24 protein-coding genes and 3 pseudogenes are annotated in these 57,671 nt (G+C 70.8%); 18 read left to right on the top strand and 9 right to left on the bottom strand.

What is annotated here, in order from left to right; translation table 11 throughout:
• The first annotated feature begins 234 nt into the window (after nucleotides 1-234).
• The 8 genes and pseudogenes from ACZ7LS_RS35845 to ACZ7LS_RS35810 all read left to right on the top strand — a co-directional run bounded on the left by ACZ7LS_RS35845 (nucleotide 235) and on the right by ACZ7LS_RS35810 (nucleotide 10,932).
• Nucleotides 235-2,073 (top strand): right-handed parallel beta-helix repeat-containing protein, encoded by a 1,839-nt coding sequence (locus tag ACZ7LS_RS35845; RefSeq protein ID WP_382970838.1) that lies wholly within the window; start codon nucleotides 235-237, stop codon nucleotides 2,071-2,073.
• Nucleotides 2,074-2,262: 189 nt separating this feature from the next.
• Nucleotides 2,263-3,087 carry a FadR/GntR family transcriptional regulator gene (locus ACZ7LS_RS35840; RefSeq protein ID WP_382516743.1) on the top strand — a complete coding sequence of 275 codons (825 nt, stop codon included), beginning with the start codon at nucleotides 2,263-2,265 and terminating at the stop codon, nucleotides 3,085-3,087.
• 237 nt (nucleotides 3,088-3,324) lie between these two features.
• A pseudogene (locus tag ACZ7LS_RS35835) lies at nucleotides 3,325-4,635 on the top strand (ABC transporter substrate-binding protein).
• Entirely contained in the window at nucleotides 4,635-5,597 is a 963-nt protein-coding gene (locus tag ACZ7LS_RS35830; protein ID WP_382673421.1) for a carbohydrate ABC transporter permease, read from the top strand. Before ACZ7LS_RS35835 ends, ACZ7LS_RS35830 begins: the two are co-directional and overlap by 1 nt.
• Nucleotides 5,594-6,463 (top strand): carbohydrate ABC transporter permease, encoded by an 870-nt coding sequence (locus ACZ7LS_RS35825; protein WP_385134792.1) that lies wholly within the window; start codon nucleotides 5,594-5,596, stop codon nucleotides 6,461-6,463. Before ACZ7LS_RS35830 ends, ACZ7LS_RS35825 begins: the two co-directional genes overlap by 4 nt.
• Nucleotides 6,464-6,504: 41 nt before the next feature.
• Nucleotides 6,505-7,719: a D-mannonate dehydratase ManD gene (manD, locus tag ACZ7LS_RS35820; RefSeq protein ID WP_382673426.1), complete on the top strand. Its 1,215-nt coding sequence runs from the start codon at nucleotides 6,505-6,507 to the stop codon at nucleotides 7,717-7,719.
• Nucleotides 7,720-7,955: 236 nt separating this feature from the next.
• Nucleotides 7,956-10,358, top strand: a complete 2,403-nt coding sequence (locus tag ACZ7LS_RS35815) for a GH92 family glycosyl hydrolase (RefSeq protein WP_382673429.1) — start codon at nucleotides 7,956-7,958, stop codon at nucleotides 10,356-10,358.
• Between the two features lie 238 nt (nucleotides 10,359-10,596).
• Complete coding sequence (locus tag ACZ7LS_RS35810; RefSeq protein WP_382516761.1) at nucleotides 10,597-10,932, top strand: hypothetical protein; 336 nt, start codon at nucleotides 10,597-10,599, stop codon at nucleotides 10,930-10,932.
• Nucleotides 10,933-11,350: 418 nt separating this feature from the next.
• On the opposite strand, the gene ACZ7LS_RS35805 is transcribed toward ACZ7LS_RS35810, so the two are convergent.
• Nucleotides 11,351-12,964 carry an MFS transporter gene (locus ACZ7LS_RS35805; RefSeq protein WP_385134789.1) on the bottom strand — a complete coding sequence of 538 codons (1,614 nt, stop codon included), beginning with the start codon at nucleotides 12,962-12,964 and terminating at the stop codon, nucleotides 11,351-11,353.
• Between the two features lie 138 nt (nucleotides 12,965-13,102).
• Nucleotides 13,103-13,489 (bottom strand): annotated as a pseudogene (locus ACZ7LS_RS35800) (NAD(P)/FAD-dependent oxidoreductase); the annotation flags it as partial.
• 225 nt (nucleotides 13,490-13,714) lie between these two features.
• Between ACZ7LS_RS35800 and ACZ7LS_RS35795 the strand changes: the two are divergent.
• From ACZ7LS_RS35795 to ACZ7LS_RS35785, 3 genes are all read left to right on the top strand, one after another.
• Entirely contained in the window at nucleotides 13,715-14,329 is a 615-nt protein-coding gene (locus ACZ7LS_RS35795) for a helix-turn-helix domain-containing protein (protein WP_385134787.1), read from the top strand.
• A gap of 131 nt (nucleotides 14,330-14,460) precedes the next feature.
• The gene (locus ACZ7LS_RS35790; RefSeq protein WP_385134785.1) at nucleotides 14,461-15,354 is read left to right on the top strand and encodes a class I SAM-dependent methyltransferase; all 894 of its coding nucleotides are present in this window, start codon (nucleotides 14,461-14,463) and stop codon (nucleotides 15,352-15,354) included.
• Nucleotides 15,355-15,533: 179 nt separating this feature from the next.
• Nucleotides 15,534-16,034, top strand: coding sequence for a hypothetical protein (locus ACZ7LS_RS35785; protein WP_385134783.1), 501 nt, complete (start codon nucleotides 15,534-15,536; stop codon nucleotides 16,032-16,034).
• 107 nt (nucleotides 16,035-16,141) lie between these two features.
• Here ACZ7LS_RS35785 and ACZ7LS_RS35780 read toward each other — a convergent pair whose 3' ends face one another.
• Nucleotides 16,142-17,314, bottom strand: coding sequence for an IS701 family transposase (locus ACZ7LS_RS35780; protein ID WP_385134782.1), 1,173 nt, complete (start codon nucleotides 17,312-17,314; stop codon nucleotides 16,142-16,144).
• 206 nt (nucleotides 17,315-17,520) lie between these two features.
• Between ACZ7LS_RS35780 and ACZ7LS_RS35775 the strand changes: the two genes are divergently transcribed.
• From ACZ7LS_RS35775 to ACZ7LS_RS35765, 3 genes are all read left to right on the top strand, one after another.
• Entirely contained in the window at nucleotides 17,521-18,171 is a 651-nt protein-coding gene (locus ACZ7LS_RS35775) for a TetR family transcriptional regulator (protein WP_385134780.1), read from the top strand.
• A 363-nt stretch (nucleotides 18,172-18,534) separates the two neighbouring features.
• Complete coding sequence (locus ACZ7LS_RS35770) at nucleotides 18,535-20,190, top strand: MFS transporter (protein WP_385134778.1); 1,656 nt, start codon at nucleotides 18,535-18,537, stop codon at nucleotides 20,188-20,190.
• Nucleotides 20,191-20,326: 136 nt separating this feature from the next.
• Nucleotides 20,327-22,687, top strand: a complete 2,361-nt coding sequence (locus tag ACZ7LS_RS35765) for a BTAD domain-containing putative transcriptional regulator (protein ID WP_385134776.1) — start codon at nucleotides 20,327-20,329, stop codon at nucleotides 22,685-22,687.
• A 185-nt stretch (nucleotides 22,688-22,872) separates the two neighbouring features.
• Here the strand turns inward: ACZ7LS_RS35765 and ACZ7LS_RS35760 are convergent, their stop codons facing one another.
• On the bottom strand, nucleotides 22,873-25,101 hold the full coding sequence (locus ACZ7LS_RS35760; RefSeq protein ID WP_385134774.1) for an alpha/beta fold hydrolase: 2,229 nt from the start codon (nucleotides 25,099-25,101) through the stop codon (nucleotides 22,873-22,875).
• Nucleotides 25,102-25,419: 318 nt separating this feature from the next.
• On the opposite strand from ACZ7LS_RS35760, the gene ACZ7LS_RS35755 reads away from it, so the two are divergent.
• From ACZ7LS_RS35755 to ACZ7LS_RS35745, 3 genes are all read left to right on the top strand, one after another.
• Nucleotides 25,420-26,607, top strand: a complete 1,188-nt coding sequence (locus tag ACZ7LS_RS35755; RefSeq protein WP_382970849.1) for an acyl-CoA dehydrogenase family protein — start codon at nucleotides 25,420-25,422, stop codon at nucleotides 26,605-26,607.
• Between the two features lie 75 nt (nucleotides 26,608-26,682).
• Nucleotides 26,683-28,254: an aspartate aminotransferase family protein gene (locus ACZ7LS_RS35750; RefSeq protein ID WP_382673465.1), complete on the top strand. Its 1,572-nt coding sequence runs from the start codon at nucleotides 26,683-26,685 to the stop codon at nucleotides 28,252-28,254.
• A gap of 172 nt (nucleotides 28,255-28,426) precedes the next feature.
• On the top strand, nucleotides 28,427-29,626 hold the full coding sequence (locus ACZ7LS_RS35745; RefSeq protein WP_385134772.1) for an acyltransferase family protein: 1,200 nt from the start codon (nucleotides 28,427-28,429) through the stop codon (nucleotides 29,624-29,626).
• 87 nt (nucleotides 29,627-29,713) lie between these two features.
• On the opposite strand, the gene ACZ7LS_RS35740 is transcribed toward ACZ7LS_RS35745, so the two are convergent.
• From ACZ7LS_RS35740 to ACZ7LS_RS35720, 5 genes and pseudogenes are all read right to left on the bottom strand, one after another.
• Nucleotides 29,714-30,547 (bottom strand): NmrA family NAD(P)-binding protein, encoded by an 834-nt coding sequence (locus tag ACZ7LS_RS35740; protein WP_382673471.1) that lies wholly within the window; start codon nucleotides 30,545-30,547, stop codon nucleotides 29,714-29,716.
• Nucleotides 30,548-30,671: 124 nt separating this feature from the next.
• The gene (locus ACZ7LS_RS35735; protein WP_471066409.1) at nucleotides 30,672-37,109 is read right to left on the bottom strand and encodes a thioester reductase domain-containing protein; all 6,438 of its coding nucleotides are present in this window, start codon (nucleotides 37,107-37,109) and stop codon (nucleotides 30,672-30,674) included.
• Between the two features lie 78 nt (nucleotides 37,110-37,187).
• Nucleotides 37,188-42,614: pseudogene (locus ACZ7LS_RS35730) on the bottom strand (SDR family NAD(P)-dependent oxidoreductase); the annotation flags it as partial.
• Between the two features lie 117 nt (nucleotides 42,615-42,731).
• Nucleotides 42,732-56,528 (bottom strand): SDR family NAD(P)-dependent oxidoreductase, encoded by a 13,797-nt coding sequence (locus ACZ7LS_RS35725; RefSeq protein WP_385134770.1) that lies wholly within the window; start codon nucleotides 56,526-56,528, stop codon nucleotides 42,732-42,734.
• Between the two features lie 109 nt (nucleotides 56,529-56,637).
• The gene (locus ACZ7LS_RS35720; protein WP_382673477.1) at nucleotides 56,638-57,174 is read right to left on the bottom strand and encodes a flavin reductase family protein; all 537 of its coding nucleotides are present in this window, start codon (nucleotides 57,172-57,174) and stop codon (nucleotides 56,638-56,640) included.
• Nucleotides 57,175-57,446: 272 nt separating this feature from the next.
• On the opposite strand from ACZ7LS_RS35720, the gene ACZ7LS_RS35715 reads away from it, so the two are divergent.
• On the top strand, nucleotides 57,447-57,671 hold a 225-nt coding region (locus ACZ7LS_RS35715), incomplete at its 3' end, for a hypothetical protein (RefSeq protein WP_382673480.1).

Genomic DNA, 57,671 nt, shown 5'->3' with positions numbered 1-57,671 from the left:
AGGGGAGAACCAATCGCATCACCGGGCAGCACCTTCCGGCCAGGCATGCCCTCGTGAGTGCTGGGACTATTGACGAGTCGTGAGTTGGGAAGTTCAATCTCGCCCATATGGTCAAGCTGCCGGCACAGAAGGCGGAACCTTTCGACCGCCTTGATGTCCGAGCGTTCCCGGACACGTAGCCGCTCGCGGTTTGGCGGTTCCCGCACAATCGCCAATCCCACCAAGGGGTAAAACATGTACCGCAAGATCATGCCCGGCCTCTGTGGCCTCGCGTTGCTCGCTGTGGGCGTGGTGTCCGTCCAGAGCGGCGACGCACGCCCTGACAACGTTGCCCTGGCAGCCGCCGACGCCCGGCCGGCCGCGTTGTCCGAGGCCCAGATCGTCGCCGCGGCCGGGGCCACCACTCCCTTCGTGACGGTGGAAGCCGAATCCGGGACGCTCGGCGGCGGCGCCCGTGTCCGCTCCATCAGCCCCGGCGCGACGCCCCCGACCAAGGCCACCCTGGAGGGCGAGGCCTCGGGGTACGCGCTGGTCGAACTGAAGGCCAACGGCGATTCCGTGACGCTGACGAACAACACGGGGAAGAACGCCAACAGCCTCGTGGTCCGCGCCTCGATCCCGGATTCGGCCGGGGGCGGCGGGATCAACGCGACGCTGAACCTGTACGTGAACGGCACCTTCCGCCAGGCGATCTCCCTCAGCTCGCAGCAGGCGTGGAACTACCGCGGTGCGACGACCAACCCGGACGACCCCCGCGCCGGCGGCGTGGCCTACCGCTTCTACAACGAATTCCCCCTGCGGGTGACGGGCGCCGCCATCGCCCCGGGCAGCACCATCCAGCTCAAGAAGGACGCCGGCAACACGGCCGCCGTCTACGACATCGACTCCGTCGACCTGGAGAACGTCGGTGCCGCACTGGCGCAGCCGGCGAACTCGATCTCCGTCGTCAGCAACGGAGCGGACCCCGGCTTCCAGAAGGATTCGACGGTCGCCATCCAGGACACGGTGAACGCCGCCCGCTCGCAGGGGAAGTCGGTGTGGATCCCGCAGGGCAAATACCTGACGAACAGCCTGGTTTCCAAGCCGTTGGACTTCACCGGTGTGAAGGTGCAGGGTGCCGGCATGTGGTACACCACCCTGTTCCGCAAGGTTCCGCTGCCGGCCAACTCCTGGCGTTCGCAGATCGTCGTGGGCACGAAAACCACGCTGACGGACCTTCAGATCGACACCAACGCCATCTGGCGGGGGGTCGGTGACACCGGCGGTTCGGACTACGGCGTCAACGCCGGCGGTACGGGCTGGCTGATCGACCGGCTCTGGACGCGGCATATCGACTCCAACTGGCTGTCGGGCACGAACGGTGTCCTGCAGAACAGCCGGACCGCCGACAGTTACGGCGACGGCTTCAACATCAACAACGGCAACACGCCGAACCCGGAGAAGCTCGGCCTCAACATCACGGTCCGTAACAGCTTCGCCCGGAACACCGGTGACGATTCCTTCGCGACGTACTCGGACGCCGGCGCCGCCGGACAGAACGGCCAGGTATCCGGGGCGAAGATCCTCAACAACACCGCGATCGCGCCCTGGTGGGCCAACGGGATCCGGATCGCCGGCGGAAAGAACGTCGAGGTGCGGAACAACGTGGTGAACAGCGTGTCGTCGAACAACGCCCTGGACATCAGTGTGTTCGGCGATTCCGGGCACCCCCTGGAGTCCGCCACGGTCGCCGGAAACGTCCTCCAGGGCGGCGGCGGCTGGAACGGCGTCCGGCACGGGGTCCACATCGGCTCACCAGGGGCCACCTCGCAGTTCCCGAACGCTTTCACGAACGTCACCTTGAGCGACAACATCATCCGCGGGTCGCTCACGGCCGGGCTCAGCATCGATCGCACGCGCGTCAATGTCACGCTGACGAACAACACGATCGACCGGCCGGCGAAGGAGGGAATCTGGATCAACTCGGGAGTCACCGGCACGGGGAAGTTCACGGGCAACAAGATCCAGAACCTGCTCCCGGGGCAGGTGGCACAGCGGAACGACTCACCGAACACCTTCAAGATCACCGGCTGAACGCGGATCCGGCCCGGCCCCGGGTGACCAGGGCCGGGCCGGGCAGCCGGGACCTTCAGGACAGGTCCTGGCAGCAGGCCGGTACGAGGGTGTCGGCACCGACATGATGAGCGAGCGCCGCCGTCAGCAGGCCGACGGCCACGGTGCTCAGCCGGAGAGCCTCGGCGGGCCGGCCTGTACGCTGCCCCTATGCAGCCGCCCGCCCCCTCATCACCGTCGGGCTCCTCGCAGTCCGGACCTGTCACGGACCCCGCGCAGCGGGGGCTGCTGACGGAGCGCATCGCGCGTCAACTGGAGCACGACATCAGGTCCGGAGAGATCGCCGTCGGGACGAAACTCCCGTCGGAGCGCGAGCTCGCCGCCCACTTCGGTTCCAGCAGGAACGTCGTGCGCGAGGTGCTACGACGGCTGGAGGCCCAGCATCTGATCGAGGTCGCGCCGGGGCGCGGTTCGTTCGTGCGGGAGCAGACCTCAGGGCAGGCCCGGGGGTACGACGCGCTCTACCGGGCGGGCCGGCCCACGGTCCGTCATCTGATCGAGGCACGGATTCCGCTTGAGGTCGAGATCGTCCGGCTGGCGACCGAGCGGGCCACGGACCACGACATCGCCGCGATGCGGTCCGCACGGGACGCCATGGAATCGGCGACCGACGTCGTGATCAAGGCGCAGGCCGATATGAGCTTCCACGACGCCATCGCGGTGGCGAGCAAGAACCCGGTGCTACGGATCATGCTGTCCTCGATCAGCGGGATGATGTTCGAGATGATGTTGCGCTCGAACTCCGACCCGTCGATCGGCGAGGCCGGCGTTCCGCACCATCCGGAGATCTTCGAGGCGATCGAGGCGCGGGACGTGGAGGCCGCCTGTGCGCGGATGCGGGAGCACCTGATGCTCGGTCTGCGCACCTACGGGGCGGATCTCGACCTTCAGGTCGACATCATGGCACGCAATCACATCGAGGCGCTCCTCGGACAGACGGAGACCAGGCGGGGCGGCGCCACGGGGCGGGCGTAGCCCACCAAGCGCGCCACGGGCCGGGCGTAACCCACCAAGCGCGCCAGGGGGCGGGCGTAACCCACCAAGCGCGCCAGGGGGCGGGCGTAACCCACCACGCGGCTTCGGGAAATCGCGGTCAGAGGCTGGTCGGCATGGCTCTTCCACTGTTACGGTCTTGGCCGTCGCAACTGGTCCTACCAGTTGGACCAGTGATCTGAGAGCCGTTCGTACACCGCAGAGAGACGAGGACCAAGGATGTCCACGAGCAGCCAGCTCCTGAGCCGGCGCTCCTTCGGCAGGCTCGCCGCCGGGGCCGTCGGCGCGGGGGTGCTCAGTGCCTGTTCGGCGCGGGGCGGTTCCCCCTCGGCCGACACACCGTTGCGGATCATGGCGATCAACCATGTGTGGTCTCAGGCGATCCGGCGCCGGACGAAGGAGTTCGAGGAGCTGATCGGGCGGCGGGTGTCGATGACGCTCCTCACCGCCGACCAGCTCGCGAGCAGCTACAACGTCAAGCTCAACGCCTCCGGCACCGACGTGGACGTGATGATGGTCCGCGCGCTGCAGGAGCAGTTGGTTTTCGCGCACAACGGCTGGCTCACCGACCTCACCGACCGGGTCGGGGGAGACGAGGAGTTCGCCTGGCCGGACTTCCAGAAGGCCCCGCGCCAGGCGTCCGTGACGGCGGGAAAGGTGCTGAGCGTCCCGGTGGTGACCGAACGCCCGGTGCTGTACTACCGGAAGGACATGGTCGACGATCTCGGCGGGCCGCCCCGTACCCTGGACGCGCTGATGGCCGCCGCGCAGGAACTCACGCGGCGGAACTAGGGCTTCTACGGCTTCGTCGGCCGGGGACAGCGCAGCGGCGCCGTATCCCAGTGGTCGAGCTTCCTGTACTCGCACGGCGGTGACTTCGTCGTGGAGGGCAAGTCCGGCATCGGAACTCCGGAGGCACTCGCCGCGTACGAGTACTACGGCAGGCTGCTGGCGAGAACGGGCCCGCCCGGAGCGACCAACATGAGCCTCGAAGGCGCCATGCCGATCTTCGCGCAGGGCAAGGCGGCGTTCTACATCGATGCCGACGCGATCTACAGCAGCTTCCTCGACCCGAAGGTGTCCACCGTGCGGGAGAGCGTCGGCTTCGCCCCCTTCCCCGCCGGACCGGCCGGCGCCCGGCCGCACAACATCCCGTCCTGGAGCCTCGGCATCAACACGTTCTCCCGGCTGCGCGACGACGCCTGGCAGTTCATCAAGTGGGCCGCCGGGCCGGAGATGTCCGCCGCGCTCCAGGCGGACGGTATCCCCGGCGCCCGCGCCTCCGTGTGGTCCGATCCGAAGGCGCTCGCCGTTTTCCCGCCGGACCTGGCCGACGCCATGCGGCTCAACGCGGAGCGCGGCCTGGGCTATGACCGGCCCCGCGTCCTTCAGGTCGGCCGGGCCCGGGACATCGTCGGGCGGCCGCTGGTCGCCGGCATCCTCGGCGAGGCCGTACCGCCCGTCGCCCGCGACGCGGACGCGGAGTTCGCCGACTTCCTGGTCCGCGACAACCGCCACAAGGAGTCCTGATGTCCCTCACGAAGGCCTCCACGGTCCCTGTCGCCTCCCGTCCGCCGGGCGACGGACCGGCCCGTGCGCGCCGGCCGCTCACCTTCGAGCAGGCCAACCGGCGCCTGAAGTGGACGATGCTCGCCCCGGCGCTGCTCTTCGTGGGCCTGATGATCGTCTTCCCCCTGGCCTTCACACTCGACCTCAGCCTGACCGACGCCTTCGGCGCGGTGAACGCCGGCAAGAAACACATCGGCCTGCGGAACTTCACCGATGCCCTCGGCGACACCCGCCGGTTCTGGCCGGCCGCCCGCCGCACACTCGTGTTCACGGTCGGCGCGGTGCTGGTGGAGACGGTGCTGGGCCTCGCGTTGGCGATGCTGATGCGCAAGCCGTTCCGCGGTATGCGCTGGGTGCGTACCGTCCTGATCATTCCGCTGCTCACCACTCCGGTGGCGATCGGCATCCTGTGGCTGCTGATCCTCGATCCCACCAACGGCATAGCCAACCACCTCCTCGAAGGCGTCGGACTGCCCAGGCAGGAGTTCCTCGGCTCGGTGGGCCAGTCGCTGCCGACACTGATGCTCATCGACGTGTGGCAGTGGACACCGATGATGACACTGCTGCTGCTCGCCGGCCTGACCACCCTCCCCGAGGAGCCCGAGGAGGCCGCGCTCGTCGACGGCGCCAACGCATGGCAGCGCTTCCGCCACATCGTGCTGCCGATGCTCGGCCCGGCCCTGGCGACCGCGCTCGTACTGCGCGCCGTCGACGCCCTCAAGACCTTCGACATCCTCTACGCCACCAAGGGCGCGGGAGGCGGCTCGGACTTCGAGGCGGAAACCCTCAACGTCTACGCCTACGGGCTCACTTTCGACTACCAGGAGTACGGCCTGGCCGCCGCCGTTCTGGTCCTGTTCACGCTCTTCATCATCGCTGTCGTGGTGCTGCTGCGCCGCCGGGGCGGAAGGAAGACCACATGAGTGCCACCGTCACCCGCGTCACCCGCTCGACCGGCAGGCGCCCGGCCGGACCGCCGCGTCGCAGGAACCGGTCCTGGTTGCGCGGCACCGCCATCACGATCGTGACGCTCGTCTTCGCGTTGCCGGTGGTGTGGATGTTCGCCGCCGCGTTCAAGACCAACGTGCAGGTGACCGACCCGTCCGTGGGCCTGTGGTTCAGCCCCACCCTCGACAACTTCCGCACCATCATCGAGGCCGGGCAGATCCTGCGGTCGATGGGCAACTCCCTGCTCGTCGGCGTGATATCCACCGCGTTGTCCGCCGTCATCGCCGTACCGGCCGCCTGGGCCGTGGGCCGGTTCAACATGCACCGCACAGGCTCCCTCATCCTGGTCGCGCGCATCGTCCCGGCGATCTCGCTGCTGGTGCCCTGGTACTACCTGTTCGCGCAACTGGGGCTCGTCGGCTCCTACACCGTGCTGATCCTCAGCCACATGTTCGTCTCCGTCCCGCTCATCATGTGGATCATGATCAGCTTCTTCGCGGGGCTGCCGGTCGAACTGGAGGAAGCGGCGCGTACCGACGGGCTGAGCGCCTTCGGTGCCTTCTGGCGCATCTCGCTGCCGCTGGCGGCACCGGGCACCGCGACCGCCTCGCTGCTGGCCTTCGTCTTCAGCTGGAACAACTTCATGTTCGCGCTGGTCTTCGCCGACGACATCACCCAGACCGTGCCGGTGACCCTCTTCAACTTCATCTCCTACGCGAGCACCGACTGGGGTGGTCTCATGGCCGCCTCCACCCTGATCACCGTCCCCGTCGTCCTGGCCGCCGTCCTCGGCCAGAAGTACCTGGTGTCCGGGCTGACCTCGGGCGCCACCAAGGGCTGACCAGCCCCTCACCCCCGCACCCGGAAGAGAAAGCAACATCCATGAAGATCGTCGACGCGACCGTCGTCGTCACCAGCCCCGGCCGTAACTTCGTCACCCTCAAACTGACGACGGACGAGGGGCTCACCGGCCTCGGCGACGGCACCCTCAACGGCCGCGAGCTCGCCGTCGTCAGCTACCTCACCGACCACGTGGCCCCACTCCTCATAGGTCTCGACCCGCACAGGATCGAGGACACCTGGCAGTCCCTGTACCGGGGCGCCTACTGGCGGCGCGGGCCGGTGACGATGGCCGCGATCGCCGCCGTCGACGTCGCCCTGTGGGACATCAAGGCCAAGGCCGCCGGGCTTCCGCTCTACCAACTCCTCGGCGGGGCGAGCCGGGACCGCGTCGGCACCTACGGCCATGCGAACGGCCGTGACATCCCCGAACTCCTCGACTCGGTCAGGGCCCGCCTGGCCGAGGGCTACCCCGCGGTCCGGATCCAGTCGGGCATCCCCGGTCTGCGGGCCGTGTACGGCGTGTCCAGTACGGACGGCACCGGATCGCCCGTCCCGCATCAGCAGGCCCGCCCCCTGGTGGAGGACTGGGACACCGACGCCTACCTGCGTCACATGCCCGCCGTATTCGAAGCGGTACGCGCGGAGTTCGGCGCCGAACTGCCCCTGCTCCACGACGCCCACCACCGGCTCACACCGATCCAGGCGGCACGGCTCGGCAAGGACCTGGAGCCCTACCGGCCGTTCTGGCTGGAGGACTGCACCCCCGCCGAGAACCAGGAGGCCCTGCGACTGGTACGCCGGCACACCACCACGCCGCTGGCCATCGGCGAGGTCCTCAACACCGTGTACGACTACCAGGCCCTGATCACCGAGCAGCTGATCGACTACGTGCGCTCAGCGGTCACGCACTTCGGCGGTGTCACACCGCTGCGCAAACTCTTCGACTTCGCCGCGCAGTACCAGATCAAGAGCGCCGTGCACGGGCCCGAGGACATCTCCCCGGTGGGGATGGCCGCCGCGGTCCATCTCGACCTCGCCGTCCACAACTTCGGCATACAGGAGTACTCGGGTCACACCCCGCTCACCGAGGAGGTGTTCCGGCACGCGTACACCTTCACGGAGGGGTACCTGCACCCTGGCGAGGCGCCCGGCATCGGAGTGGAGCTGGACGAGGAACTGGCTGCCGCCCACCCGTACAAGGCGGCCTATCTGCCCGTCAACAGACTCGGGGACGGGACTGTCCACGACTGGTGACCCGGAGTTCTCCACGGGACGGGGGCCCAGGTCAGGCCAAGGCCCCCGTCATCCCGAAGGCCCTCGGCCACCACGGCACGACCGGCGGCCCGTTGGCGGACATGGGGGCGGTCAGGGACGTCAGCGATGTCGGCGCCGGGGCCGCGGCCCGGCTTTTGTTCGGTCTCTTGACATAAGTCACAGCAGCTGTAAGCATCCGAGCCCAAGACAACGTTGTCAATCGGGAGGCGCTCAACATGTCCAGATTCGTCACCCGGTGGCGAACGGCGGTGGGGGCGACCGCCGCGGCGGTCTTGGCGGGCCTGCTGGGAGTCCCCGCCGCCAGTGCCGCGCCGCATGCGGTCTCCGATCCGACTGGCTACGTCAATCCGCGAGTCGGCAACACCACTTCGGGAATGACCTTCCCCGGAGCGGCCGTGCCGTTCGGCATGGTGCAGAACAGTCCGGACACGAATGTGGGCAATGCCGCCTACAACTATGAGGCCACCACTCTGACCGGCTTCAGCCAGGTACATCTCTCCGGTATCGGCTGCCCCGCGGGCAGTTGGGTCCGGATCATGCCGACCGTGGGTGCGGTGACCGACACATCCCTCTCGGCGAACATGTCTGAGTTCAGCCACGACACCGAGGTGTCGAGGCCCGGTTACTACGGTGTGACGCTGGAACGGCACAACATACGCGCGGAGCTGACGTCGACCACCCGCACGGGCGTCGACCGGTTCACGTACGCGGACGGTGAGCCGGACCGCAAGCTGATCGTCAATGTCACGGACGTCTGGGGGCAGACGTTCGCGAGCGATGTGAAGGTCGTCGGCGACAAGATCCAGGGGTCGGTGACGAGCGGCTCCTTCTGCGGGGCCAATCGGCCGAGCCGCTACACCCTGCACTTCAGCATGACGTTCTCCGAGCCGGTCGCCGCGGTCGCCACCTGGAACCGTGGCGAGAAGGTACCCGTCGCCGGGCGAACCGCTGCCACGGGCGGCGCCGTGGTCTCCTTCGCACCCGGCGGGAAGGCCCCGGTCGTCACCCACACCGGCGTCTCCTACACCTCGGTCGAGGGCGCGGAGAAGAACCGCGTCGCGGAACTGTCCAAGGGGCGGGGGTCCCGAGGGAAGCTGAAGTCCTTCGACACGGTGCGCGACGACGCGCACGCGGTGTGGAAGAAGCAGCTCCGGAGCGTACGGGTGTCCAGCGACTCGACCGACGACCTGAAGACCTTCTACACCGAGCTGTACCACGGGTTGCTGCACCCGTCGGTCGCACAGGACGTGGACGGCACCTACCAGGGCTTCGACGGCAAGCCGCACCAGGTCGCACCGGGCGACGACTACTACCAGATGCTGTCGATGTGGGACACGTACCGATCGCAGAATCAGCTGATCGCGCTTCTCGAACCGAAACGCGCGACCGATATCGCCCGGTCGATCCTGGCGATCTATGAACAGGGCGGATGGGTGCCCCGGTGGTCGCTGGGCCAGGCCGAGACGAATGCCACCAGTGGTGATCCCGTGACGCCCTTCATCGTCACCCTGTATTCGCGCGGTCTGCTCGATGACGAACTCTCCGCCAAGCTGTTCGCCGCGCTGTGGAAGAACGTCAATGAGGTTCCGCCCCCGGCGACCAACATCAAGGCGCGAGAGTTCAATCCGGACTACCTGTCCAGGGGATTCATTCCGTCCGAGCGTAGTCCGGGCGAGGCCGCTTCCATCGGTCTCGAATACTCGCTGGCGGACTGCGCGCTCGGCACGATGGCCATCGGCCTCGGAAAGGTCGCGGAGGCGGAAGCCCTCCGGCCTCGCTGTGACGAATTCGCGCACATCTGGAATCCGGACATCGAGTCCAAGGGCTATGCCGGGTTCCCCCAGGTCCGCGCCGCTGACGGCGGTTTCGTACCGACCGACGCGGTGGTGAACGGCAAGGGCTTCAAGGAAGGCACCGCCTGGCAGTACCAGTGGCTCGGCCAGCAGGACCCCGAGGCGCTGTTCCGGCTGATGGGCGGAGCCGATGAGGCCGAGAAGCGGCTCGATACGTTCTTCACCTTCCCCGCGGTCCTCGACGATGTCTCCACGGCGGCGTCGAAGCACTGGGTGACGGGGCCGATCGACTACAACGGCCACTTCGAGTTCAACCCGAACAACGAGCCCGACTTCCATGCCCCGTGGATGTACGCGTGGACGGACAGCCCCTGGAAGACGTCCGCGGTGACACGCGCGCAGCGCGCGCTCTACACGGACACGTACAACGGTATTCCCGGCAACGACGACCTCGGCGCCAGTTCGGCCATGGGCGCGTTCGCGATGCTGGGCCTCTTCGAGGCACAGCCCGGCACGGGCAACTACATCTTCTCCGCGCCGATGTTCCCGAAGGCCGTGATCACGCAGTCCGACGGTACCCGGCTCACGCTGAACGCCCCGGGGGCGAAGTCATCGGTCAACCAGTACATCGACAAGCTGACCGTCGGGGGTGAGAAGACCGCTCGTAGCTGGATCTCGCACCATGACCTGCTCGCCGCCGGCACGGTCGACTTCAGGCTCACCACGGACGGAGCGTCGTCCGGCTGGGGACGCGGCAGCGGGAACCAGCCGCCGGCGATGCTGGGGGTGGAGGAGGACCCGGCCGCCACGTCACCGATGGACTGAAGGAAACGGCCCTGGCCCGATCGGCGGATCGGGCCAGGGCCCGTCTGTCCGGGGGTGTCCGGCGGTGTCCGGCGTCGTCGTCGAGGCCTGCGTCTGCCTCGATGAGGGTGAACGCCCCGTCTCAGATGTCCAGTTGGCGCTGACCCGCGCCGGTCAACACCGTGGGGGAGCAGGTCGGAGGTAGTGTTCCGGCATGAAGTCAGCGCCGCCTCGGTTCCCGCCGCATCCCATCCGTGGCGTGCGCGTGCTGCATCAGAAGCAGAACTGCGCGCCGCACTTCGCGGAGATCACAGTGGATTTCGAGCCCGCAGCCGAGGGCTGCGCCTTCGAGGTGGCCGAGGGGCTGACGGTGGAGTACGAACCCTCCGGGGATCTGCCGCGCTTCTTCGCGGCGGTCGCCGCCGGGATCGAAGAGCAGTTGAATCTGCCCGAGCACGGCGTCGTGACCGCCACCAGAGTGGTGCTGCGGCAGGCCCGCGCCGAGGCGTTCGGTTCCCACGAGTTGGCGTTCAGAATCGCGGGATATCTCGCCGCCCGCGAGGCTCTGGAGCATGCGGACGCGCCGCGCCTCTGAGTGGCGCCCCCCGCCCGCGACGGCCGGCGTGGACCGGGTGGACGGCGACTCGGGCGTTTTCGATCCTGCCGCACTCATGTCCGCACCGGCCCCGCCCATATGACCACGCGATGCGGCAGGGGTCAGCCGGGCCGGCGCCAGGGCGTGAGGTCGAGCCCCGGATACCGTAGCGCCATCCCGGCCGGCGTCTCCGGTGTCCAGTACGGATGTCCGGGGGGCGGGAACCCGAATGCCTGGAGCTGGCGCGGGGTGACCCGCTCGACGAACGTGAACCAGTCCCGCTGACCGGCGGAATAGGCCCCAGCCCGGGCACTGCCCCCATTGGACGCCGGAGGGACGGAAGTTCAGGTGCGGCGTGCCGGACGGCCCTCTGCCGTGCGGGCGGCGTCGTGCTCCGTCCGCGCGGAGTTCTGTGAGGTCAGCGGGCGGCGACGCTCTCCGCAGCCTCGGCTTCCGGGGCTGTCTCCTCGTCGGCTTGTGCGGGGGTGGTGTTCTTCGGGCCGCGCACCGCGACGTAGACGAGCAGGACACCCATCACGGCGGCGCCGGTCCACATGGCTTGCTGCCAGCCGTCGACGAACGACTGCTGTGCGGCGTGGATCAGGTCCTGGGCGTGGCTGCCGGTCCTGGGCGCGACCTCGATGGCGTTGGCGATGCCTTCACGGGCGGTGTCGGCAGCGTCCGTGGGGATGCCGTCGAGCTTGGCGTCGATGGCGCCGCGGTAGCCGTTGGCCAGGAGCGCGCCGAGCATCGCGACACCGAGAGCGGTGCCGAACTCGCGGGTGACGTCGTTGAGTGCCGAGGCAACGCCTTGCCTGGCGCGGGGCAGTGAGCTGGTGATGGCCTCCGTGGAGGGTGTCATCGACAGACCCATGCCGATGCCCATGGCGAGCATGCCGGCCAGGATGGACAGGTAGCCGCCTTCGACGGACACGAACAGAGCCATGAGCGCCAGGCCGAGCGTGGCCAGGGCTACGCCCATGGTCATGGTGGAGCGGGCGCCGATCTTGGCGGCCATCTTCGGGGCCAGGCCGGAGGTCGTCATCATCATGACGGCCATCGGCATCATCGCCACTGTGGACAGCAGCCCCGACCAGCCGAGCACGGCCTGGAAAAACGGGAACAGGACCACGGCGATGCCGGCCTGGACGCCGAAGACGACCAGCAAAGTGATGGAGCCGGAGGCCAGGCCACGCTCACGGAACAGGCGTACGTCCAGTAGCGAGGCGTCGCGGCGGTGCAGCTGCCAGGGCACGAAGGCGATGGCGGCGGCGACGCCGACGGCCAGGCTGATCAGGGTGATCGGGGCGGTCCAGCCGCGTTCGGGGCCCTCCTGCAGGACGAAGATGAGACCGATCACGGCGATGGTGGAGATCAGCGCACCGATGGTGTCGAAGGAATGGGCGGAGCGTTCGCGGGAGTTGGGCACCGACTTCAGAGTCATCGCCAGCGCGACGGCCACCAGGACCACGGGCAGCACGAACAGCCGGCGCCAGTCCGCGACGTCGACCAGCAGGGCGGAGAGGAACATGCCCAGGATGCCGCCGCCTCCGGCGACACCGGTCCACACACCGATCGCCTTGCCGCGTTTCTCCTCGGGGAAGGTGGAGGTGATGACGGCCAGCGTGATCGGCATGATCATCGCGGCGCTGATGCCGGCGGCCACACGGGCGGCGATCATCACCCCGGCCGACGGAGCGAGTCCTGCGACGATGCCGGCGGCGCCGAAGATGATCAGGCCGGCGATCAGCATGGGCTTGCGGCCCAGCCGGTCACCGATCGCGCCGAGCGGCAGCAGCAGCGCGGCCAGGGCGAGGGTGTAGATGTTGATGATCCACAGGACGGTGGTCTGCGAGGCGCCGAACTCGACGGCCATGTGTGTCTGGGCGACGTTCAGCCCGGAGACGGAGGCGATGACGGCCATCAGCGCGATCGAGACGGTGATCAGGATCGCGCGCAGCTGACGCGCGTCCGGCGCACCCGCGCCGCTGACCGGAGCGGCCGCCGCCTGAGGAGGCTGATTGATACTCATGGTTTCCTTCCCAAGAGGGCATGCGGAATCAGCGCCGGGACAGGACCGGTCGCCAGGTTGGTGGAGACAGGGGACTTGCTCACCGCGCGGACCGCCGGACGGCGGTCCGCGCGGCTCTTCAGCAGCGGGGCTTACGTGTCAGTCGGTGGTCTTCTGCGCGGCGGCGAGCGCGGCGTCGGTATCCGCGGCGGCCAGCACGGCGTTGATGTGGGCACCGGCCAGGGCTCCGGCCGCCGCGGAGGCGCCGATCTGAGCGGTGGGGGCGGTGGCGTTGCCGGCCACCCACACGCCCGGGATCTCGGTGGTACGGGCCATGGCTGAGGCGAAGCGTCGGCCCATGTCGTCGGGCAGGTCCTCCATCGGCAGCTTCAGCCCGTCCGAACCCTCGGTACGGGCCTGCATCCGCGTGGCCACAGCCAGAACCCGCCGCCCGGCAAACGTGCCGTCCGGCAAGCGGACGCCGGCGAGGGCGCCGTCGTCGTCGACGACTTCCTTGACGTCGGTCTCGATGACGCGGATGTCGCGGGGACGACCGAGCGGCGCGAGCGGGCCAGCAGCAGCGCGCCGTTCAGGCCCGCGGCGGCGCCGCCGATCACCACGACATCCACGGTCTCGGTGGGCAGTGCGTCGCTCTCGTGGTGGGAAGTCCGCGCAGACATGTCGCGCCCTTTCGTCGTACCTGGCCCCCGTGCTGCACCAGCTGTATGCGACGTTAAGCCCATGTTGCATCAAGGGCATACCATGTTGCCTATGACGCAAGAAGACCGGCAGCTGGACAGCCTCGTACGCAAACGGATCCGCGCACTGCGCGTCGCGCAGGGCTGGTCCCTGGAGGAACTGGCCACCAGGGCAAACCTCAGCCAGTCCTCACTGAGCCGCATCGAGAACGGTCAGCGCCGCCTCGCCCTGGACCAGCTCGTCACCCTCGCCCGCGCCCTGGACACCACGTTGGACCAGCTCGTGGAGAACGCCGCCGACGACGTCGTCATCAGCCCGATGATCGACGGCGCGCACGGTCTGATGCGCTGGCCCATAAAGGGTGACCTCGGTATGAGTGTGATGCGTCAGAGGATGACCGACCCGCCGCCCGACAACCCGGCCCGTATGCGCGCCCACCCCGGCCGCGAATGGCTCGTCGTGCTGTCCGGGACCGCCGTCCTCATGCTCGGTCACCGGCGCTTTCGCATCGAGACCAACCAGGCCGCCGAGTTCCCCACCATGATGCCGCACGCCATCGGTGCCGAGGGCGGACCGTGCGAGATCATGGGCATCTTCGACCGAGATGCCCGCCGTGGCCACCAGAAGGACGCCGGCGCCGACGGCTCCGAAGCTGACTGTGGAGGCGCCCAGATCCGCTGCGAGTAACGGGCCGCAGCCCCGCCGGAGACCCTCGGCGCAGTGGGCGATATTGCGCGGTGGGCAGCACACCGAGCCACCTCCTTGCGCATTCCGCAAGTGATCGTGCTGGCGGCGCATGGTGGATTTATGGTGAAGCCATGACCCACACGCATCAGCACACCTCCCACCACGGCGACAGCGGTCACCACCCCGACCAGGGCCGCGTCGGCCACCACGAGCACAGCGATGGCGGTCAGGCGGAGATCCTCGATCTGGACGCCGAGGTGCTCGCCGAGCACATAGCGTCCATCACCGCCTGGCTGCCGCTGAAGGCCGAGCCGCGCCAGATCGTGGACCTCGGCTGCGGCACCGGCGCGGGAACCTTCGCACTCCTCGAACGCTTCCCCGACGCACAGGTCACCGCCGTCGACACCTCGGCCGGGCACCTCCAGCTCCTGCGCGAGAAGGCATGCGCCCGCGGTATCGAGGGGCGCGTACGGACCGTGCAGGCCGACCTCGACGCCCATCACTGGCCCGGCCTCGGCACGCCGGATCTGGTGTGGGCCTCGGCCTCGATGCACCACATGGCCAACCCCGACCGCTCTCTGCGCAGCGTCCGCGAACTGCTCACCCCCGGCGGCCTGTTCGCTGTCGTCGAGCTCGCGGGCTTCCCCCGCTTCCTGCCCGCCCACGCCCCGGAGAACCGGCCCGGTCTCGAAGAGCGCGCCCACGCGGCGACCGACAGCTTCCACGCCGAGCACGTTCCGCACCGCGGCGCCGACTGGGGCCCGATGCTGACAGCCGCCGGCTTCACCGTCGAGGACGAGCGCACCATCACCGTCAACATCGAAGGCGCGCCCAGCGAAGCGATCGGCCGCTACGCCTACGGCAGTTTGCGGCGTATCCGCGGCGTCGCCGCACCCGCCCTCAGCCCCGAGGACCTCGCCGCACTCGACGAGCTCCTGGACACCGACAGCCCGAACAGCCTTCTGCGCCGCGAGGATCTCGCCGTACGCACCGAGCGCGCCGTCTGGGCCGCCCGCCGCACCTGACGCCCGGCGCGGAACAGGGTTGCCTGCCGGGCAGCCCCAGCACCGGATTGCCTGCCTCATACGCAACCACCGCCTGCGCAGCGCCGTGCGCGTCGTTGGGCTGAGCAACCACGCCCGCGCCGCCCGCGCAGTGCCATCGCGGCGCCGCCGCAGCGCGGAGGAGAGGAAAGGGAGCATTCATGACCGCACCGCAGATCCCCGCCGACTACGAAGCCTGGCGCCAGGGCCGGTGGGAAGAGATCGCCGGAGCGTACGGCAAGGCCAAGGTCGTCGCCAACGCCAAGATCACCGACCTGGGCCCTCACGCGCTTCCCGGTATCCCCGGCGAATGGCGCACCACCGAAGCAGGAGACCTGACCGTGGCGGCCAAGGCCGCCGATGGAGTGCGGGTAGCCGGCGGCCTGGTCGACGCAACGAGCCCCGTTCCCTCCGGCGGCCCCCTGGAATTCCCTGACAACAGGGTCGGCCTCACCGGCGGCGCGGATGGCTCCTACGGCCTGGTCGTCATGGACCAAGGCCGCGTCGAGCGCACCGGACTCACCGGCGTCGACACCTTCCCGTACGACCCCGCCCGGGTCTTCGACGGAGCGAAAACCAACAGCAGCGATCCGCATCCGGACAGCCCGTCAGATCCCGCACCACAACAGAAATCTTCGTGTCGTGTCCACATGCCCCGCTGACCGTCCGCGGCGGACGGCTCCTGATCGACAGAGTCCGGGCCGGCCGCCCCGTTGCCCAACGGACAGCCGCCCATCAGTCGCGTCAACGACCCTGCGGGTCAATACACCTAGGCGGCCCCCCGGTGGGCGTTGTCGTTCTCGTGTATGCGCCGGTAGACGTACGCCGCCGTGGCCAGTGTCATGTGGTGGTGCCAGCCCGGGAACGACCGTCCCTCGAAGTCGAGCAGCCCGTAGTCGTCCTCAAGGCTCTGGATCGCGGCACGGGTCAGCGTCAGACGGCGGATGAGGGTCAGCAACTCGCTGGTCCGTTGCTGCGCCAGTGAGGTGAGCCAGTACCGCACAGGGCGTCGGCCGGCGGACGAGACCTCGGCGAGGAGACGGCAGCCGCCCGGGCCGCCGGGCAACCGGACCGGCGTGGAGAGCACATTCGCGTGACGGCCCGGGCCGAGTCGCTCCGTGCTCACCGTATGGCGCTGGTGAGCGGCCAGGTGCGCCATCAACTGGTGGGCGCCGAGCGGGCGCCCGCGCGGCTGCTCTCCGAGGAGCTGCGGGGCGTCCGGCACGACCGGCTGGTCCTGTCGGACCTCAAGGACGAAGTCCTGCTGCCGCTGGCCGAGTTGCAGAGCCAGGTGGGCGGTGTCCATGCCGGGCTGGAGATCGGCGACGAACGGGGTCCGGCCGGAGAGCCGCAGTGCGGCGAGCCGGTCGACGAGTTCGAGCACGAGCGCCCAGTCGGGCGCCGCGCCGACGGACTCGGGCAGGCGGGCCCGCCGACGGCGTACCGCGTCCCCCGACCAGGTGTCGTCCACCAGCAGCCGCCAGTCGACGGGGATGCTCTCGTCCTCGGACGTCAGGAACAGCCCTATCCCCACCTGGCAGTTGAGCATGCGCCCGGCCCCGGGCACGAAGCGTCGGTGCACTCCGACCGAATGCTCGCCGCGCTTCTCGATGAAGGTGACGCCCGTGGTCCATATGTGATGGGGGAGATGCGCGGCGGCGGCGCGGGCCAGCGTCTCGCGGGCGGTCGTCCAGTCCCAGGGGCTGGCGCTGATGAACTGCTGCAGCGCGTGCGGGGCCCCGGGACAGGGGGAGACGCCGCGTGCGATACGCCGGATCGTCTTCTTGCCCGGCACGGTGAGCATGCCGCACAGATACGCCTCGGCCCAGCGGCGCTGGTCGCTGCGGGGCAGATGACCGAATACGTCCGAAGCGAAGGCGGACAGGTCGCTGGGTGTGGTGACCGATCTCAACGGCACTGTGGAGACATCTGCTGTCGACATGAGACCCCCGGAGAACAGCCGACGTGGACAGTGACAAAAAATAGCACTTTTTTTCTTTCTTGGTCTGGGTAGGCAACCGGAACGCACTTCGGCACGTCGGCGTTGCCATGCTCTGTCGGACAGCTGAACGTGGGCCGTCCACAGACCGCCAACGGGCGAGGGCATGGGAAGTTGACGCGCCTTCACGACGACGAGGGAGCGGCGTGATGGTTCAGGAGAGAGCCGAGCGAACCCGTCGTGCCATGGTGCACGCGGCGGCGGAGGAGATCGACCGCAGCGGCTACCACGGCGCCTCTCTGGCGCGCATCAGCAGATCGGTGGGGATGTCGATGGGAGCACTGACATTCCACTTCCCCACCAAGGACAGGCTGGTCGAGGCGGTCCAGGCGTTGTCCTTGTCGATGGTCGGGGAAGCCGTGGCGGCTGTGGAAGCCGGGGAAGCCGGGGAAGCCGTGGCGGGCGGGGACTCCGTCCAGGCGCCTTCCCTGGGCCGGGCCAGAGCGCTGATTCTCGCGATCAGCCGGCTGCTCGCGAGGGAGCCCGTCGTCCGGGCGGCGGTCAGGCTCGGCTGGGAACGGCCGGCTCAGGAGGACTGGACGGCCTCCTGGCTGCCGCGGGTGCGCGAACTGCTCGTACAGGCCCATGCCGACGGCGATCTGAGGCAGGAGGCAGACCCGGAGACCGTCACCGCGCTCGCCGCCGGTCTCGTCCAGGGGCTGCACTGCCGCATGTGCGCCGGAGCCGGCGCGCACGACGCTCTGGGACAGCTCACCAGCATCCTCGACGTGATCCTGGACTCCCTCTCGGCACCGTGTCGCGGCGGCCAGGACACGCCGCGGTGCTCTCACGACAACTGACCGCACTCCTCCTGCGACTTATTGAGGTTCCCGTGGCCCCGTCCGTGACCGTGCCTCAGGATCGGGGCGTGAGAAGTCCGGGACCGGCCGATGAGCGACAGACGTGACGGGCCCGGACCGCTCCTGATCCGCCTGGGTCTCCTCATGGTCCCAGGCGCTTCGGATCGCTGCCGTTCCGGCGACGGGAATCCCCCGTCGCGTCGCCGGAGCGGCAGCTCGCCGGAGTCCCCTGCCGGATTCGCGCGGAGCCCTGCGGCGGGTCGACCCGATGTACGGCCGCCGGTCAGCACGGAACCGCACCGACGCCCCCCAACCCGGCAGCCCCCTTCGTCACCCGACCTGAGCGTCCAGGAGGACCACCCCATGACCAGCCAAATCAGTGACACGCCACCCCGCAGGGCGGGGGCGAGGCAGTGGATCGGTCTGGCCTTCCTGCTGTTGCCCACCATGCTGCTCACCGCCGACCTGGGGGTCCTGTGGCTGGCCACTCCGCCGCTCTCCGCCGACCTGGAGCCCACCAGCACCGAACTGCTGTGGATCAATGACATCTACGGCTTCGTCATCGCGGGTCTCCTGGTGCTCACGGGCAACCTCGGTGACCGCTTCGGCCGGCGCAGGGTCCTGCTCATAGGCGCGGCCGCCTTCACCGTCGCCTCGGTCGTGGCCGCGTACGCGCCGAACCCGCTGGTGCTGATCGGGGGCCGGGCCCTCCTCGGAGTGGCGGGCGCCGCGATCATGCCCGCCACGCTGGCGCTGATCTCCCACATGTTCACGAGTGAGCGGCAGCGGGCCAGGGCGATCGCCATGTGGGTCACCGCGCTGTCGGCCGGTATCGCCGTCGGCCCGGTGATCAGCGGGGTCATGCTGGAGCACTTCTGGTGGGGCTCGGTGTTCCTGCTCGGCGTACCGGTGATGGCGGCCGCGCTGATCGTCACGCCGTTCACGGTGCCCGAGCACGCCAATCCCGACGCGAAGAAGCTCGACTTCCTCAGCATGCCGCTGCTGCTGCTGACCCTGCTGCCGTTCGTCCTCGCCATCAAGAACTTCGGCGAGCACGGCCTCGCGCTGTGGACCGTGGTGCCGTTGGCGGCCGGCGCGGTCTTCGGTGTCGTGTTCGTGGCCCGCCAGCGCCGCATCGACAACCCGCTCCTGGAGCTGAGCCTGTTCGGCCAGCGGACCTTCACCGCGGCGCTGCTGCTGCTGTTCGTCGGTCTCGCCGCCATGAACGGCGTGGAGTACGTGGTGCCGCAGTACCTCCAACTGGTCAGCGGCGTCCCCTCGGCCGAGACCGGATGGCTGATGGTGCTGCCCGCCGTCGGCCTGGTCATCGGCTCGCAGGCCACGCCCCTGCTGACCCGGCGGGTGCGCCCCGCCTATGTGATCGCGGGCGGCGCGCTGATCGCCGTCATCGGTTTCGCGGTGCTCACCACCCTGCCCTCCGACGGTTCCGGGGTCGCCACCGCCGCCGTCGGCACCACCGTGATGATGGCGGGCCTCGCGCCGATCACCGTGCTCGGCACGGGCATCGCCGTCGGTGCCGCGCCGCCGGCGAAGGCGGGGCAGGCGGCCGCCGTCGGCCAGACCAGCTACGAACTCGGCCTCGCCTTCGGTATCGCCGCCACCGGCAGCGTGATGGCGGCCGTCTACCGGAGCCACGTCAACGACGCGGCACCGGCCGGTGTTTCGAAGGACGTGGTCGCCGAGGCGGCCAACAACTACAGCGGCGGGGTCGCCGTCGCCGAACGCGTCCCCGGCGAACTCGGCTCCGCACTGGCCGACGTGGTCCGTTCCGGTCTCACTTCCGGACTCCACACCGCGGCCGTGGTGAGTGCCTGTCTCAGCGTGCTGCTGTGCGGCCTGTCCATATGGCTGCTGCGGAAGGTTCCGGTGACCGGCGCCGAGGAGACGGCGGCGGACGACAAGCGTCACGACGACAAGCGCTACGACGGCGAACGCCACGACGACGAGGTCCTGGCCGAGCAGCACGCGCGAACCACGTCGTCCAGCACCGGGGGATGACCTCAAGGTGCCCGTACAGCGTGGGTGCGGTGCGGGCACCGTTCCACTCGTATGCCGAAACGACCGGCAATGGCGGCGGTCCGGGGGAGCCGAGTGTGTCCCCCATATGTCTGCACCTACAGGGGGAGAAGTGCACATGCAGTTCCGTGTCCTTGGGCCGCTGGAACTCTCGGACAATGGCAGAACCGTGCCGGTTCAGGGGACCAAGCAGCGGGCGATGCTGGGCTTCCTGCTGTTCAACGCCAACCGGGTCGTCTCCACCAGCGCGCTGATGGAGGCTCTGTGGCCGGTCGATGAACCACCCAACTCCGCACGCAAGATCATGCACAACGCCATCTGGGGTCTGCGGGGGACCCTCAACCCGCGGGAGGAGATGGCGGGCCGGGCCTCGCTGATCACCCGCCCGCCTGGCTACACGCTGCAACTGGACCCGGAGAGCGTCGACTTGTACCGGTTCCACCGCCTGTCCGAGGAGGGCCGGGCTCAGCTGGCCGGCGGCTCGACGGACGGCGCCGCCGCGACCCTGCGCCAGGCCCTCGCCCTGTGGCGCGGCGACGCCCTCGCGGACCTCGTCGAGGCCGGCTTCGACTGGCCCGAGCTGACGGGCGTGGAGAATGCCCGGATCGACGCCCTTGAGGACTACTTCGAGGCCGAACTCGCCCTGGGACGCCACCACGCCGTACTGCGCGAGATCGAGGCCGCGGTGGAGGCGGGCACGCTGCGCGAACGGCTCTGCGGCCAGCTCATGCTCGCCCTGTACCGGTGCGGCCGGCACACCGACGCGCTCGGTTCGTACAACAGGCTGCGCGAACGCCTCGTGGAGGAGCTGGGACTCGAACCCGGCCACCGGCTCCAGTCGCTCCAGCAGGCGATCCTGCGCCACGACGACGACACGCTGCTCGCCACCGAGGCCGAACGCCCGCCCGCGGGGAATGCCCGGCCCGGGGCCGCCGAGAGCGCCCGGCCCCGGACCGTGATCACCTCCGCACGCCCCGAGCTGTTACGGCGGGCCGCGCCGCCCGAGCCGCCGGCCGCCGAAGGAGCCGTCGTGGGCGCGTGGCCGGCCGCACCGGGACCGGTCAGGCCTGATGCCCGGGAGTACAGCGTGGTCATGGTGCAGACGGCCGTCGACGACCGCGGGGCGGCGCCGGACGACCCGCACGTCGAGTCCAGCCTCGCCTCGGTCGCCGACTCGCTGCGGGACACCGTCGAGTATCTCGGCGGCGCCGTCGCGGCACCGGCGGGCCCGGCACTGCTCGCCGTGTTCACCGGCGACAGGGCCCCCGAACGCGCGGTCTCCGCCGCCCTCGCCATGCTCACCTGCCTCCCCTGCACCACCAGATTCACCAAACGGCAGCCGGTGAGCATCCGGGCGACCGTGGCCACCGGCGAGGCCCAGCTGTACCGCCTCGTCGAGAACACGGACGCCCCGGCGATGGTCGTCGGACCGGCCGTCGACACCTGCCGGACCCTCCTGGCCCGTACTTCCGCCGGCACCGTGCGGGCCGACGGCACCACCAGGGCCCGCGCCCACACCACCATCAGCTACAGCGGCTCGGGCGGGACCGCCACCGGCTGGCGTGTGCGCTCCGCCCACTGGCGCTCCCTCGCGCACCCCTCGATCCCGATCATCGACCGGGATCCCGAACTGGACGTCCTGGGAAGCCTGCTGGCCCGCTCACGGCACCGGTCGGTGCCCCAGCTGGTCACCCTTCTCGGGGGCGTCGGATCCGGCAAGACCCGGCTGGTGCTCGAATTCGAAGGCCGTGCCATGGCCCGTTGGGACGATACGCGGTTCCTGATGAGCGGGCCCGAGTGCGTGGACCGCCCGCTCGGCCTGCTCAGGGACTTCCTGCTCGCGCTGTGCGACGCTCCATGCGCCACCGAGACCGCCACCGTCGCCGGTCTCGTACGCCAGCGGGTGTACGCGAGTATCGCGGACCCCAACGAGGCCGCCGAGGTCGACGCGGGCGTCACCGAACTCATCACCACCGGCGGGCACGGGCCGGCCCCGCACCGCGTCGAGCCGCTGACCGAGGCCGGCATCAGGCTGCTGCGCGCGGTGGCCCTCGCCCAGCCCCTGGTGCTCTTCGTGGACGACGGACACGAACTCGACGACGCGAGCCTGGACTTCCTCGAACAGCTCGTCGACTCACCCCAGTTGCCGTCACTCATGGTCCTTCTCGCCGCCCGGCCCCAGCTGCTCGACCGCAGGCCGTCCTGGGGCAGCGGGCAGGTCCAGGGCACCACGCTGAGTCTCTCGCCCCTCTCCGACGCCACCGTGGACCGGCTCTCCGACATCCTGCTCGCCAAGATGCGCCAGGGAGTGGTCACCTTTCCCACCACCCGCATCGGGGAGGGGTTCGGCGAGCAGATGGTCCCGTCCGGCAGACGGAAGGTACTGCGCACCCTCATGCGGATGGACGCCTCCATGCCGCCGCAGCGCAACCTCGGCGGCGTCGGCGTCGGCCGGCGTGTGCCCCAGCCGCTTCCGTAGCGCGGAAACCGCCACCGCCCCACCGGGTCACACGTCCGGTGGGGCGAAGGGCCTCGCGACGGCGCCTCGCCGACCCGTAGGAGCGGGGAACACGACGGAAACCCGCGCACACACGACAACGCCGGTCTCCGGGACCTCGTCCAGGTCCTGGAGACCGGCGTCTCACCAGCGGGCCGGCCGGTACCTCACCCGCGGGTGTCGCCGATACGGCTGTCTCCGGTACGGCTGTCCCCGATACGGAGGTCTCCGGTGGCGATGCGCGTGAGGATCTCGGCCGCGACCAGGTCCGGCACCTGCTGCGGCTGCCAGTGCGACACCCCGTCCAGGGTCACGAGACGGTACGGAGCCGATACGTACTCGGAGGTCTTCCGGGCGGCCAGAGTGCTGACCGACTCGTCCTCCACGCTCCAGATGAACGTCGTGGGCACCGTCACCTCACCCAGCGCGCTGCGGCCGTCGAGGAGCGCGCCGGTGCGGTACCAGTTCAGGGCCGCGTGGAAGGTGCCCGGCCGTGTATGGAAATCGACGTAACGGGCCTGCTGTTCGGGGGTCAGCGCGTTGTCCGCACCGGCGAGCAGCCCGCGCAGCGCGGCGGCGTCGTCGCCCAGCCAGTACTCCGTGGAGCCCTCCGCCGTCAGCAGCCCGACGTACTTCGAGGACTCCTGCTGCTCCGGGTCGACGCGGTAGGCGTGCTGGTAGGCGTCCAGATGCGGAAAGGCGACTGCGGTGAGCGTCCGTACCCGGTCCGCGTGCCGGGCCGCCAGGTACCAGGCGACGATGGCCCCCCAGTCATGCCCCACCACATGGGCCCGCTCCACACCGAGCCCGTCCAGGATCCCCAGGACGTCCTGGGCGAGCAGAGGGAGCCGGTAGTCCTCGACCGCCGTGGGACGTGCCCCCGGGGAGTAGCCGCGCTGGTTGGGAGCGATGGTGCGCAGGCCGGCCCTGCCGAGGACGGGCACGACATCCGTCCAGGATTCGAAGTGGTGCGGCCAGCCGTGCAGCAGGACCACCGCCTCGCCGTCGTCCGGCCCCGCGGTCTCCACGTCGAAGGTCAGTCCGCCGGTGGTGACCTCCACGACCTTACGACCGGGCTTCGCCTCCGGCCGCGCGAGAGCGGACTCCACATGGGCGGTGAACGCGGGAGCGGCGAACGCCTCGGGTCCGTCCACCAGGCTGACGACCCGGGCATAGGCGACGGCGACCTCGTCGTGGCGTGCCGCGGCCGCCGTCACGCGGGCCGCCTGCCGCTGCTCCGCGGACGACGGATCGGCGAGGCCGAGGCGGGCCCGGTCGTTCCCGACCGCCATGCCCCACGGGGTGTCGATCGCTTCCCGGGCCAGATCGGCGAAGTACGCGCCGGCGACCGGCTCCCCGTCCCGGCCCAGATGGTCCCTGAGCACCGTCGCCCCGATCGCGGCGACGGTCATGCCCTGGGCGTAGGTGGGGTTGAAGCTGCACACGGCGTCGCCGATCACCAGGAACCCCCCGGGGAACGAGGCGAGGTCCTCGTAGCGGCGGCGCAGGTTCGCCGGGAAGCGATAGGCCACGAGTTCGTCGAGCGGGCGGCCCCGCAGCACCGCGTCGTAGACGTCCGACGTCGCGAGGGACTTGAGGAAGCCGAGAAAGCCCTCCTCGTCGGTGGGCGGATGGTCTCCGTTGACGCCGTACGCCGTCACCACGGTCCTGCCGTCCTCGACCCGCGCGCACACCGCGCCGCGCGGCGCCGCGGGGGAGGCCACGACATGCAGGGACACCTGGTCGCCCAGTACCTCGTCCGGCAGGGCGTAGTGCCGGGTGGTGTAGCCGAGGCCCACCTTCGCGGTCTCCTCCGGCACCTCGGGCAGCCCCCAGGAGCTGAGCCAGACCGGGGCGCGCGAGCCGCGCCCGGTGGCGTCCACGAGGAGGTCGCACGCGAGCGTCACGGTGGCGCCGGAAGGATCCGTCAGCACCACACCGGTCACCCGTCGGCCGCCGTCCTCGGCCACCGGTTCCACCACGTCGTACCGTTCGAGGAACCGTACGGGACCCAGCGCGGCCACCCGGTCGCGGACGCGGTTCTCAAGGAGCGGCCGGCTCGCCGAGACCACCCGCAGACCGGACGTGGGCTGCCGCATCGGCCGGCCGTCCAGGACCCAGCGCACCTGAGCGGTCACATCGCCGTACGCCGCGCCGTCCGCCACGAATTCATCCGTGACCCCGGGAAACAATTCCTCGATGATCCGCTGGCCGCGGGCGAGCAGTCCGTGCACATGCTTTCCCTGGGGCACTCTGCGCCGCGGCTCATTTCCGGTCGTCAGCACATCACGGTCCACCACCACGACCTCGGCATAGGAATCGGCCAGCACACGCGCGGCGAACAGCCCCGCCATGCCCGCGCCCAGGACGATCGCGCTCTTTCGTACTGAATTCACCACGGTTTGCTCCTCCGTCAGGTCGGCCGGGGCGACCATGAATGCGCAGCGTTTCCGCAGGCCAATCGTGTCTTCTCGACTGCCGGCGCGTGACGGCCGGTACGCTACTCCGCATCTTTCCGGGGCATGTCAACTCACCGATAACCCGGCGTTCTCGCATCCCCCGGGCATCGATTACCGGATCGAGAACCGGCAATGACCTGCACTCCGGCGGCGCCCCATAGATTGCGCAGGCGACCACAATCCACCCAGCAATACCCGGAAGGTGCCGGCGCGAAGAGGGAAAGGCGTTTTCCGCAGGCGACAGGAGGAACAAGCATGACCGCGACCGCCCCGGCCACCGAGCCGTCCGCCACCCCGCAGGAACTCATCTCCCGCGCACGCGCCCTGATCCCGCTGCTGCGCTCCAACGTGGCGGCGACCGAGGAACTGGGCAACCCCGTCCCGGAGAACCTCGAAGCGCTGCGCGCGGCCGGGCTGTTCCGGCTCACCACCCCGCCCGACCACGGCGGCCTCCACCCGAGCATGCGCACCCAGGTGCGGATCATCGCGGAGGTGGGGCGCGGTTGCGCCTCCACCGGCTGGATCGTGGCCAACCACGCGGCGTCCACCGAGTTCACCCTCATCCTGGAGGCGGTGGCGACTCAGGAGATCTTCGGCGACAACCCCGACGCGGTGTTCCTCTCGGCGGGCTGCTCTCCCGAGTCCCATGCCGAGCGGGTGCCCGGCGGACTCAAGGTCACCGCCCGCGCGCCCTACGCCTCCGGCTGCGAGATCTCCGACTGGGCGCTGCTCATCGGCATTCCGCTGCACGACGACGGGAAGACGACCGGAGCGGTCAATGTCCTGGTCCCCCTGGCGGAAGCCGAGATCCAGCAGACCTGGAACGTCGCGGGCATGCGGGGCACCGGCACCAACGGGATGACGGTGACCGAGGTGTTCGTGCCCGACCGGCGCACCCTGGTCGTCGAGAAGGACAACCTCGACCGGCTTGAGGAACTCCTCAATCCGACCGAGCTGGTCAAGGGCAATCTGCACTCGCTGTCGGCGCTGGTCGGCGCGGCCCAGGGCGGCCTCGACATCGTCGGCCGGTCCCTGGAGAAGGGCAGGCCGATCGCGTACTCCACCTACCGCCGCTCCGCCGACTCACCGGTCATTCAGCAGCTGTTCACCGAGGCGACCCACCTCGTCGACACCGCCTCGCTGCACATGCTCCATGTCGCCGATGTCTTCGACAGCCTGCTGCCCGGGGAAGATCTCGCCCGCGTGGACCGCGCTCGTGCCCGTATGCACTCCGCGACCGCGCTCTCCCGCGCCAGGGAGGGCATGCAGAAGCTCCTCGACGTCGCGGGTACCAGCGGCTTCGCGCACGCCAATGTGCTGCAGAGCTACTGGCGTGACCTGGAGGTGGGCAGCCGGCACGCCATGCTCGGCCTGCCGATGATCGTCGAGGACTACGGCCGGGCTCTCCTCGGAGTCGGGCCGACGATCACCCAGTACCACTGAACTGGCGTGTCCACCGACGAGTTGGACGCCGACGGCGCATCCCACGACCCCCGATCCGAAGGATCCGATCCGACCATGGACGACATCGATCTGGCCGAGCCCTTCCTGCTCGGCTGGCTGGCCTCCGTCGGCCTGGACGCCCACTACGTACGGGCCGAAGGCGACTACCTCTACCGGCGGGACGAGCACGGGCAGGAGATCCCCGTGGTCGACTTCGCCGGTGGCTACGGCTCTCTGATGCTGGGCCACAACCACCCCGCGATCGTCGCCCTCGCCAAGGAGCTGCTGGAGGGCGGAGCCCCGGTCCACGCCCAGTTCTCGCGCCATCCCTACGCCAAGGACCTCGCGGCCGCGCTGAACGACATCGTGCGCCGCGAGACCGGGAACGACGAGACGTACTCGGCCGTGTTCGCCAGCACCGGCGCAGAGGCCGTCGAGGTCGCGGTCAAGCACGCCGAACTCGACCGGGTCATGAAGCTCGACGAACTCCGCGCGGAGATATCCGCCAACGTGGCGGCCGTACGCGCCGAGGTGGCGGCCGGCCGTGCCACCGTGTCTCCCGAGGCGGCCCTCGTGGTCGGTGTGGACACCGCCGACATCGAAGCCGTCGCGCGCAGGATCGACGAGGTGAACGCGGACCGGGCGGGCACCGCGCCGCTGATCTTCGCCCTTGAGGGCGGATTCCACGGCAAGCTGATGGGCAGTGGCAAGCTCACCCACAACGCCGCCTACCGCGAGCCCTTCGCCGCACTCGCCACCACGGCGAAATTCATCGCCCCCGCCGACATCCCCGCGCTCCCGAAGATCTTCGACGAGGAACGCGTGGACCTGTTCGATCTGGCCGTGACGGGCGGCGAGGCCGGCGTCATCACCCGGCCCCTCCCGCTGTTCTGCGCCTTCGTCCTGGAGCCCGTCCAGGGCGAGGGAGGCATCCGGTCGCTCGACGTGCGGTCCGCGGCGCAGATCCAGGCCGCCTGCGCCCAGGTCGACTGCCCGATCGTGGTCGACGAGGTACAGAGCGGCATGGGCCGTACCGGAACCTTCCTGGCCAGTTCGGCCATCGGTCTTCGCGGTGACTACTACGCCCTGGCCAAGAGCCTCGGCGGCGGGATCGCCAAGGCATCCGTGATGCTGGCCCGATCCTCCCGCTACCGCCGCGAGTTCGAGCTGGTGCACAGCTCCACGTTCGCCAAGGACGTCTTCTCCACCACGATCGCCCTCAAGGTGCTCGAACTCCTCGAAGCCGACGACGGCGCCCTCTACCGGCGCGCGGCCGAGCGTGGCGCCCGCCTTCTTGAGCGCCTCCACGCGGTCCGGGAGGACTTCCCCGACGTGGTGGTGGACGTACGCGGCCGGGGACTGATGCTGGGACTCGAATTCCGCGACGCGTCCGATTCGGCCTCCGCCCCCCTGCGCGAACACGCCCGGGGCTCCACCCTCGGGTACGCGATCGCGGGCCGGCTGCTGGCGAAGCACCGTGTGCGCACCTTCCCGACGGCCAGCTCGCCCAACACACTGCGCTTCGAGCCTTCGGTCACCATCGGCGACCCGGAGATCGCCCAGCTCGAAGAGGGCCTGCGCGCGGTGTGCGAGCTGCTGCGCGCCCAGGACGGTGCGGGACTGCTGGACCACGTCACGGCGGTCTGACCCCACCGGCCGGGCGGCACAATCCGGTGCCGCCCGCCCATCCGCCGGTCACCGCCGCCTCTGGCCAACGCATAACGCGCTGAAGAGAGTCACGGATTACCCGCCATGGTGAGCCACCCTCATAGGGTGGCTTTCTCATTCTCATCAGGGGAATCCAGGAAGGAAATTCCGTATGAGCGCGGCGTTGCCCACAGAGAGCGGTCCACGGGCCCGGCTGACTTCACTGACCGGAGTGCGCTTCATCGCCGCATTCATGGTTTTCATGTTCCACGCCGGACTGGTGCAGCTCTTCGACAACCGGTCGATCGGGGATACATTTCTGCGAATATTCAGCAAGACGGGCTGGATAGGAGTCTCGTTCTTCTTCGTCCTGAGCGGATTCGTGCTGACCTGGTCGGCGAGGAGCAATGACACCGCTCCCGCTTTCTGGCGGCGCCGGTTCGCCAAGATCCTGCCCAACCATGTGGTGACGTTCGTGGTGGCGCTGGTCCTCTTCGCCTCCGTCGCGACGCCCGTCGCCACCCAACTGCTCAACTTCGCGCTGCTGCACGCGTGGGTGCCCGATGTCAACGTGTACTTCAGCCTGAACAAGGCGAACTGGTCGCTGGCCTGCGAAAGCGTCTTCTATCTGCTGTTTCCTTTCCTGCACGCCCGGCTGCTCAAGATCCGCACCGAGCGGCTGTGGTGGTGGGCCGGCGGCCTGATGGCCGTGATCATGGCGCTGCCCGCGCTCGCGCTCGCCGTACTGCCCGCCGAGCCGACCCTGCCGGCTCCCGACGACCCGGCGCCGGCGTCCGTCTACTGGTTCCTCTACGTGCTGCCTCCGGTGAGGGTTCTCGACTTCCTGCTCGGCATGGTGCTCGCCCGTATCGTCCTCACCGGACGGTGGGCCGGCTTCCGGGTACTGCCGCTGACCGTGCTCTTCGTCGCCTGTTACGTCGTCTCGCTCCAGCTGCCGGCGAGCTTCGGCCTGGGCGCCGCCACCATCGTGCCGGTCGCGCTGCTCATCCCCGCCGTCGCGCAGCTCGACGTCAGCGGCCGGCCCTCGCTCCTGCGCCATCCGGCTGCCGTATGGCTCGGCGAGATCTCGTTCGCCTTCTATCTGACGCAGTGGCTGGTGCTGCCCGGCGCCATGAGCGTCCTCGGCATCGAAGGAGACACCTATCCGACCTGGGCGGCCGCGGGCCTCCTCGTGCTGTGGCTCGCCGTCTCCCTGCTCCTGGCCTGGGCGCTGTACGTGGGCGTGGAGCGGCCCGCGACGCGCCGCTTCTCGCGAGGCCGGCGAAGCCGGGCGGCCGCCGCGCGGCAGAGCACCGTCGAATACGCCGACGCGGGGCCCCGGTCGGGCCCGGGTGATCCGGCGGGCCGCTGACGCGCGGTCGCCCGAGCGATCGGCGGCCTGGGCAGAGCAATAGGGGCCGGGATCGTCCTCCCGGCCCCCACCGCTGCCGCGGCAGCCTCAGACCGTCCAGACACCGCTCGGCAGGGTGTCCTTCACATACGCCGTGAAATCGCGCGGCTCACGGCCCAGGAGCCGCCGCACACCGTCGGAGAGATAGCCGCCGCCGCCCTTGGCCACATCGCCGAGCAGGTCGGCGGCGAACTCCGCGTACTCACGGTCGTAACCACGTCCGACCAGATGGTCGGCGTACTCGGCGCCGGAGACCGGCACATAGGAGATGGTCCGGCCGGTCGCCTCGGCGATCTCGCGCACACAGTCGCCGAAGGTCATCACCCGCGGCCCCGACAGCGCGTACGTGGTGCCGTCGTGGCCGTCCTCAAGCAGCGCGACGGCCGCCGCCGCGGCGATGTCCTCGGCGTCGATGAAGGGCTCGGGGCCCTCGGCGGTGGGCAGCCTGACCTCGCCGGACACGATCGCGTCCCGCAGGAACGGCTCCTCGCTGAAGTTCTGCGCGAACCACGTGGGCCGCAGCACGGTCCAGCCGGCCCCCGAATCCCGCACCGCGCGCTCCACGGCGAACACCGCGTCGTCGTCCGCCTGTTCCCAGGCGCGCGCGGACAGCAGCACCAGGCGGCGCACACCCGCCTGCACCGCGACATCGACGAATTCGGTCATCAACTCCGCGGCATTCTCGCCCTGCGAGTCCACGAGATATGCCGCCCCGGTGCCCGCCACGGCCGGCGCCCAGGTGTTCTTGTCCTGCCAGTCGAACCGGCGCTCTCCGGAGCGGGAAGCCGAGAGGGGCCGGGCGCCGCGTTCTGACAATTGCTCGACGACGCGTCGTCCGGTCTTTCCGGTGCCACCGATGACCAGGATGGGTGAATCGTTCATGGGTCTATTAAATACTGCCATTGCCATCCCTCGGAATACGCTGCTGTCGACTCGTCCTGAATTCACAGGTGCGCGGCGGGTAATTGTGCGTTCGCGTCGGATGTGTCGGCCTTGCCCGGGCGGCTCAATGACCGGAAGCCGCCGGGAAATGGCCCGCCTCGACGAAGAACTCGACGTAACGGGCGAAGAGTTCGGCGGTCAGCGGCGGGCATACGACGCCGGTGCCCGCGAGTGCCGTCTCCGTCTCCGAGCTGTCGATCGGCGGATAGAACGCGTCCGTGTCCGAGGTCATCATCTCGAAGGCGTGCAGCAGGGGCCGGATCGCGTTGTCCCGGTCCGCCTGCACCCGCTCGCGCCAGCTGTTCCAGTCCAGCTCGTCCAGCCGGTAGCCGAGCGACCGCAGATACTCCACACACCGCACGAGGCTCAGCGAACTCCGGTTGAACAGATGGAAGGTGCGTCCCACGGACTCAGGCCGCCGGGAGACACCGAGGATCGCCCCGCTCACGTAGTCGACCGGCAGCAGGTGGAACCGGCCTCCCACGCCGGCCGGAGCCGCGCCCGACTGCAGAATGCCCTTGAGACCGAGCCACACGAAGTCCCGCGTCTGGCAGGCGCCGTGCTCGGTGTCGCCGGAGATCACATCGACGCGGTACACCGAGACCGGCATCCCCCGCTCCCGGGCCAGCTCGATGATCTGCTCCGCCACCCATTTGCTCTGCAGATAGCCGCTCGGGAGCGCCTCGGCCGGCCCCGTCGGATCGGCCACCGTCAGCGGTACGCCCGGTTCCCGCGCCCCGTCGAAGACACCGACGGTCGACACGTAGTGCACCGGGACCGTACGGTGCCGGGCCGCGAGCCGCAGCACCTCCTGGGTGCCCGCGACATTCGCCGCGCGCAGTGAACCGTACGGGTGGAGCCAGTGCACCCGCGCCCCGTTGTGGTACACCACGTCCACCGTCCGGGCCAGCTCGTCGAACCGCTCCTCGGAAAGCCCGAGCCGCTCCTCGCTCAGATCGCCCAGGACGATAGAAAGCCTCTCCTCGTCCACCGAGTCCCACACCCGGTACCACTCCAGGCCGGCCCGCAGCCGCGCGAGGGCCTCGGCCCGGTCGTCGCCGCGCACCAGGCAGTGCACCCGGGCCCCGGTGGTCCGCATCAGATCGCGCAGCAGGAACGCGCCCAGGAAACCAGTGGCGCCGGTCAGCAGGATCTCCCGGGGTTTGAGCGCCACCCGTACCACCTCGGCCGCCGGACGGATGTCCTCCGCGAGCCGGATCTCCGAGGCGAAGTCCACTCCGCCCTCGGCCTGTGCGCCCCCGGAGGCCTCGGCCAGCAGATGCGCGGCGAGCGCGGCCGGCGTCGGATGGTCGAAGACCAGGGTGGCCGGCTGCCGGCTGCCGGTCAGGGTACTGAGCCGGTTGCGCAGCTCCACGGCGGTCAGTGAGTCGAAGCCCAGCTCGGTCAGCGGTCGCCCGGTCTGGATGGCGGAGGTGTCCGCGTGGCCGAGCACCGCGGCGATCTGGCCGAGGACCGCGTCGAGGGCCACCCGCTCCTGATCGGCCCCGTCGAGTCCGGCGACCAGCTCCGCGAGGGTGTCCGCCGATTCGGGACCGTCGAGCGCGGCACGCCGAGCCGGCGCCCGTACCAGCGCGCCGAGCACCGCGGTCCGGCCGGACTGGGCGCGCAGCGCCGCCATGTCCACCGGCGTCGCCACCACGTCGGGCCGGCCGAGCGTCAGCGACAGGTCGAGCAGCGCGGGCCCCTGGTCCTCGGGAACGGGACGGAACCCACTGCGGGCGATGCGCCTGAGGTCGATCTCGCTGAGGTGTCCGCTCATGCCACCGCTCTGCTCCCACAGCCCCCACGCGACGGAGGTGGCAGGCAGCCCGTGTGCGTGCCGGTGCTGTGCCAGGGCGTCCAGGAACTGGTTGGCGGCGGCATAACTGGCCTGACCGGGTCCACCGACGACGGCGGCCACGGAAGAGAACAGGATGAAGGCGGCCAGGTTCTGGTCACGGGTCAGCTCGTGCAGATGCCACGCGGCGTCCACCTTGGGGCGGAGCACCGGGTGCAGCCGCTCCGGAGTGAGAGAGGTCACGAGGCCGTCGTCCAGCACGCCGGCGGTGTGTACCACGCCGGTCAGCGGATGTCCGGCGGGGATCGTCGCGAGGAGCGCGGCGAGTGCGTCGCGGTCGGCCACGTCGCAGGCCGTGACCGTGACCTGGGCGCCCAGCCCGGTGAGCGACGCCGCCAACTCCTCCGCCCCGGCGGCCCCGGGGCCGCGGCGGCTGGTGAGCAGCAGACGGCGCACGCCGTGTTCGGTCACCAGATGGCGGGCGAACAGGGCGCCCAGACTGCCCGTACCGCCGGTGATCAGCACCGTTCCCCGGGGGTCCAGGACCGGCGAGGTGCTGCCGGGCTTCCGCGCGGCCCTGACCAGCCGGGGTACGTACGCCTGTCCGGCACGCAGAGCGAGCTGCGGCTCGCCGGACGCGACAACAGCCGTCGTGTCCGTGTCCGTGTCCGTCTCGGTGTCGGTGTCGGTGTCGGTGTCGGTGTCGAGGAGGATGACGCGGCCCGGGTGCTCCGACTGCGCGGAGCGCACCAGGCCCCAGGCGGCGGCGCCGGCCAGATCGGTCACATCCTCGCCGTCGGCGACGCGGACCGCGCCCGAGGTCCTCACGACCAGTGGGGTGTTGACCAGCCGGTCGTCGTCGAGCCATAGCTGTACAAGGCGCAGAACGCGCTCGGCCTCGCGGTGCACCCCGTCGGCCAAGGGCAGATCGGAGAGGGACTTCTGGCGATACACCACAAAGCGCAGGGGGAGTCCCGCGGCGACCGCGGCACCCGCTTCATCGGGGGTCGCCACGTACTCCGCGCCCGGCTCCCCGGCACCGAGGACGCCCCACACCGGCTCCCGCGTGGTGGAGCCGCCGGGCAGGGCGACGGGTTCCCAGCCGATACGGAACAGTGAGTCCTGGTGCCGGTGCAGCGCCGCCGAGACCCGCTCGGCGGTCACCGCCCCCGCGGCCACCGCGCCGATCGCCGCGACGGGCTGCCCGCTCCCGTCCGCGATCCACACCGGCGTATCCCCGGCCGTCCCGGCCCCGATCCGTACGCGCAGCACCGTGGCGCCGGTGGCGTACAGCCGAACATCGCGCCACCGGGCGGCGTGCGGGGCCGCCCCGTTCGCCACGTCATGGAGGAGCGCGGGACGTACGGCCGCGTCGAGGAGGGCCGGGTGCAGCGTGAACCCGTCGTCAGCGGTCCGCTCGGGCAGCCGTATCTCCGCGAACAGCTCGCCGTCCCGCCGCCAGGCCGCGACCGTTCCCCGGAAGAGCGGTCCGTACCCGAGCCCCGCCGCTTCGAGTGGGGCGTCGAGATCACCGGGCGTGATCTCCTCTGCGCCCTCAGGCGGCCAGGCCGTCGGCTGGACGGGGGCGCCCGCGGCGGCGACGCCCAGGGTGCCGCGCGCATGCTCGGTCCACGGTCCGTCCTCGGTCTGGCTGTGCACGGTGACCGTACGGTTGCCCGCCGCGTCCAGCGGGCTCACCCCCGTCTGCAACCGCAGCGCGCCGCTCGTTGGGACGACCAGGGGAGTGTGCACGGTGAACTCATCGAGGGCCGTTGCCCCGAACTCGTCCCCTGCCCGTACGGCGAGTTCCACCAAGGCGGCCGCGGGCATCGACGCGAGGCCGTGGACCAGGTGATCGGCCAGCCAGGGATGGGTGCGCAGCGAGACGCGGTGCATGAACAGGGCCTGGTCGGACCCGGCGACGGTGACGGCCGAGCCGAGCAGCGGATGCCCGCTGGCCCGCAGTCCGGGCCCCGCGCTGGACGTGGCCGTCGCGGTGGCGTCGACCCAGTAACGCCGGTGCTGGAAGGCGTAGGTGGGGAGTGGGATGTGTTGTGTGGTGGTTGTGGTGTTGTGGGTGGCCCAGTTGATGGGGGTGCTGTGGGTGTGGAGTTGGGCGAGTGTGGTGGTGAGGGTGTGGGGTTCGGGTTGGTCGCGGCGGAGGAGTGCGAGTGGTTGTGTGATGGTGTCGGTGAGGTGTGGTGTGAGGGTGGCGTCGCCGATTTCGAGGGTGGTGGTCACCCCGAGGGTGGTGAGGGTTTGTGTGGCGTGGTGGAAGCGGACGGTGTTGCGGAGCTGGTTGGTCCAGTAGTCGGCGGTTGTGAGGTCGTCGCCGGTGGCGGCCAGCCCGGTGAGGGTGGAGACGATGGGGATCGTCGGTGGGTGGTAGGTGAGTTGGGCCGCGACGGCGTGGAATTCGTCGAGGATCCCGTCCATGTGGGGGGAGTGGAAGGCGTGGCTGACGGTGAGGGTCTTGGTTTTGTGGCCCTGTTCCTGGAGGCGGGTGGCGATGGCGTGGGCTGCTTGTGTGTCGCCTGAGATGACGAGGGCGTGGGGGGTGTTGATGGCGGCGATGGTGACGTCGGGGGTGAGGTGGGGGTGTATCTGGTCTTCGGTGGCCTGGACGGCGATCATGGTGCCGGTTGGGGGGAGCGTTTGCATGAGGCGCGCGCGGGCGGTGACGAGGGTGGTGGCGTCTTCGAGGGTGAGGACGCCGGCGATGTGTGCGGCGCTGATCTCGCCGATGGAGTGCCCGGTCAGGTGGTGGGGGGTGATGCCGAAGGATTCGATGAGGCGGTAGAGGGCGACGTGGAGGGCGAAGAGGGCGGGTTGTGTGTAGGCGGTCTGGTCGAGGCCGTCGCCGGTTTCGATGACTTTTTCTATGGGCCGGTCGAGGTGTTTGTTGAGGGCTGCTGTGACGGTGTCGAAGGCGTTGGCGAATGTGGGGTAGGTGGTGTGGAGTTCGTGTCCCATGCCGGTGCGTTGTGAGCCTTGGCCGGGGAAGATGAGGGCGAGGTGGCCGGTGGTGGGTTGTCCGGTGGTGAGGTGGGGTGTGTGGGTGTGGGTGTGGGGGTGGGCGGTGGGGTTGTGGAGTTCGGTGAGGGTTTTGAGTCCGGTGAGGAGTTCGGTGGTGGTGTTGCCGGTGATGACGGCGCGGTGGTCGAGGGTGGCGCGGGTGGTGGCGAGGGTGTATCCGATGTCGTGGGGGGAGAGGGTGGGGTGGGTGGTGAGGTGTTCGTGGAGTCGTTGCGCCTGGGCCCGCAGCGCGTCGGGAGTCTTGCCCGAGATCGGCCAGGCAATGGGCGCGAGAGCCGGCAACTCCTTTGTGTCGGAGCCCTTTTCGACGTCCTGTTCGGCGTCCGGCTGCTCAAGGATGACATGGGCGTTCGTCCCGCTCACGCCGAAGGCCGACACGGCGGCTCGGCGCGGCCGGCCGGTGGCGGGCCACGGCCGGGCCTCGGTGAGCAACTCCACGGCGCCCGACGTCCAGTCGACCATGGGGGAGGGCTCGGCGACGTGCAGGGTCCGCGGCAGAATGCCGTGCCGCATCGCCTGCACCATCTTGATGACACCGCCGACCCCCGCCGCGGCCACCGTGTGACCGATGTTGGATTTGAGGGAGCCGAGGTGGAGGGGGCGGTCGGTGGGTCGGTTGTGGCCGTAGGTGTTGAGGAGCGCCTGTGCTTCGATGGGGTCGCCGAGGCGGGTGCCGGTGCCGTGTGCTTCGACGGCGTCGATGTCGTGCGGGGTGAGGCCGGCGTCTGCGAGGGCCTGGCGGATGACGCGTTCTTGTGAGGGGCCGTTGGGGGCGGTGAGTCCGTTGGAGGCGCCGTCCTGGTTGACGGCGGAGCCGCGTAGTACGGCCAGTACGTGGTGCCCGTTGCGGCGGGCATCGGACAGCCGCTCCACCAGCAGCAGACCGACCCCCTCCGACCACGCGGTACCGTCCGCGTCGGCCGAGAACGATTTGATGCGCCCGTCGGGCGCGAGCCCGTTCTGCCGGGAGAAGTCGACGAACCCGCTGGGTGTCGCGGTGACCGTGGCGCCGCCGGCGAGGGCGAGCTGCGACTCGCCGGATCGTACCGACTGGGCTGCCAGATGCAGCGCCACGAGGGAGGACGAGCAGGCGGTGTCGATCGACACCGCCGGACCCTCGAAGCCGAAGGTGTAGGCGATACGCCCCGAAGCGACGCTGGAGAGCTTGCTGGTCAGCAGATAGCCCTCGAACTCGGTGGGACCTTCGAGCCCCAGATAGCTCTGCTCGATGACCCCGGCGAACACTCCGGTGCGGCTGCCGCGCAGCGTGCCGGGGTCGATGCCCGCCTGTTCCAGGGTCTCCCACGCGGTTTCGAGCAGCAGCCGCTGCTGGGGGTCCATCGCGGCGGCCTCACGCGGTGAGATCCCGAAGAACGCCGCGTCGAACTGGGCCGCGTCGTGCAGGAACCCGCCCTCGCGGGTATACGCGGTACCGGGATTCTCCGGGTCGGGATCGTACAGTCCTTCCAGGTCCCAGCCACGGTCGGTCGGGAAGCCGGAGATGGCGTCCACCTCGCCGGCCACCAGATCCCACAGCGCGTCGGGCGAGGCGGCCCCGCCCGGAAAGCGGCAGGCCATCCCGATGATCGCCACCGGCTCGGACGCGGCCGACTCCAGCTCGGCCACCCGGCGGTTGGCCTTCTGCAGATCGACAGTGACCCGCTTCAGATACTCGACCAGCTTCTCTTCGTTGCGCATCGCGTTGGACATCGCGTTCGTGACTCTCCTCGGGCGAAGACCGGGCCGTCAGGGGCGGCCGAGTTCGTTGTCGATGAAGCTGAAGATCTCGTCGACCGACGCGTCCGCGAGTACGTCGGCCGCGTCCTCGGCGGGTCGCCCGCCGTCCACCGCGCCGCCGTCCTCCAGGCGGGACAGCAGTGCGCGCAGCCGCGCCGTGACATCGGCGTGGTCCGGGGTGTCGTCGCCGAGAGTCGCCAACAGCCCTTCCAGAAGACCCAGTTGGACCAGGAAGGTCTGCCGCGTGTCCGGGGCCTGTGGAGTGAGTCGTTCGGTGAGCAGCGCGGTGAGGGCCGCCGGGGTCGGGTGGTCGAAGACGAGGGTGGGTGGCAGCACGAGCCCAGTGGCGGCACCGAGCCGGTTGCGTAGTTCCACGGCGGTCAGTGAGTCGAACCCCAGCTCCTGGAAAGCGCGTTGGGGTGAGATACCGGCGGGGTCGGTGCGGCCGAGCACCGCCGCCACCTCGCTCTGGACCAGGGACAGCAGCAGCTGCTCCCGTTCGGACTCGCCGAGCGCGGCGAGCCGCTCGGAGAGCCCGGCCGTCGCGGAGTCCGGACTGACGGCGGTCGACCGGGCGCGCCGGACGGTGGATCCCGCCAACTCGCCCAGCACAGCCGGTACATGATCCTGGGCACGGAGGGCGGCGAGGCCGAGTGGTACGGCGACGAGTGCGGCCCGGCCATCCGCCGTCGCCCGGTCGAAGAGCGCACGCCCCTCCCGCGGCCCGATCGGCCGGAAGCCGTCACGGGCCAGGCGCCCGAGGTCCTTCTCGGTCAGTCCGGCGTTGATGCCGCCCGGCTGCCACACGCCCCAGGCGATGGACGTCGCCGCGAGCCCCCGGGCACGGCGATGAGCGGCGAGTCCGTCCAGGAAGGCGTTGGCGGCCGCGTAGTTGGCCTGGCCGGGGCCACCGAGGACACCGACGGTGGCGGAGAACAGCACGAAAGCCGTCAGCTCCCGCTCCCGGGTCAGTTCGTGCAGATACCAGGCCACGTCCGCCTTCGCCCGCAGCACGTCGGTCAGCCGGTCCGGTGTGAGGGTGGGAAGCAGCCCGTTGTCGAGGACCCCGGCGGTGTGTACCACGCCGGTCAGCGGGTGTTCCGCGGGGATCGTCGCGAGGAGCGCGGCGAGTGCGTCGCGATCGGCCACGTCACAGGCGGCGACCGTCACCTGGGCACCGAGGGAACGCAGCTCATCCGTCAACTCCGCCGCGCCCTCGGCCTTTTCGCCGGAACGCGAGACGAGCAGCAGCCGGGTGACCCCGTGCTCGGCCACCAGATGGCGCGAGAACTCGGTGCCCAGCGTGCCCGTTCCCCCGGTGACCAGGACGGTGCCCGCGCGGTCCCAGACGGTCGCCGCGCTGTTCCCCGTGGCATGCCGCAGACGTGGCACCAGCACGCCACCGCCGCGGACCGCCGCTTCCGGCTCACCCGAGCGGACCAGGAGCGCGAGCTGATCCCGTAGATCGAGGGGGGCCGTGTCGGTGTCGACGAGGACGATCCGGTCCGGGTGCTCCGACCGCGCGGACCGCAGGAGACCGTGCACGGCGGCGCCGGCCAGGTCCGTGACGTCCTCGCCGTCATGGACGGCGAGCGCGCCTGACGTCGCCACCACCAGCGGGGTGTTGCCGAGCCGCTCGTCGTCCAGCCATGCCTTCACAAGGTCCAGGGCGCGTCCGGCAGCCACGTGCACGGCCTCGGCCGAGGCGGCCGGAGCGGTGGGCCAGGGCAGCAGTACGGCGTCGATGCCGGTACCGGCGGCGACGGCCCTCGCGACCGAGGAGACATCCGCGAACCGGTCCGTGCCGGGGGCCTCCGGATCGAGGACCGCCCAGGCCACCTGGCCTCCCTTGGCCGGCAACCGCGCGGACTGCCACGCCAGGTGGAAGAGAGCGTCGCCGCCGGTACTGTCCGAGACGGGCGCGAACCGCTGCGCGGGCACCTCGCTGAACTCGACCGACTCGACGGAGGCGACAGGCGTGCCGTCGCCGTCGGCGAGCCGCAACGCCCACGCACTCTCCCTGGTGGGCGTGGCCCAGGCCCGGACGGCCGTCGCGCCGGACGCGTACAACCGGATGCCTCTCCACCGTACGGGCACGGCCACGGAGTCCTCGCCCACGGCCCGGGGGGCGGGTAACACAGCGTCGAGCAGCTCCGGGTGCAGCCCGTACAGGCTGGCCTCCGCGAGCAGTTCGCCGGACAGCCGCGCCTCGGCGGGCGCGCCGGCCGCCTCGGCCCCGGGCGCCCCCGCACCGTCCTCAGTCAGGATCGACCCCTCGGCATGCAGGGTCCACGGCGCCTCCGGCACGTCCGGTACATCCAGCGCCTCCGGCCGTGCGTACAGCGAGAAGCGGCGCCCGCCGGAGTCACCGGACGGCCCGGTGAACCGGAGCTGAAGCTCCACCTCGCCCTGCTCGGGAAGGACGAGCGGATCCCGGACGTCGAGGTCCGCCACCACCGGCCTGCCGAGGAGACGCCCGGCGGACAGCGCGAGTTCCACCAGGGCCGCGGCGGGCAGTACCGGGGTACCGAGTATCAGATGCCTGGCGAGCCACGGGAAGGCGCCCAGCGAGAGACGGCCGCTGAACAGCACGTCGTCGGTCCCCGCCACCGTCATCGGCCCGCCGAGGACCGGATGCCCCCACGCGTTCCGCGACGCTCCGGAAGGCAGCGCCTTGAGCCAGTAGGACTGACGTTGGAAGGCGTAGGTGGGGAGTGGGATGTGTTGTGTGGTGGTTGTGGTGTTGTGGGTGGCCCAGTTGATGGGGGTGCTGTGGGTGTGGAGTTGGGCGAGTGTGGTGGTGAGGGTGTGGGGTTCGGGTTGGTCGCGGCGGAGGAGTGCGAGTGGTTGTGTGATGGTGTCGGTGAGGTGTGGTGTGAGGGTGGCGTCGCCGATTTCGAGGGTGGTGGTCACCCCGAGGGCGGTGAGGGTTTGTGCGGCGTGGTGGAAGCGGACGGTGTTGCGGAGCTGGTTGGTCCAGTAGTCGGCGGTTGTGAGGTCGTCGCCGGTGGCGGCCAGCCCGGTGAGGGTGGAGACGATGGGGATGGTCGGTGGGTGGTAGGTGAGTTGGGCCGCGATGGTGTGGAATTCGTCGAGGATGCCGTCCATGTGGGGGGAGTGGAAGGCGTGGCTGACGGCGAGGGTCTTGGTCTTGTGGCCCTGTTCCTGGAAGCGGGTGGCGATGGCGTGGGCTGCCTGTGTGTCGCCTGAGATGACGAGGGCCTGGGGGGTGTTGATGGCGGCGATGGTGACGTTGGCGGTGAGGTGGGGGCGTATCTGCTCTTCGGTGGCCTGGACGGCGATCATGGCGCCGGTGGCGGGGAGCGATTGCATGAGGCGCGCGCGGGCGGTGACGAGGGTGGAGGCGTCTTCGAGGGTGAGGACGCCGGCGATGTGTGCGGCGCTGATCTCGCCGATCGAGTGCCCGGTCAGGTGGCCGGGAGTGATGCCGAAGGATTCGATGAGGCGGTAGAGGGCGACGTGGAGGGCGAAGAGGGCCGGTTGTGTGTAGGCGGTCTGATCGAGGCCCTCACCGGTTTCGATGACCTCTTCTATCGGCCGGTCGAGGTGTTTGTTGAGGGCTGCTGTAACGGTGTCGAAGGCGTCGGCGAATGCGGGGTAGGTGGTGTGGAGTTCGTGTCCCATGCCGGTGCGTTGTGAGCCTTGGCCGGGGAAGATGAGGGCGAGATGGCCGGTGGTGGGTTGTCCGGTGGTGAGGTGGGGTGTGTGGGTGTGGGTGTGGGTGTGGGCGGTGGGGTTGTGGAGTTCGGTGAGGGTTTTGAGTCCGGTGAGGAGTTCGGTGGTGGTGTTGCCGGTGATGACGGCGCGGTGGTCGAGGGTGGCGCGGGTGGTGGCGAGGGTGTATCCGATGTCGTGGGGGGAGAGGGTGGGGTGGGTGGTGAGGTGTTCGTGGAGTCGTTGCGCCTGGGCCCGCAGCGCGTCGGGAGTCTTGCCCGAGATCGGCCAGGCGATCACCGCGGACCGCGTAGCCGCCTCCGGCCCCTCAGGACCGCCCGGCCCCTCCGGCCCCTCGGCGGAAGGTACCTTCTCCTCGACGGCCTGCTCGATGATCACATGCGCGTTGGTGCCGCCGAACCCGAACGACGAGACGGCGGCTCGCCGCGGCCGGCCGGTGGCGGGCCACGGCCGTGCCTCGGTGAGCAGTTCCACCGCCCCCGACGTCCAGTCGACATGAGGCGAGGGCTCATCGGCGTGGAGCGTCTGGGGGAGCACCCCATGGTGCATGGCCTGCACCATCTTGATGACGCCGCCGACCCCCGCCGCGGCCTGGGCATGAGCGATGTTGGATTTGAGGGAGCCGAGGTGGAGGGGGTGGTCGGTGGGTCGGTTGTGGCCGTAGGTGTTGAGGAGTGCCTGTGCTTCGATGGGGTCGCCGAGGCGGGTGCCGGTGCCGTGTGCTTCGACGGCGTCGATGTCGTGCGGGGTGAGGCCGGCGTCTGCGAGGGCTTGGCGGATGACGCGTTCTTGGGACGGCCCGTTGGGGGCGGTGAGCCCGTTGGAGGCGCCGTCCTGGTTGACGGCGGAGCCGCGAAGTGCGGCCAGTACGTGGTGCCCGTTGCGGCGGGCATCGGACAGCCGCTCCACCAGCAGCAGACCGACCCCCTCGGCCCAGCCCGTGCCGTCCGCTTCGGCCGAGAACGACTTGCTGCGCCCGTCGGGCGCGAGCCCGCGCAGCCGGGAGAACTCGGTGAACGCCACCGGTGTGGACATCACGGTGGCGCCGCCCGCCAGGGCGAGATCGCACTCCCCCCGGCGCAGCGCACCGGCCGCCAGGTGCAGCGCCACGAGGGAGGACGAGCAGGCGGTGTCGATCGACACCGCCGGGCCTTCGAGGCCGAAGGTGTAGGAGAGCCGGCCGGCCGCGATCGACCCCGCGCTGCCACTGAACAGATAGCCCTCGAAGCCCTCGGGCGGCAGATGCGCCCGCGAGCCGTAGTCGTTGTACATGACGCCGGTGAACACGCCAGTACGGCTGCCCTTGACGGAGAGCGGGGACAGACCGGCCCGCTCGAACGCCTCCCAGGCGGTTTCGAGCAGCAGCCGCTGCTGCGGATCGGCGGCGAGCGCCTCCCGGGGCGACATGCCGAACAGCTCGGGATCGAAGAGGTCCGCGTCGTGCAGGAAGCCGCCTTCGCGGGAGTACGACGTCCCGGGGCGTTCCGGGTCCGGGTCGTACAGCCGCTCCAGGTCCCAGCCGCGATTGCCGGGGAACGCGGATACCGCGTCGGTTCCCTCGGCCACAAGCCGCCACAGGTCCTCCGGGGAGGCCACGCCACCGGGGTAGCGGCAGGCCATGGCGACGATGGCGATGGGTTCGTGTGCCTTCTCCTCCACCTCGTGCAGGCGCTTGCGGGCTTCCCTGGCGTCGGCGATGGCCCGCTTGAGGTAGTCGCGGAGTTGCGCCTCGTCAGCCACGTGAATTCAGCTCCTGGGGATCGGTGTGGGCACGTGCCTCGGTGGGGTTCGCTTCGGTGGGATGCACCGCGCACGACGTGTGCAGGGTGATCGTGTGCCTGGCGCTGATCGCGTTCATCAGTCGAGCTCGTCGACGAGGGCGAAGAGTTCCTCGTCGCTCGCGGTGTCGAGGTCCGGGCCGCTGTCGGCCGGGCCGGCCGGCCCGGCCGAGCCCGTCGGACCGGTCGCGGCCTCGGCCGCCTTGAGCAGCTCCCGCAGCCGTCCGGCGATCCGGTCGCGCGCCTCGGTGTCCGGCCCGGCGGCCTCGATGGCCGACTCGATCGCCGACTCGACGCCGGCGAGCGAGGCGAGCACCGGCTCGGCGGGTGAGACGTCCTCGACGACCAGCTCGCCGAGCAGATGGGCGGCCAGGGCCTGCGGCGAGGGATGGTCGAAGATGAGCGTGGTCGGCAGCCGCAGCCCCGTCGCCCGGTTCAGCTGATTGCGCAGTTCGACCGCCGTCAATGAGTCGAATCCCAGCTCCTGGAAGGCACGGTCGGGTTCGACGCCGCTCGGGTCGGAGTGCCCGAGCACGGTCGCCACCCGGCCCCGTACGAGGTCGGTCAGGGTGCGTTTCCGCTCGACGGGGCCGAGCCCGGCGAGCCGCTTGGCGAGCGGGACCTCGTCGCCGGCACGCTCCGCGATCGCGGCCCGCTGCCGGACCGGACCCACCAACGAGCGCAGGATCGAGGGGAGTTCGGCACCACGGGCCCGCATGGCGGCGGTGTCGAGCCTGCTGACGGCGAGGACCGCCTCGCCGGTGGCGGGCGCCGAGTCGAACAGGGCCATGCCGTCCTCGGTGGACAGCGGCAGCAGGCCGGCCTTGGCGAGCCGGCGCAGATCCGTCCCGCCGAGGTCACCGGAGATGGCGCTGGACTCGGCCCACAGGCCCCAGCCCAGGGAGACGGCGGGCAGGCCGTGTGCACGGCGGTGTGCGGCGAGGGCGTCCAGGAACGTGTTGCCCGCCGCGTAGTTGGCCTGGCCCGCGGTGCCGATGAGGCCGGCCACCGAGGAGTACAGGACGAAGGCGGTGAGCCCCATGTCCCGGGTGAGTTCATGCAGATGCCAGGCCGCGTCGGTCTTGGGCCGCATGACCTTGTCGACCTGCTCGTCGGTGAGCCGGCCGGCGACCCCGTCGTCCAGGACGCCCGCCGTGTGCACCACGGCCGTCAGCGGGTGTTCGTCCGGGATGGCGTCGAGTGCCCACACCAAGGACTGACGATCCGTCACATCGCAGGCGGCCACGGTCACATCGGCCCCCAGGGCGCCCAGCTCGCTGTGCAGCTCCGCGGCCCCCGGGGCGTCCATTCCGCGCCTGCTGAGCAGGAGCAGCCTTCGTGCGCCGTGCTCGGTCACCAGATGACGGGCGAGGACGGAGCCCAGGGTGCCGGTCGCACCGGTGACCAGCACGGTGCCCTGGTCCCAGCGTGGCGCCGGGGCATCGGTTCCGCTGTCGGCGCGGGCCAGTCGCGGTGCCAGCAGAGTGCCGCCGCGGACCGCGACCTGCGGCTCACCGCTGGCGATCGCGGAGGCCAGCGCCTCGGCGCCGTCGTCCGGACCGAGGTCGACGAGGGTGAACCGGCCGGGGTTCTCGGTCTGCGCGGACCTGATCAGACCCCAGACTCCCGCCTGCGCCAGGTCGGTGACGTCCTCGGCGCCGGCCGCCACCCCGCCCCGGGTGACGACGACGAGGTTCGACTCGGCGAGCCGTTCGTCGGCGAGCCAGGCCCGTACGGACCGGAGGGTCCGCCGCACCACGGCACGGGCGCGCTCGGGCAGCGTCGCCGTCTCGTCCCCGCCGCCCCGCCCGGCGGTGGGCAGCAGCACGATCCTCGGCACCGTCGCGTCCGCCGGCACGGCCGGCCCGGCGTGGCGTGGGGCACCGGGCGCCAGATCCACATCGGCCGAATCGAGCACCGGGTCGAGTTCCGGATCAAGTACGGCCCAACCGGACGTCTCCGTAGGGGCGTTGACGGCGCTGACGGCGCCCACCTCGGTCCAGGCGACCCGGAACAGGCCGTCCCCCGCGGTGTTCGCGGCCCTGCGCAGTGCCTCCTTCGACAGCGGGCGCAGCAGCAGCGAATCGGCCGCGGCGACCGGGGCACCGCTTCCGTCCATGATGGTGAGCCCGGCCTCCAGGGAACCGTCACCCGGTTCCGTCAGCGCCAGCCGCACGCGGAGCGCGGTCGCCCCCGACGCGTACAGACTCACTCCCGACCAGGCGAACGGCAGCCATGAGCGGCCTCCCTCCCCGGCGACGCCGGGCAGCAGCGCGTGCAGTGCCGCGTCGAAGAGCGCGGGATGGAGCCCGAACGCACCGGCCTCCCCGCCCTGTCGCGCGCCGAGCGCGACCTCGGCGTACACCGCGCCGGAGTCCTTCCAGACCCGGCGCAGGCACTGGAAGGCGGGCCCGTACGCGTAGCCCAGCTCGGCCAGCCGGTCGTAGACGCCGTCCAGGTCCGCTTCGGTGGCACCGGTCGGCGGCCAGGCCGCGATGGTCTCGGGGACCGTGGCGCCCTTGGTGAGCAGGCCCTCGGCGTGCAGGGTCCACGCCGGGGCGGCGCCCTCGTGATCGGGCCGTGCGTACACGGAGACCGGCCGCGCGTCGTCGCCGTCCGCCTCCCCGACCACCACCTGGAGCTGTACGCCGCCGCGCGCGGGGAGCACCAGGGGCGCCGCGAGCGTCAGTTCGGCGACTCGGTGACAGCCCACCCGCTCGCCCGCGTGGAACGCCAGCTCAAGGAGAGCTGTCGCGGGCAGCAGCGCCGAACCGTGCACGGCGTGGTCCGCCAGCCACGGATGGCTGCCGAGCGAGACGCGCCCGGTGAACAGATACGCGTCGCGGTCCGCGGGCCTGACGGCGGCGCCGAGCAGCGGATGCCCTGCGGCGGACAGACCGAAGTCCGTCGCGTCACCCGCGACCGCCGGACCCTCCAGCCAGTAACGGCCGTGCTGGAAGGCGTAACCGGGCAGGTCCGTCCGGCGTCCCCCCGGGTAGAGCGCGGACCAGTCGGCGTCCGCGCCCCGCGCCAGCGCGACTCCGAGGGCGGTGGCGACCGTGACGGGTTCCGGCCGGCCGGCGCGCAGCAGCGGTACGAGCGAGCCCGGCTCCTCGGCGAGGCACTCACCGGCCATCGCGGTCAGCACCCCGTCCGGGCCCAGCTCCACGTACTCGGTGACACCCTGGGCCTCCAGGCAGCGGATGCCGTCGTGGAAGCGGACGGCCGCCCGGATGTGGGTGGCCCAGTAGTCGGGTGAGGTGAGCTGCTCGACGGTGGCGAGCGCCCCGGTGACGTTGGAGACCACCGGGATCCTCGGAGCGTGGTAGGTCAGTCCGGCCGCGAGGGCGCGGAACTCGTCGAGGACCTCGTCCATGTGCGGCGAGTGGAAGGCGTGGCTCACGGGCAGACGCCTGGTCTTGCGGCCCCGCGCGCGCCAGTGCGCGGCGATCTCGTCGACGAGGTTCGCGTCGCCCGAGATCACGGTCGCCCGGGGCCCGTTGACCCCCGCGACGGCGACGGCCCGGGGGTCGTAGCCCGCCAGTACCTCCGTCACCTCGTCCTCGCCTGCCTGCAGCGCGGCCATCGCGCCGCCCTCGCGGGCCGCCTGCATGAGCCGGCCGCGCTCGGCGACCAGGACGCAGGCGTCGGCGAGGTCGAACACCCCGGCCAGATGCGCGGCGGTGACCTCGCCGATGGAGTGGCCGAGCAGTACGTCCGGGGTCAGACCGTAGTGCCCGGCGAGCCGGAACAGAGCGACCTCGACGGCGAACAACGCGCCCTGGGTGAAGGCGGTCTGGTCGATGAGGGCCGCGTCCGCCGAGTCGCGGCGGGCGAACAGGACGCTCTTCACCGGCCGGAGCAGTTCGGTGTCCAACTGCTCGCACACCGTGTCGAGCGCCGACGCGAACACCGTTGACGACGCGTACAGTTCACGGCCCATGCCGAGCCGCTGGCTGCCCTGTCCGGTGAACAGGAACGCCGTACGGCCGCGTCGGCCCCCGGTGGTCCGTACGACCGCCGGCGACTGCTCGCCCCGGGCCAGCGCTTCGAGCCCGGCCAGCAGTTCGGTGCGGTCGGCGCCGACAACGGCGGCGCGCCGCTCCAGCCGGGCCCGGGTGGTGGCGAGGGAGAAGCCGACGTCGACAGGGCGCGGCGCGGGATCGGCGGTCAGCAGCCCGTACAGACCGCGCGCCTGGTCGCGCAGCGCGCCCTCGTCCCGCGCGGTCAGAAGGAGGGGCGGTATGCCGGGGGTGTCCTCCGCCGGTTCGGCGACCTCTTCGGCCTGTTGGTCCGGTGCCTGCTCCAGAATGACGTGCGCGTTCGTGCCGCTGATGCCGAAGGACGACACCCCGGCGCGGGCCGGCCGTCCGGTGACGGGCCAGGGGGTCGCGTCGGTGAGCAACTCCACCGCGCCCGTGTCCCAGTCGATGTGCGGCGACGGGTTCTCGGCGTGCAGGGTCCTGGGCAGTACCCGGTGGCGCATCGCCTCGATCATCTTGATGACTCCGCCGACCCCCGCCGCGGCCTGGGCATGGCCGATGTTCGACTTCAGCGAGCCGAGATACAGCGGCCGGCCGGCGGGCCGGTCCCGGCCGTAGGCGGCGATGAGTGCCTGCGCCTCGATCGGGTCGCCGAGGCTGGTGCCCGTGCCGTGCGCCTCGACCGCGTCGATGTCGGCGGGGGAGAGCCCCGCGGCGGCGAGCGCCTGACGGATCACCCGCTCCTGGGACGGGCCGTTGGGCGCGGTGAGTCCGTTGGAGGCGCCGTCCTGGTTGACGGCGGTGCCGCGCACCACGGCCAGGATCCGGCGGCCGTTGCGGAGCGCGTCGGAGAGCCGCTCCACCATGAGCAGACCGACGCCCTCGGCCCAGCCGGTACCCCCCGCGTCGGCGGAGAAGGACCGGCAGCGGCCGTCCTCGGAGAGTCCGCGCTGCCGGGAGAACTCGACGAAGGTGTTGGGTCCCGACATCACGGTCACACCACCCGCGAGCGCCAGGTCGCACTCTCCCTGCCGCAGCGCGTTCGCCGCCAGGTGCAGCGCCACCAGCGACGACGAGCAGGCGGTGTCGACCGTGACCGCCGGTCCCTCCAGGCCGTACGTGTACGACAGGCGCCCGGACACCACGCTGGAGAGGTTGCCCGCGAGCAGGAAACCCTCGAACTCCTCGGGGCTCCTGGCCAGCCGGGACGCGTAGTCGTCGTACATCGCGCCGGTGAACACACCGGTGCTGGTGCCGCGCAGCACCGCCGGGTCGAGACCCGCGCTCTCGAACGTCTCCCAGGCGGTCTCCAGCAGCAGCCGCTGCTGCGGATCGGTGGCGGTCGCCTCGCGCGGCGACATCCCGAAGAACGCCGGGTCGAACTGGTCGGCGTCGTACAGGAATCCGCCGTGCCGGGTGTAGGAGGTACGGAGGTGGTCCGGATCCGGGTCGTACAGGGCGTCCAGGTCCCAGCCCCGGTTGGTGGGGAACTCGCCGATGGCGTCGGTGCCTTCGGCCACGAGACGCCACAGATCGGCCGGTGAGCGAACCCCGCCAGGGAAGCGGCAGGCCATTCCGACGATCGCGATCGGCTCGTCCGCGGCACCCCGGCGGACCGGCGCGGCGGGCCCGGCCGACTCGGTGCCTGACACCCGCGACAGCAGATGGGCGGCGAGCGCCGCGGGCGACGGATGGTCGAAGACCGTGGTCGTGGGCAGCCGCAGACCGGTCGTGGCGTTCAGCCGGTTGCGCAGCTCGACACTGGCGAGCGAGTCGAACCCGGCCTCCTTGAAGGCACGTTCGGGCTCCACCCGGTCCGCGCTCGTGTGACCGAGTACCCCGGCGACGACCGTACGCACCAGGTCGAGTACGGCGCCCGCGCGGTCCCGCTCCGGCAGGCCCGCGATCTGCCGGGTCCAGGAGCCCTCGGCGGCGACGGAGTCCTCGGTGGCGCGTGCCGTGCGCCGCCGTCTGACCAGGCCGCGCAAGGTCGCGGGCAGGTCGGCGGCGCCGCTCAGCCTGGACGGGACGAGCCGCGCCGGTACGGCGAGAGCGGTCCCGCCCGCCAGCGCCGCGTCGAACAGCGCGAGACCGGTGGCCGGGTCGAGCGGGGTGACGCCGGCCCTGGTCCACCGGGCGAGATCGGCTCGGCCGAGCCGGGCGCCCATCCCGTGCGTGCTGTCCCACAGGCCCCAGGCCAGCGAGATCCCCGTCAGGCCCTGGGCACGGCGGTGCGCCGCCAGTGCGTCCACGTAGGTATTGGCGGCGGCGTAGTTGGCCTGGCCCGCGGTGCCGAGGATGCCGGACACCGAGGAGAACAGCACGAAGGCGGCCAGCTTCTGATTCAGCGTCAGTTCGTGCAGATGCCAGGCCGCGTCCACCTTGGGGCGCAGCACCGTGTCCAACCGCTCCACGGTGAGCGACTCCACGGTGGCGTCGTCGAGCACGCCCGCCGTATGGACCACCGCCGTCAGCGGGTGTGCGGCCGGGATGCCGGCCAGTACGTCCGCGAGCGCCCCGCGATCCGTCACGTCACAGGCGACGACGGTGACCGTGGCGCCCAACTCCGCCAGTTTCGCTCGCAGTTCGGCGGCGCCCGGAGCGTCCGGGCCACGACGGCTGGTCACCAGCAGCTGCCGTGCTCCATGGGCGGTGACCACATGGCGGGCGAAGAGCCCGCCGAGTCCTCCGACGCCGCCCGTGATCAGGACGGTCCCGTCGGGGTCGAGCGCGGGCGCCCCGGCCGGGGCATCGACGTGCTCCCGTACGAGCCGGGGCACCCGCAGTCCGGTGCCTCGAACCGCGATCTGCGGCTCGCCCGAGGCGACGGCGGCGGTCAGCAGGGAGCCGTCGAGATCGAGGTCGACGAGACCGATGCGGCCGGGATGTTCGGACTGAACGGACCTGATCAGACCCCACACCGTCGACGCCGCGAGACCGTGGATCTCCTCGCCCGGCAGCACACCGATTGCCCGCGTGGTGACGAACACGAGCCGGGAGTCCGCGAACCGCTCATCTCCCAGCCAGAGCTGAGAGAGCGTCAGAGCGCGCCCTGCCGTCTCGTGAGCCGCCGACGGGGAGTGCGAAGCTCCCTCGTCGAGGCGTACGACCAGCACATCGGCGTCGTACGCGCCGGGCAGCCGGTCCTCCGACAGCTCGGCGATGCGCGGGGCCGGGACGTCCACGGGGCCGACGACGGGCCAGTCGACCCGGAACAGCGCGTCGGTATGCCGCCCGGCCGGCGCGATCGCGTCCTTGGCGATGGGCCGCAGGGCGAGGGAGTCGACGGTGGCGACCGGCGCGCCGGTGCTGTCGGCGAGGTGGAGGGCGACCGTTCCGGAGCCCGACTCGGTGATACGGACCCGCAGGGCGGTCGCGCCCGCGGCGTGCAGCGTGACGCCGCTCCAGGCGAACGGCAGCTGGATCCGGCCGGGTTCGCCGGGGTCCGCGCTGTTCAGGACGAGCGGGTGCAGGACGGAGTCGAGGAGCGCCGGATGCATGCCGAACCGCGCGGCGCTCTCGCGCTGATCGCCGGGCAGCGCGACCTCCGCATACGTGACGCCGTCGCCCTGCCACACGGCGCGGACGCCCTGGAAGGCCGGGCCGTACTCGTATCCCAGGCCGGCGAGCCGCTCGTAGAGATCCGTGACGGGCCGGGCCACCGCGTCGGTGGGCGGCCACTGACGCAGCCCCTCGCCCTCGCCCGCCGGGACGGCGCCGAGCGCGCCGGAGACATGCCGGGTCCAGGGCTGAAGGTCGTCTTCCCCGGTGTCGGGCCGGGAGTGGACGGTGAACGAGCGCAGACCCGCGGCGTCCGGCGGCGCGACCGCCACCTGCACACGGACGGCGCCCCGATCGGGCAGGGGGAGGGGTGCCTCCAGAGTGAGTTCCGCGAGCTGTCCCGCGCCCGCCAGTTCGCCTGCGGCCAGGGCCAGTTCGAGGAAGCCGGTGGCGGGGACGAGCACCGTTCCGCTGATGCTGTGATCGGCCAGCCACGGGTGGCTCCGTAACGAGAGACGACTGGTGGACACCAGCTCCTCGCGGTCGGCGAGCTCGACCGACGTGGCGAGCAGCGGATGCCGCGCCGGATCGAGACCGAGACTGCGAGCGTCCGTACGGGCTTCGGGCGTCAGCCAGTAGTGCTCGTGCTGGAAGGCGTACGTGGGCAGATCCACGAGCCGGGCGCCCGGAACAGGCCCGGAACCGGGAACGCGCCCGGAACCGGGAACGCGCCCGGAACCGGGACCGCCCCCGGCACCGGGACCGCCCCCCGAATCCGGAACGCCCCCGGAATCCGGAACGCTCCCCGCGCCCGGAAACAGCGACGCCAGGTCGACTCGTGCGCCCGCCGTATGGGCCCGCGCCAGCCCCGCCAGCAGGGTGGCGTCCTCGGCGTGGTCCGCGCGCAGCAGAGCCACTGCGGTGGCGTCCGAAGAGGCGGAGACGCTTGTCATGGCGGTCAGGACGGCGTCCGGACCCACCTCGACGAACACCGTGACACCCGCACTCTCCTCCAGCGCCCGCGTGGCGTCGGCGAACCGCACGGCCTCGCGGATCTGGCGCACCCAGTAGTCGGCGGTCATCAGGTCGTCGCCGCTGGCGGCCAGCCCGGTCACGGTGGAGACCACGGGAATCGTCGGCGCGTGGTAGGTGAGCCCGGCCGCGACGGCGCGGAACTCGTCGAGGATCCCGTCCATGTGCGGCGAGTGGAAGGCATGGCTGACCTGAAGCTCACGCGTCTTGTGCCCGCGCTCCCCCCAGAGCGCCCCGACCTCCTCCGCGGACTCCCTGTCACCTGAGATCACCACCGCCGAGGGCCCGTTGACCGCGGCCACGGCCAGCCGGCCGGCGTACGGTCCGAGCGTGCGGAGCACCTCCTCCTCCGCCGCCTGGATCGCGATCATCGCGCCACCCGGGCGGGCCGCCTGCATCAGCCGGCCACGTGCGGCGACCAGCGCGGCGGCGTCCGCCAGCGGGAACACACCGGCGACGTGCGCGGCCGCCAGCTCGCCGATGGAGTGCCCGGCCACCGCGTCCGGCCGCAGACCGTGGTGCTCCAGGAGCCGGTACAGCGCGACCTCAAGGGCGAACAGGGCGGGCTGGGTGTAGCGGGTCTCGTGCAGCACACTGTCCCGCGGCGCGAACATCACCTCACGCAGCGGTCTGTCCAGATACGGGTCGAGCGCGGCGCAGACCTCGTCGAGCGCGGCCGCGAACTCCGGCCTGCTCCCGTACAGTTCACGCCCCATTGCGGCGCGCTGCGCGCCCTGGCCGGTGAACAGGAACGCGGTACGTCCGGCCCGCGCGGCGCTGCCGGTCAGCACGCCGGGGGAAGCCTCGCCCCGGGCGAGCGCGTCGAGCCCCGCGAGCAGCTCCCCGGCGGAGGCACCGGTCACGACGGCCCGCTCGTCCCAGGTGGCGCGGGTGGTGGCGAGCGAGAGCCCGACGTCCGCCGGGCGCAGCTCGGGACGCTCGGTCAGATGGCGGTGCAGCCGCCGGGCCTGGGCCCGGAGACCGGCCGCGTCACGGGCGGACAGCGGCCACAGCACACTGCCCGGGTGCTCCACCGCCGCGGTGGGTTCGGCGGGCTCCGCCTGCTCGACGATGACATGGGCGTTGGTGCCGCTGATGCCGAAGGAGGAGACGGCGGCACGGCGCGGTCGTCCCGTGGCGGGCCAGGGGCGGGCCTCGGTGAGCAGCTCCAGCGCGCCCGACTCCCAGTCCACGTGCGGCGTGGGCGTACGCACATGCAGGGTCCTGGGCAGCACACCGTGCCGGATCGCCTGGACCATCTTGATGACGCCGCCGACACCGGCCGCGGCCTGGGCGTGCCCGATGTTCGACTTCAGCGAGCCGAGGAACGCGGGCTCCCGGCCGTCACGACCGGAGCCGTACGTGGCGATCAGCGCCTCCGCCTCGATCGGGTCGCCGAGCCGCGTACCGGTGCCGTGCGCCTCGACCGCGTCGACGTCGGCGGGGCCGAGCCGGGCGTCGGCGAGAGCCTGCCGGATCACCCGCTGCTGCGCGGGCCCGTTCGGGGCGGTCAGCCCGTTGGACGCGCCGTCCTGGTTGACGGCGGAACCACGCAGCACCGCGAGTACCGGGTGCCCGTTGCGGCGCGCGTCGGACAACCTCTCCACCAGAAGCAGGCCGACACCCTCGGCCCACGACGTACCGTCCGCGTCGGCGGAGAACGACTTGCTGCGGCCGTCCCCGGCGAGCCCCCGCTGCCGCGAGAACTCGACGAACATGCCGGGCGCGGACATCACGGTGACCCCGCCCGCGAGCGCGAGCGTCGTCTCGCCCTGGCGCAGCGAACGGATCGCCATGTGCAGGGCCACCAGCGACGAGGAGCAGGCCGTGTCCACGGTGAGGGCCGGCCCGACAAGGCCCAGCTGGTAGGCGATCCGGCCGGACATGACACTGCTGGTGCTACCGGTGAGCAGATGCCCCTCGACGCTGGGCGGCGCGTCGTGCAGCCGCGGCCCGTAGTCCAGAGCGGTCGCGCCGACGAAGACGCCGGTGCGGCTGCCGCCCAGACTGAGCGGGTCGATACCGGCCCGCTCGACCGCCTCCCAGGCCGTCTCCAGGAGCAGGCGCTGCTGCGGGTCCATGGCGAGCGCCTCACGAGGCGAGATGCCGAAGAGCCCCGCGTCGAACAGCGCGGCATCGTGCAGGAAGCCGCCCTCGCGCACGGAACTCTTGCCGGAGCGCTCAGGATCCTGGTCGTACAGATCCTCGTCCCAGCCGCGATCGCCGGGGAACCCGGAGATCGCGTCGCGCTCCTCCGCGATCAGCTTCCACAGCTCCTCGGGCGAGGTGACGCCGCCCGGGTAGCGGCAGGCCATCCCGACGATGGCGATGGGCTCGTCGTCATGAACCGCGACCGCGGTCTGTTCGTCGGCGACCGCCGAGCCGAGGAGTCCGGCCTCGGTGTACGCGATCAGCGCGGCCGGCGTGGGGTGGTCGAAGAGCAGCCCGCTGGGCAGCGGCAGACCGGTGGCGGTGCTCAGCTGATCGCGCAACTCGACCGCCATCAGCGAGTCGAAACCGAGCGATGTGAACGGCAGCCGAGGATCGACGCGCTGCCCGGGGGAGTAGCCGAGGACCGCGGCGATGTGCGCGGTCACCAGGTCGGATACGGCGCGGGTGCGTTCCGCGCCCGGCGGCGCGGCCGACCGCGCCCCGAAGTCGCCGTGCGGTACGGCGGCGACGGCCGGCTCCGCCACGTCGGAGAGGGCGGCACGGGGAGCGGGCCGGCCACCGAGCCAGTGGGTCCGGCGCTGGAACGGGTAGGTCGGGAGGGCCGTGCGCGCCGCGGCGGGAGGGGTGATGGCGTGCCAGTCGAGGTGCGCCCCGCGGGTGTGGAGGGTGGCGAGCGCGGTGAGGAGGGAGTGCGGTTCGTCGTGGTTCTTGCGGAGGGCGGGGACGGCGGTGGCGTGGGTGTCGGTGAGGAGCGGGGTGAGGGTGGCGTCGGGGCCGATTTCGAGGGTGGTGGTCACCCCCAGGGCGGTGAGGGTTTGTGCGGCGCGGTGGAAGCGGACGGTGTAGCGGAGCTGGTTGGTCCAGTAGTCGGCGGTTGTGAGGTCGTCGCCGGTGGCGGCCAGCCCGGTGAGGGTGGAGACGATGGGGATCGTCGGTGGGTGGTAGGTGAGTTGGGCCGCGACGGTGTGGAATTCGTCGAGGATGCCGTCCATGTGGGGGGAGTGGAAGGCGTGGCTGACGGCGAGGGTCTTGGTCTTGTGGCCCTGTTCCTGGAAGCGGGCGGCGATGGCATGGGCTGCCTGTGTGTCACCCGAGATGACGAGGGCCTGGGGGGTGTTGATGGCGGCGATGGTGACGTTGGCGGTGAGGTGGGGGCGTATCTGCTCTTCGGTGGCCTGAACGGCGATCATGGCGCCGGTGGCGGGGAGCGATTGCATGAGGCGCGCGCGGGCCGTGACCAGAGTGGAGGCGTCTTCGAGGGTGAGGACGCCGGCGAGGTGCGCGGCGCTGATCTCGCCGATCGAGTGCCCGGTCAGGTGGCCGGGAGTGATGCCGAAGGATTCGATGAGGCGGTAGAGGGCGACGTGGAGGGCGAAGAGGGCCGGTTGTGTGTAGGCGGTCTGATCGAGGCCCTCACCGGTTTCGATGACCTCTTCTATCGGCCGGTCGAGGTGCGCGCTCAGAGCCGCCGCCACGGTGTCGAAGGCATCGGCGAACACAGGGAAGGCGGCACGCAGTTCACGCCCCATCCCGACCCGCTGCGAGCCCTGGCCCGAGAAGGCGAAAGCGAGTCCGCCGTCGTCGACCGCGCCCGCGACCACACCCTGTGCGGGCAGTCCCGAGGCCAGCGCGCCGAGACCCGCGCGCAGCGCGTCCCGTCCGTCGCCGAGCACCACAGCCCGGTGCTCGAAGGCGGTACGGGTCGTCAGGAGCGACCAGGCCACATCGGCGGGGTCGGCGCCGGTCACCGCGTCTGAGCTGCCCAGCCTGGCGGCCTGAGCCCGCAGCGCGTCCGGGCTCCGGCCGGAGATCACCCAGGGGACCAGACCGTGCGCGCCGGTGTCCTCGCGAGGGGTCTCCGCCAGGGGCTCACGGGCAGGGGCCTCGGTGACCACGACATGCGCGTTGGTGCCGCCCATGCCGAACGAGCTGACACCGGCCACCAGTTGACGGTCGGGGTGCGGCCAGCCCGTGAGTTCGCGCACCACCGACAGCCCTAGCTCGTCCAGCGGGATCGCGGGATTGGGCTTCTCGAAGTGGAGGCTGGCGGGTATCTCCCGACGGCTGACGCTCAGGAGCGCCTTCAGCAGGCCGACCATGCCCGCCGCGCCCTCCAGATGCCCGACGTTCGTCTTCGCCGAGCCGACCAGCAGCGGGTCGCCACCGCGCGCGGCACCGAGCACCGTGCCCAGCGCGGCCGCCTCGATGGGGTCGCCCACCGGCGTCCCGGTGCCGTGCAGTTCGACGTACTGGACCTCACGCGGGTCGATGCCCGCCCGCTGGTACGCCTCGCGCAGCAACAACCGCTGCGCCTCGCCGCTGGGAACGGTCAGACCGGGCGTGGCACCGTCGTTGTTGACCGCGCTGCCGCGGATGACACCGTAGATCCGGTCGCCGTCCTCAAGGGCCTGGGCGAGAGGCTTGAGCACGACGACACCCCCGCCCTCGCCGCGTACGAAACCATTGGCGCGGGCGTCGAAGGTGTAGGAGACGCCGTCCGGCGACAGGCCGCCGAACCGCTCCTCGGTGAGCGCGCTCTCGCTCAGGATGTTGAGGTTGACACCCGCGGCGATCGACATGGACGACTCGCCGGAACGCAACGACTCGCACGCCAGGTGCACGGCCACCAGCGACGACGACTGGGCGGCGTCGACCGTCAGGCTCGGTCCGCGCAGCCCCAGGTGGTAGGAGACCCGGTTCGCGATGACGCCGCGGTTGACACCGGTCATGGTGTGCTGGGTGATCACGGGAGCGCCGTGCTGCCCCACCAGGCTCTCGTAGTCGTCGCGGAGCGTGCCCACGAACACCGAGGTCCGGGACTCCCGCAGGACGGCGGGAAGGACACCGGCGTCCTCCAACGCCTCCCAGGCCAGTTCGAGCACCAGACGCTGCTGCGGGTCCATGGCGGCCGCCTCACGCGGCGAGATCCCGAAGAAGGCGGCGTCGAACTCCCTTATGCCGTCGAGGAATCCGCCCCTGCGTACCCCGGCCCGAGCGGGCGGCTCCGCCGTCTCCCACCGGTCGGCCGGTACCTCGGTGATGGCATCGGTGCCCTCGCGCAGCAGCTGCCAGAACGAGGCGGGATCCGGGGCCATCGGGAGCCGACAGGACATTCCGATGACAGCGACGGCCTTCTTGTCTCCGTGCGGCGTCCGGTTCCCCGCGGAATTACGGTTACTCGACTTCACGCTCGGCTGCCCTTCCCTCGCCGTTTTCCCGACGGCCCGATGAATCACAGTGGTCTGAATGGAGTTCCGTTGGTTCCCCGGCGGCTGCCGGCGTCAGGCGTGCGCTCGGTCAAGCGCCGCGTGCCGGGGCCCGCTGGAACGCGCCCCGGAAGAACAGCAGTCCGTCCTGCGGACCGCCGTGACCGGATTCGAGCACCCGGCTGATGAAGACGGAGTGGTCGCCCGAGTCGTACGCGTCGGTCAGCTCGCACTCCAGCCAGGCGAGGGCGCCCGACAGCAACGGGGCGCCGGTGCGTGTCCCGGGCGTCCAGTCGATCCCCGCGAACTGCGCCGCTCCCAAAGGGCGTTTCTTGTCCGCGAAGAACCGGGCGAGGTCCTCCTGCTCCGCCCCCAGGACGGAGACGCCGAAGCGTCCCGCCGCGGTGATGGCCTTGTGCATCACCGCGTCGTGGGCGACGCAGCACAGCACGGACGGCGGGTCGAGGGACACGGACGTGAACGCGTTCGCGGTCATTCCGTGCGGGTGATCGCCACCGGTGGACAGCACCGTGACACCCGTGGCGAACCGCGCCATCACGTCCCTCAGCGGAGCCGGCGCGGCGCCGGGCACCCGCTGCGCGGTCACGTCGGTCGGTACAGAGTTCATGCCGCACCCTCCACATAATTCATTGTGTGGGAACCTACGGGAGCGCATGGAACGGACCGGGCATCGCCGAGTAATTGTCCACTCAATACGCCCTGGTTGGGGTCGGTGACCGAGGGTTCTGAGGAATGGCACCGTTTCTTCCGGTGATCGTGAGAGCGAACTCATGGCCGGGTAACTGGAAACTCTCTTCCGCGTAGCGCGCCGAATGGCATGCCGGTGATCGGCCGATAGGCGACCCCGCTTAGCCTCTTTTCCGGTGGCCGGTTCAGTGAATGCGTCAGGAATTCCCCGTACCCGTTCCTTATCGAGGAGCCAACGTGCGCAAGGTGTCGATCGCCGGCCGCGGCGAGAGCGCTGCCCGTGTCACCAGGGCGGCCGGGACCCGTCGAGTCAGCCGGGTGGTCATCCGTTTCGCGGGTGACTCGGGTGATGGGATGCAGCTGACGGGTGACCGGTTCACGTCGGAGACGGCGTCGTTCGGGAATGATCTGTCGACG

The sequence above is a fragment of the Streptomyces sp. NPDC039430 genome (assembly GCF_055639435.1).
Note: the sequence above shows the minus strand (reverse complement) of the source record. Positions and strands in the feature narration are given on the sequence as shown.

Bases quoted from the DNA above. Each gene is read 5' to 3' on its own strand.
- ACZ7LS_RS35785 (WP_385134783.1), top strand. From the start codon at position 15,534: ATGACCGCACCGCAGATCCCCGCCGACTACGAAGCCTGGCGCCAGGGC.
- ACZ7LS_RS35795 (WP_385134787.1), top strand. From the start codon at position 13,715: ATGACGCAAGAAGACCGGCAGCTGGACAGCCTCGTACGCAAACGGATC.
- ACZ7LS_RS35770 (WP_385134778.1), top strand. From the start codon at position 18,535: ATGACCAGCCAAATCAGTGACACGCCACCCCGCAGGGCGGGGGCGAGG.
- ACZ7LS_RS35755 (WP_382970849.1), top strand. From the start codon at position 25,420: ATGACCGCGACCGCCCCGGCCACCGAGCCGTCCGCCACCCCGCAGGAA.
- ACZ7LS_RS35780 (WP_385134782.1), bottom strand. From the start codon at position 17,314: ATGTCGACAGCAGATGTCTCCACAGTGCCGTTGAGATCGGTCACCACA.
- ACZ7LS_RS35830 (WP_382673421.1), top strand. From the start codon at position 4,635: ATGTCCCTCACGAAGGCCTCCACGGTCCCTGTCGCCTCCCGTCCGCCG.
- ACZ7LS_RS35765 (WP_385134776.1), top strand. From the start codon at position 20,327: ATGCAGTTCCGTGTCCTTGGGCCGCTGGAACTCTCGGACAATGGCAGA.
- ACZ7LS_RS35805 (WP_385134789.1), bottom strand. From the start codon at position 12,964: ATGAGTATCAATCAGCCTCCTCAGGCGGCGGCCGCTCCGGTCAGCGGC.
- ACZ7LS_RS35790 (WP_385134785.1), top strand. From the start codon at position 14,461: ATGACCCACACGCATCAGCACACCTCCCACCACGGCGACAGCGGTCAC.
- ACZ7LS_RS35825 (WP_385134792.1), top strand. From the start codon at position 5,594: ATGAGTGCCACCGTCACCCGCGTCACCCGCTCGACCGGCAGGCGCCCG.
- manD (WP_382673426.1), top strand. From the start codon at position 6,505: ATGAAGATCGTCGACGCGACCGTCGTCGTCACCAGCCCCGGCCGTAAC.
- ACZ7LS_RS35815 (WP_382673429.1), top strand. From the start codon at position 7,956: ATGTCCAGATTCGTCACCCGGTGGCGAACGGCGGTGGGGGCGACCGCC.
- ACZ7LS_RS35845 (WP_382970838.1), top strand. From the start codon at position 235: ATGTACCGCAAGATCATGCCCGGCCTCTGTGGCCTCGCGTTGCTCGCT.
- ACZ7LS_RS35840 (WP_382516743.1), top strand. From the start codon at position 2,263: ATGCAGCCGCCCGCCCCCTCATCACCGTCGGGCTCCTCGCAGTCCGGA.
- ACZ7LS_RS35740 (WP_382673471.1), bottom strand. From the start codon at position 30,547: ATGAACGATTCACCCATCCTGGTCATCGGTGGCACCGGAAAGACCGGA.
- ACZ7LS_RS35775 (WP_385134780.1), top strand. From the start codon at position 17,521: ATGGTTCAGGAGAGAGCCGAGCGAACCCGTCGTGCCATGGTGCACGCG.
- ACZ7LS_RS35745 (WP_385134772.1), top strand. From the start codon at position 28,427: ATGAGCGCGGCGTTGCCCACAGAGAGCGGTCCACGGGCCCGGCTGACT.
- ACZ7LS_RS35750 (WP_382673465.1), top strand. From the start codon at position 26,683: ATGGACGACATCGATCTGGCCGAGCCCTTCCTGCTCGGCTGGCTGGCC.
- ACZ7LS_RS35720 (WP_382673477.1), bottom strand. From the start codon at position 57,174: ATGAACTCTGTACCGACCGACGTGACCGCGCAGCGGGTGCCCGGCGCC.